34 protein-coding genes (1 of these 34 running past the window's edge) are annotated in these 53,967 nt (G+C 71.1%); 7 read left to right on the forward strand and 27 right to left on the reverse strand.

Annotated features, from left to right (window positions below; genetic code table 11):
* Window positions 1-214 precede the first annotated feature (214 nt).
* A complete protein-coding gene (locus ACTJKJ_RS16720; RefSeq protein WP_440821112.1) occupies window positions 215-775 on the forward strand; it encodes an SAM-dependent methyltransferase in 561 nt (186 codons plus the stop codon).
* Between the two features lie 118 nt (window positions 776-893).
* Here the strand turns inward: ACTJKJ_RS16720 and ACTJKJ_RS16725 are convergent, their stop codons facing one another.
* From ACTJKJ_RS16725 to ACTJKJ_RS16820, 20 genes are all read right to left on the reverse strand, one after another.
* Window positions 894-2,276, reverse strand: a complete 1,383-nt coding sequence (locus ACTJKJ_RS16725) for a glycoside hydrolase family 5 protein (protein WP_440821113.1) — start codon at window positions 2,274-2,276, stop codon at window positions 894-896.
* A gap of 132 nt (window positions 2,277-2,408) precedes the next feature.
* Window positions 2,409-3,869 carry an MFS transporter gene (locus ACTJKJ_RS16730; protein ID WP_440821114.1) on the reverse strand — a complete coding sequence of 487 codons (1,461 nt, stop codon included), beginning with the start codon at window positions 3,867-3,869 and terminating at the stop codon, window positions 2,409-2,411.
* An 8-nt stretch (window positions 3,870-3,877) separates the two neighbouring features.
* Entirely contained in the window at window positions 3,878-5,281 is a 1,404-nt protein-coding gene (locus ACTJKJ_RS16735) for a GH1 family beta-glucosidase (protein WP_440821115.1), read from the reverse strand.
* 51 nt (window positions 5,282-5,332) lie between these two features.
* Window positions 5,333-6,664, reverse strand: a complete 1,332-nt coding sequence (locus ACTJKJ_RS16740; protein ID WP_440821116.1) for a GDSL-type esterase/lipase family protein — start codon at window positions 6,662-6,664, stop codon at window positions 5,333-5,335.
* 50 nt (window positions 6,665-6,714) lie between these two features.
* A complete protein-coding gene (locus ACTJKJ_RS16745) occupies window positions 6,715-9,279 on the reverse strand; it encodes a glycoside hydrolase family 95 protein (RefSeq protein ID WP_440821117.1) in 2,565 nt (854 codons plus the stop codon).
* A complete protein-coding gene (locus tag ACTJKJ_RS16750; protein ID WP_440821118.1) occupies window positions 9,276-11,555 on the reverse strand; it encodes a WD40/YVTN/BNR-like repeat-containing protein in 2,280 nt (759 codons plus the stop codon). The genes ACTJKJ_RS16745 and ACTJKJ_RS16750 overlap by 4 nt, the downstream gene beginning before the upstream one ends.
* A gap of 17 nt (window positions 11,556-11,572) precedes the next feature.
* On the reverse strand, window positions 11,573-13,273 hold the full coding sequence (locus ACTJKJ_RS16755; protein WP_440821119.1) for a GH35 family beta-galactosidase: 1,701 nt from the start codon (window positions 13,271-13,273) through the stop codon (window positions 11,573-11,575).
* An 81-nt stretch (window positions 13,274-13,354) separates the two neighbouring features.
* Entirely contained in the window at window positions 13,355-16,393 is a 3,039-nt protein-coding gene (locus ACTJKJ_RS16760) for a TonB-dependent receptor (protein ID WP_440821120.1), read from the reverse strand.
* 149 nt (window positions 16,394-16,542) lie between these two features.
* Window positions 16,543-17,859, reverse strand: a complete 1,317-nt coding sequence (xylA, locus tag ACTJKJ_RS16765) for a xylose isomerase (RefSeq protein WP_091727597.1) — start codon at window positions 17,857-17,859, stop codon at window positions 16,543-16,545.
* A 101-nt stretch (window positions 17,860-17,960) separates the two neighbouring features.
* Window positions 17,961-19,445, reverse strand: a complete 1,485-nt coding sequence (xylB, locus tag ACTJKJ_RS16770) for a xylulokinase (protein WP_440821121.1) — start codon at window positions 19,443-19,445, stop codon at window positions 17,961-17,963.
* A complete protein-coding gene (locus ACTJKJ_RS16775; RefSeq protein WP_440821122.1) occupies window positions 19,442-20,698 on the reverse strand; it encodes an ROK family protein in 1,257 nt (418 codons plus the stop codon). Before ACTJKJ_RS16775 ends, xylB begins: the two co-directional genes overlap by 4 nt.
* Window positions 20,699-20,862: 164 nt before the next feature.
* A complete protein-coding gene (locus ACTJKJ_RS16780) occupies window positions 20,863-22,698 on the reverse strand; it encodes a glycoside hydrolase family 9 protein (protein WP_440821123.1) in 1,836 nt (611 codons plus the stop codon).
* The gene (yicI, locus tag ACTJKJ_RS16785; protein ID WP_440821124.1) at window positions 22,698-24,968 is read right to left on the reverse strand and encodes an alpha-xylosidase; all 2,271 of its coding nucleotides are present in this window, start codon (window positions 24,966-24,968) and stop codon (window positions 22,698-22,700) included. Before yicI ends, ACTJKJ_RS16780 begins: the two co-directional genes overlap by 1 nt.
* A 100-nt stretch (window positions 24,969-25,068) precedes the next feature.
* Window positions 25,069-26,655 carry a GH39 family glycosyl hydrolase gene (locus ACTJKJ_RS16790; RefSeq protein ID WP_440821125.1) on the reverse strand — a complete coding sequence of 529 codons (1,587 nt, stop codon included), beginning with the start codon at window positions 26,653-26,655 and terminating at the stop codon, window positions 25,069-25,071.
* Between the two features lie 20 nt (window positions 26,656-26,675).
* Window positions 26,676-28,319: a family 43 glycosylhydrolase gene (locus ACTJKJ_RS16795; protein WP_440821126.1), complete on the reverse strand. Its 1,644-nt coding sequence runs from the start codon at window positions 28,317-28,319 to the stop codon at window positions 26,676-26,678.
* A 182-nt stretch (window positions 28,320-28,501) separates the two neighbouring features.
* Entirely contained in the window at window positions 28,502-30,535 is a 2,034-nt protein-coding gene (locus tag ACTJKJ_RS16800) for an autotransporter (RefSeq protein ID WP_440821127.1), read from the reverse strand.
* A 184-nt stretch (window positions 30,536-30,719) separates the two neighbouring features.
* Window positions 30,720-31,772, reverse strand: a complete 1,053-nt coding sequence (locus ACTJKJ_RS16805) for a LacI family DNA-binding transcriptional regulator (protein ID WP_440821128.1) — start codon at window positions 31,770-31,772, stop codon at window positions 30,720-30,722.
* Window positions 31,769-32,956 (reverse strand): galactokinase, encoded by a 1,188-nt coding sequence (galK, locus tag ACTJKJ_RS16810; RefSeq protein ID WP_343605159.1) that lies wholly within the window; start codon window positions 32,954-32,956, stop codon window positions 31,769-31,771. Before galK ends, ACTJKJ_RS16805 begins: the two co-directional genes overlap by 4 nt.
* 93 nt (window positions 32,957-33,049) lie before the next feature.
* Entirely contained in the window at window positions 33,050-34,129 is a 1,080-nt protein-coding gene (locus ACTJKJ_RS16815) for a UDP-glucose--hexose-1-phosphate uridylyltransferase (protein WP_440821129.1), read from the reverse strand.
* Between the two features lie 93 nt (window positions 34,130-34,222).
* Window positions 34,223-36,268, reverse strand: coding sequence for a beta-galactosidase (locus ACTJKJ_RS16820; protein WP_440821130.1), 2,046 nt, complete (start codon window positions 36,266-36,268; stop codon window positions 34,223-34,225).
* Window positions 36,269-36,555: 287 nt separating this feature from the next.
* On the opposite strand from ACTJKJ_RS16820, the gene ACTJKJ_RS16825 reads away from it, so the two are divergent.
* The 5 genes from ACTJKJ_RS16825 to malG are packed head-to-tail and all read left to right on the forward strand — an operon-like array spanning window position 36,556 to window position 44,021.
* A complete protein-coding gene (locus ACTJKJ_RS16825; RefSeq protein ID WP_440821131.1) occupies window positions 36,556-39,153 on the forward strand; it encodes a beta-galactosidase in 2,598 nt (865 codons plus the stop codon).
* Between the two features lie 3 nt (window positions 39,154-39,156).
* Window positions 39,157-40,344 (forward strand): ABC transporter ATP-binding protein, encoded by a 1,188-nt coding sequence (locus ACTJKJ_RS16830; protein WP_440821132.1) that lies wholly within the window; start codon window positions 39,157-39,159, stop codon window positions 40,342-40,344.
* On the forward strand, window positions 40,329-41,570 hold the full coding sequence (gene malE, locus ACTJKJ_RS16835) for a maltose/maltodextrin ABC transporter substrate-binding protein MalE (RefSeq protein WP_440821133.1): 1,242 nt from the start codon (window positions 40,329-40,331) through the stop codon (window positions 41,568-41,570). Before ACTJKJ_RS16830 ends, malE begins: the two co-directional genes overlap by 16 nt.
* Entirely contained in the window at window positions 41,570-43,111 is a 1,542-nt protein-coding gene (gene malF, locus ACTJKJ_RS16840; RefSeq protein WP_440821134.1) for a maltose ABC transporter permease MalF, read from the forward strand. Before malE ends, malF begins: the two co-directional genes overlap by 1 nt.
* Before the next feature lie 31 nt (window positions 43,112-43,142).
* Window positions 43,143-44,021 carry a maltose ABC transporter permease MalG gene (malG, locus tag ACTJKJ_RS16845; RefSeq protein WP_254783458.1) on the forward strand — a complete coding sequence of 293 codons (879 nt, stop codon included), beginning with the start codon at window positions 43,143-43,145 and terminating at the stop codon, window positions 44,019-44,021.
* A 9-nt stretch (window positions 44,022-44,030) separates the two neighbouring features.
* Here malG and ACTJKJ_RS16850 read toward each other — a convergent pair whose 3' ends face one another.
* The 6 genes from ACTJKJ_RS16850 to ACTJKJ_RS16875 form a co-directional block, all read right to left on the reverse strand.
* A complete protein-coding gene (locus ACTJKJ_RS16850) occupies window positions 44,031-45,083 on the reverse strand; it encodes a glycoside hydrolase family 53 protein (protein WP_440821135.1) in 1,053 nt (350 codons plus the stop codon).
* 141 nt (window positions 45,084-45,224) lie between these two features.
* Entirely contained in the window at window positions 45,225-47,933 is a 2,709-nt protein-coding gene (locus ACTJKJ_RS16855) for a TonB-dependent receptor (protein WP_440821136.1), read from the reverse strand.
* A 110-nt stretch (window positions 47,934-48,043) separates the two neighbouring features.
* A complete protein-coding gene (locus ACTJKJ_RS16860; protein WP_440821137.1) occupies window positions 48,044-49,366 on the reverse strand; it encodes a glycoside hydrolase family 53 protein in 1,323 nt (440 codons plus the stop codon).
* A 216-nt stretch (window positions 49,367-49,582) separates the two neighbouring features.
* On the reverse strand, window positions 49,583-50,833 hold the full coding sequence (locus tag ACTJKJ_RS16865; protein WP_440821138.1) for a DEAD/DEAH box helicase: 1,251 nt from the start codon (window positions 50,831-50,833) through the stop codon (window positions 49,583-49,585).
* A complete protein-coding gene (gene dbpA, locus ACTJKJ_RS16870) occupies window positions 50,830-52,266 on the reverse strand; it encodes an ATP-dependent RNA helicase DbpA (RefSeq protein WP_440821139.1) in 1,437 nt (478 codons plus the stop codon). The genes ACTJKJ_RS16865 and dbpA overlap by 4 nt, the downstream gene beginning before the upstream one ends.
* A 100-nt stretch (window positions 52,267-52,366) precedes the next feature.
* Complete coding sequence (locus tag ACTJKJ_RS16875) at window positions 52,367-52,876, reverse strand: DUF6265 family protein (protein WP_440821140.1); 510 nt, start codon at window positions 52,874-52,876, stop codon at window positions 52,367-52,369.
* Window positions 52,877-52,991: 115 nt separating this feature from the next.
* Between ACTJKJ_RS16875 and ACTJKJ_RS16880 the strand changes: the two genes are divergently transcribed.
* The gene (locus tag ACTJKJ_RS16880) at window positions 52,992-53,933 is read left to right on the forward strand and encodes a LysR family transcriptional regulator (RefSeq protein ID WP_091727530.1); all 942 of its coding nucleotides are present in this window, start codon (window positions 52,992-52,994) and stop codon (window positions 53,931-53,933) included.
* On the opposite strand, the gene ACTJKJ_RS16885 is transcribed toward ACTJKJ_RS16880, so the two are convergent.
* Window positions 53,854-53,967, reverse strand: partial view of a DUF885 domain-containing protein gene (locus ACTJKJ_RS16885; protein WP_440821141.1) — the 3' portion only. It continues 1,836 nt past the right edge of the window; 114 of the gene's 1,950 nt are visible here — the last part of the coding sequence; its start codon lies beyond the right edge, outside the window — the gene reads right to left on this strand; it ends in the stop codon at window positions 53,854-53,856. The two genes, ACTJKJ_RS16880 and ACTJKJ_RS16885, sit on opposite strands and share 80 nt — an antisense overlap.

Consider the following 53,967-nt stretch of genomic DNA (forward strand, 5'->3'; position numbering starts at 1 on the left):
GTTATAGATCGGCCCTGCCGCGAGGGTCAATCGGAACGGTTGTCCCGCGCTGTCTTTATCTGGATTTACTAAACAAGTCCGGCGCGTCTAAACGGAACCGGGAGGGGCGCGGAGCCAGTCCCGGCCTCGGCCGAACTCGAGGGATGACCTGCGGCTAGCTTCGCGATGCCGCGTCTCCCAGGCCCTCCGCGAAACCCAGGATGGCGCGAGCAAGTTGCTCCGGCTGTTCCTCCGCGATGTGGTGGCCGCAGTCGAAGACCACTTCGGTTGCACCGTGACCGGGGTCGACAACTCCGCGGAGATGCTGGCCCACATCTCCGACCGCGTGCGCCGCATTCACGCCGACATCGAGCGGCTCGATCTCGGCGAGCGCTTCGACGTCGTGCTCCTGCCCAGCGACCTCGTCAATCACGCCGATGCCGCCGTCCGGCGCGCCTTTGTCGCCGCGGCCAGCCGGCATGTCGCGCCGCACGGTCAATTGATCCTTCAATGCCAGGACGCCCACTGGCTGCGCATCGCCGCCCTCGGACCGCTGAGCCGATCGAGCGAGTTGTCGATCGACGTGACCGCATTGGCGCGCGCCACCGTCGACGGGATCGAGCAAGTCCGCATGACGCTGCGCTACGTCATGGGCGATGACGCCTGGACGCATGCCTTCGCGTTGGTGCCGCTCGACGAAGCGGCGATCGCGGCGCTGCTGCGCGATCACGGATTCGACGCGCCGGTGGCCCTCGACGACGCGCGTCGCTGGTTCGCCGCGAAGCCCCGGCGTTGACTGGGCGCTCGCCCGACGTGTGAGCCCGGCTGGGTACGAGGGCAGCGTCCGGAGCGCTGGTGTCAGCCGCGGCTGCGGGAAGCGGCGCGTCGCTCAGGACGCGCCGCCGTTCCCGCCCTTACTTCGCCGCGTCGACGATGCCGCTCACGATCGACGGATAGACCACCGCGCCGGTGTTGCGGTCGAACAGGCCCATGCTGTGGTTGTCGTTCGGATAACCCGCGTCCCAGTAGACCGGCACCGCGCCACGCGTCCACGCCGCGCGCGCCACGTAGCGGTCCCACGCCGTGCGATACGTCTCCGCGCCGGCGTACTCGGTGCGGCGGATGGCGCCGAACTCGCCCAGGATCACCGGGATGCCCTGGTCGACGAAGCGCGTCTTCATCTTCTGGAACTGGCCGTCGATGTAGGCCTCGTTCGCCCAGGTCTCCGTGTTGGCCGCGCTGGTCGCGCCCGCGCCCCATTGCCAGATGCTGCTGTTCTGGTTCAACGTGAAGTTGTAGGGGTCGTAGAAGTGCACTTCCATCATCAGCCGGCGGCCCACCGAGTCACTCGGCATCGTCGCGAAATTCACCGTGTGGTCGATGTTGGTGTTGAAGCCCTGCACGATCAGGTGGCGCGCCAGGTTGTTGCCGCCGGTCGCGCGCACCGCGTTCACGAAGGTCTGGTTGAAGCTGTTCTGCACCGTGTAGTACTCGACCGTCGGCGTGCCGTAGTCGCCGTCGACCATCACCTCGTTGGTGCCCGCGAACAGCAGCGTGTCGTCGTAGCCCTTGAAGTTGTTGGCGATCTGCGTCCAGAACTTGGTGATGCGCGCATTGACCGCCGACTGCTGGGCGTAGGTCGGCTGCATCCAGCCGCCGTCCCAGTGGATGTTGATCATCGTGTACAGGCCGGCGTTGCGCGCGTAGTTGACGACCTGCGTCACGCGCGCCATCCAGGTCGCGCTGATGTTGTCGTTGGCATCGGCGTACTGCTTCCAGGACACGGGGATCCGCACCGTCTTGAAGCCGGCCGCCTTCACCGCGTTGAACATCGACTGCGTCACCGCCGGGTTGCCCCACGCGGTCTCGCCGCCGATGGCCTCCAGCGAGTTGCCCAGGTTCCAGCCCGCGCCCATCAGCTTGGACAGCTGCAGGCTGGTCAGGTCGCGCATGCCCGGCACGGTGAGCACGAAGTTCTGCGTCGACTTGGCGCCGCAGCTGTTGGTGTACGTCGCCACCGCGGTGCAGCTGGCCTTCGCGGTCAGGCCCAGCTCGCGCGTGTTGGCCGATGCGCCGCAGCCGGTCCAGGACCACGAGCCGCCGCTGGTCGGCTGCGGTCCGAGCGTCAGCGTGCCGCCGGCGGCCACCGTCGCCGACGAGGTGTTGCTCCAGGCGCCGCTGCCGACCCTGACGTAGGGATTGATCGCCGTCGGCGAGCAGCTCTGCGCGCTCGCCACCCATCCGCTCGTCAGGCCGGTCGCCGCCATCAGCAGCGCGGCCAGGGTTCTTGCCTTCATCGTCTTGTCTCCGTGAGTTGTGATGGGCATGCGCGCCAGTGCGCGCATGGTCCGGTGAGGACTCTGGAAAACTGGATAGACAGCAGAGAAGCCGGGCGCCGGCCCCGCGGCCGGCGTGCAGTCAAAGGACCTTCAGACCGCGCCGCGTTGCGCCTCCAGGCGGGCGCGGATCTCCGCCATGCCGCGCTCGGTCAACTCGAAGCGCGACACCGATATCAGCGCCAGCAGCAGGCCCAGCACCGGGATGCCGGACAGCAGGATGCGGATCATGAAGATGGCGTGCTCGCTCTGCACCGGCAGCTTCGAATCGAAGCCGGTGAACTGCAGGATCCAGCCCGAGGCGCCCACGCCCAGCGCGATGCCGACCTTGGAGATCCACGACTGGCAGGCCGCGAACGAGCCCTCGCGGCGCTGGCCGGTCTGCAGCTCGTCGTAGTCGATGACGTCGGCCACCGTCGAGCCGTAGAGCGTCCAGAAGCCCGCGCCGGTGAATGCGACGAAGCCGCAGGCCAGCAGCTGCAGCGCGGGGCGCTCGGGGTCGTAGAGCCACCAGTCGCCGATGAAGGCGCAGATCGCCAGCGACAGCACCAGCGCCAGCGCCGCGCGTTTGCCGTGGCGCCGCGCGATGTAGTTGAAGAACGGGATGCCGAGGAAGCCGAACACCATGCCCGCCACGCCCATCGCGGTGTTCCACTTGGTCGCCAGCGCGATGTCGCCCTTGCAGACGTAGTAGACGGTGGCGTAGTAGCCCAGCGCCGACACCATCGCCGTGCCGATGCCGTAGGCCAGCATCATGCCCAGGATGTGCCGGAACGGCCGGCAGCGCAGCGTGCGCCACAGCGTGTCGGCGAAGGGGATGTGCGTCTGCGAATGCGCGACCAGCTTCTCGTAGTAGCGCTCCCGCACCGTCATGAACATCACGATGGACACCGCCACCATCACCGCGCCCAGCAGCGCGCAGTAGGTCTGCGCGCCGCGCAGGATGTCGGGCTTGCCGTCAGCGTCGTGGAACCACGCCAGCGTCGTGAACTGCGCGGCGAAGAACATCGCCAGCTCGGGCGCCTTCTGGATCGCGTTCTTGATCGACATCACGTTGGTGCGCTCGTGATAGTCGGGCGTCATCTCCGAGCCCAGGCTCAGCCAGGGCATGTTGAAGCAGCTCATCACCGGCACGTAGATGGCGGTGGAGATGACCATGAACATGAAGTACTGCATGTCCGTCCACCCGCGGCCGACGGCGAACATCAGCGGCAGGCCGATGCCCGCCAGCACGCCGCCCACCAGGATGAAGGGCCGGCGCCGGCCGTAGCGGGTGCGGGTGTTGTCGGAGATCCAGCCGAAGATCGCATCCGACGCGGCGTCGATGAAGATCTTGATCATCTGCGCCGTGGAGATCAGGCCCGGCGCGACGCCCAGGAACACGTTGAAGACGTGGAAGGCCAGCGACGCATAGAGCCAGTGGCCCCACAGGTCGATCATCGAGCCGAGCCCGTAGCCGACCTTCTGCGGCATCGGCACGCGGTCGGCGGGACGGATCACGTGCGGCGCCGGCGTGGCGCCGGAGTCGGAGGAGGTCAGGCTGGTGGCGCTCATGGCGGGCCTCAGAGGATGCGGCGTTCCTGGACGATGCGGGCGTAATACCGCGCCGAGAGCTTGGGCGTGCGGACCAGCGTGCCGTAGTCGCAGTGCACGATGCCGAAGCGCCGCTGGTAGCCGTCCTCCCATTCGAAGTTGTCGATGAAGGACCAGAGGAAATAACCGTTCACCGGCACGCCGTCGCCGATCGCGCGATGCAGCTCGCGCAGGTGGCCGCGCACGAAGTCGCGCCGGTGCAGGTCGTGGCATTCGCCGTCGGTCACCGGTTCGTCGTCGTAGCCGCAGCCGTTCTCGGTGATGTAGATCGAGCGGTGGCCGTAGAGCTCGGTCACCATCCGCGGCGCCCAGTACATCGACTGCGGCACCAGATGCAGCCAGGGCGGATCGGCGCGCGGATAGTTCTTCGGCAGCGCGAGCTGCTCGTAGCCCTGGTCGTTGTCGGCCGCGCGCACGTAGTGGCCGGTGTAGATGTTCAGGCCCAGGAAGTCGGTGGGCTGGCTGATCAGGTCGAAGTCGCCGGGCAGCACCTTGGGCGCCGCGTCGCCGACGCGCTTCAGGTAGGACTCGGGATAGTGGCCGGCGTGGATCGCGCCCAGGATGTGGGCATTGCGGTCGCGGAACCAGGCGGTCGCGGCGGCGATGTCCTCGGGGCTTTCGCTGACCGGCACGCTGACGTCGCAGTTGTCGGTCAGGCCGACCTGGGCGCCCGGGCCGCCGTGCTGGCGCACCGCGCGCACCGCGTGGCCATGGGCCACGATCGCATGGTGGTAGGTCTGGTTGACGACGGCTTCCGGCTCGCGGCGGCCCGGCGCCTTGGTGCCGAAGCCGTAGGCCAGCATCGTGAAGCAGCGGATCTCGTTGAGCGTGATCCAGTGCTTGACCTCATCGGCGAAGGCCTTCACGACGACCTCGGCATAACGCGCGAAGGCGTCGACGGTCTCGCGCGAGGTCCAGCCGCCGCGCTCCTCCAGCGCCATCGGCAGGTCCCAATGGAACAGCGTGACCCAGGGCGTGATGCCGTGCTTGCGCATGCTCGCGAAGAGGCGGCGGTAGAAGGCGATGCCTTCCTCGTTCACCGCGCCGGTGCCGTCGGGAATGATGCGCGGCCAGGCGATGGACATGCGGTAGTCCTTCAGGCCCAGCGAGGCCATCAGCGCGAAGTCCTCGTCGAAGCGGTGGTAGTGGTCCACGGCCACGTCCAGCGTGTCGCCGCCATGGACGGCGCCGGGCTGGCGGCTGAAGCGGTCCCAGTTGGACTCGCCCTTGCCGCCTTCGAAGGCGGCGCCCTCGATCTGCGGCGCGGACGCGGAGACGCCGAACACGAAGCTGGCCGGGAAGGGCGAGGCGTAACCGAAGGCCGGCAGCGGCGTCAGCGGGAACAGCGGCGAGGGAGCGGTGGTGGAACTCAAGGGACTGCTCATGGGTCAGGGTGGATCGGGGCCGGCGCGGACGGGGCCGGCTCAGCGGGAGACTTCAAGGAGACGCAGCAGCGTCGGATTCATCGCTTCCGCCCAGAGGCGGTAGCCGCGTTCGGAGGGGTGCAGCCAATCGGGCATCACCTCGGCCGACAGCGTGCCGTCGGGATTCGTCAGCGCCGCGCCGATGTCGAGGAAGTGGACGACCTCGCCGTCGGCGAAGCCGCGGATCAGCGCATTGATCTCGTTGTTGAGGCGGCGGCCGCGGCCGTCGGGCTTGGGATCGCGCGGGAAGATCGCCAGCAGCAGGATCTTGCTGGCGGGCTGGCGCATGCGGATCTCGTCGATCAGGCGGCGGATGCCGGCGGCCGTGGCCGTCGGCTCGTCCTGCCGGTCGCCGGTGTTGTTGGTGCCGATCATCAGCACGGTGACCTTGGGCGCGATGCCGTCGATCTCGCCATGCTGCAGGCGCCACAGCACGTTCTCGGTGTGGTCGCCGCCGAAGCCCAGGTCCAGCGCGTCGTAGCGCGCGTAGTGCTCGGCCCAGACCGCCTTGCCGGCATCCTCCCAGCCCTGGGTGATGGAGTCGCCGATGAACACCACCGACGGGTTCTTGCCCGCCTCGCGCATCGCGCGGATGGCGGCCAGCTTCTGCTCGTGGCGCGGCATCCACCAGTCCAGCGACCAGGACTGCAGCAGCGGCGAGGGCGTGACCGACTCGGTGCGGTAGTTCGGGCAGACCGCGTTGGGCTGGCCGCGTCGCAGCACGCGCACGTTGGCGATCGACAGCTCGCCGCGGCCGCCGGTCTCGACCGAGAACGGCAGCGTCACGCGGCTGAAGTCGTCGCCGTCGCGATGGAAGCACGACAGCGCGAAGGACAGCCGCTGCCACCCCTGGCCTTCGAGCGCGCGGCCCGGCAGCAGGAAATTGACCTTGCGCTCGCAGCCGTCGCCGCAGGCCAGCTTGAACGAGAGCCCACCCTGGCTCAGGTCCTTGACGTTGATGTCGAACTCCAGCGTGCCGTGGGCGAGGTAGGGCCGCAGGTCGACCGGCGTGTCGCCGGTCACGCGCAGGCTCGCGTACCAGGTGTCCTGCCAGCTCATCGTGACCGCGTCGCGCGCGCCGTCCTTGCCGCTGCGCCGGGCCGAGATCCGGGTGTTCGGGGACTCGGGCTTGGGCGCCGGGGGCGAGTCGGCGCGATCGCCGGTCAGCGGCGCGCTGCGCTCGAAGTCGCCGATCGTCAGCTGGTAGCCCTTCATCGGCTGGCCGACGAAGACGCGCAGTTCGTCGGCAGGCGCGGGCGGCGCGTCGGCGGCCTGCGCGCCGGTGGTCGCGCAGGTGAGGGCGGCGGACGCGGACAGGAGGATCGGGCTCAACTTCATGGTGTCGGGGGGCGGGAGGGGCGAAACGATCGAGGACATCGGGGTCATCGCACCGGCCGGAGCCGGGCGTCGAGGCGGCGCGTCGCACCGGGTTCGAGCTGCAGCGTCGTGCGGTGCGTGCCGGCGCGCACGGTCACGCGCCGCGTGCCGGTGAAGCCATCCGCCGAGGCCGCCGGCGCGCGCAGCGTGACCGCGCTGAGCCGGCCCTTGGACCAGGCCAGGTCGACCTCGACGCCACCGCGCGCGCGCAGTCCGCTGACGCGGCCTTCCGGCCAGGCCGCGGGCAGCGCGGGCAGCAGCTGGAGCTCGCCGGCATGCGACTGCAGCAGCATCTCGATGACCGCGGCGGTGTAGCCGAAGTTGCCGTCGATCTGGAACGGCGGATGCGCGTCGAGCAGGTTGGGATAGGTGCCGCCGGCGTTGTTGGATTCGGTGCCCGGCCCGGCCTGCTGCGCGGCGCGCGCGCCCGGCGTGGCCAGCAGGCCGCGCAGCATGCGGTAGGCGTGGTCGCCATCGCCCAGTCGCGCCCAGAAGGCCATCTTCCAGGCCATCGACCAGCCGGTGCCCGCATCGCCGCGCGCCTGCAGCGTGCGACGCGCCGCGGCGGCCAGCGCGGGCGTGCGCGCCGGCGAGATCTGCCGCCCCGGGAACAGCGCGAACAGGTGCGACACATGGCGGTGGGTGTCGCCCGGCGTGTCGAGCACGGGATCGCGCTTCTCGTCCAGCCATTCGAGCAACTGGCCCCAGCTGCCGACCTTCGGCCCGGCGAGGCGGTCGCGCAGCGCGGCGACGTGATCGCGCCAGGCGCGCTCGGTGCCGAGCGCATCGGCGGCCGCCACGGCGTTGTTGAACAGGTCCCACAGGATCTGCTGGTCGTAGCTGACGCCGTCCTCGACCGGGCCGTGCTCCGGCGACCAGCCCATCGGCGCGACCAGCCGGCCGTCCGGCAGCGGCTTGAGCTGGTCTTCCCAGAACGCGACGACTTCCTTCATCAGCGGCAGCGTGACCTCGCGCAGGGTGCGCTGGTCGCCGCCGAAGGCGTAATGCTCCCAGAAGTGCTGCAGGTACCAGGCGTTGCCGGTCTTGTTCCAGAGGTAGCCCATGCCGCCGAACGGGTTGGACTCGGTGCGCACGGTCCAGCCGCGCACCGGACGGCCCTGCGCGGTGAGGAAGCGTTCCTCGGGCGGGCGGGCCTCGCCGGCGAAGGCGCCGATGGGAATCGGCTCGCTGGAAGCGGCGGCGCTTGCCGCCCCGCTGGCGCTCGCCGCGTCACGCGCCTGCGCGAGCGCGGCGGCCTCGGCCACCGCGCGCCGGTACATCGGGATCTGGCTCTGGACGAAGGCGAGGAAAGGCCGCGCCATCTCCGCCAGGTTGGCCGTCTCCGCCGGCCAGTAGTTCATCTGGACATTGATGTTGGTGTGGTAGTCCGAACTCCACGGCGGCGTGAGGCTGTCGTTCCACAGGCCCTGCAGGTTGGCCGGCAGCGAGTCCCGCGAGCTGGCGATCAGCAGGTAGCGACCGTACTGCGCGTGCAGCGCCTCCAGCTCCGGGTCGCCGCCTTCGGCGGTGTAGCGTCGCAGGCGCTCGCCGGTCGGCAGCGCGCGACGCTCGTCGTCGCTGCGGCCGAGGTCGAGCGCGACCCGCGCGAAGAAGCGCTGGTGGTCGGCGACATGGCGCGCGCGCAGCGTCGTCCAGGGCTGCGCGGACGCGGCCGTCACCTGCGCGGCGACGCGCGGCAGCGGATCGACGCCGCTGTCGAAGGCCTTGGCCGCGTCGGGCAGGTAGCTGGTGCCGGCGCCGAGCACGATCGTCAAGGCGTCACAGCCCTGGAAGACCAGCCGGCCGCCCTCGACGCGCAGCAGGCCGCCCTCGGCGATGACGCGCGCCTGCGCCGCGTAGCGCATGCCGTTGGGGAGCGCGCCGGTGGCGGTCAGGCGGGCGCCGTCCTCGGTGCCGGCGCCGTGCGCGAGCACGCGCGCGCCGTGGCGATCGGTCAAGGCGAGGCTGCCGCTGTACTGACCGCCGCGATCGGCGCTCAGGCGCAGCACGATGGCCTGCGCCGGATGGCTTGCGAGGACCTCGCGCGTGAAGCGCGTGCCGCCGTGGGTGTAGCTGACGCGGTGCAGCGCGTCGCCGATGTCGAGCTCGCGCCGGTAGCCGCTGGCTGCCGCGGGCTCGGTGTCGTGACCGGGCAGCGTCAGCACCAGGTCGCCGAAGGGCTGGTAGGCGCCCATGGTGCGGCTGTCGCCGACCCACAGGGTGTTCTCGTTGAACTGGATCCGGTCGCGCGCCAGCCCGCCGAACAACATCGCGCCGAGGCGACCGTTGCCGATGGGCAGCGCCTGGCGCTCCCAGCCTTCCGGCGTGTCTGGCGCGGGCGCGCGCTCGAAGAGACGAAGCTCCGAAGCCATCGCCTCGGCGGGGGCGAGCGCGCCCAGGAGCATCACGCCCGCGGCGCCGCCTGCCACGCCACCCAGCGCACCGCCCAGCACACCACCCAAAGGCGCCGCGATCGCGGCGAGGGTCGTCGCCGCGATCACCAGCAGCCGGGCGAGCGGGCCCGTGGCCGGCGCGATCCGATGGGCGGCGCTCGGGCCGTGCATGTTCATGCGCCCGTCCTCGGCTTGCCGACGACGATGCCGCGTCCATGCGGCGCGAGGAAGACGGTGCCGTGCTCCAGCGGATCGGCGGCCATCGACAGCAGGCGGCCGTAGCGGTGCAGGTCGTCACCGATGCGGATGAAGCTGCGGCCTTCGTCGTCGCTGCGGAACAGCCCCTCGACCGGCGAGGCGCCGCCGACCGACACGCGGCCCCACACATAGATCGCGTGGTAGGAGGCGCCCGCGGCCGCCTTGCCCAGCGCCATCATCCAGGCCTCGGCGACCGGCTTGACCGGCTGCAAGGGCTGGTCGGCCGCGGGCAGGTGGAAGAGGCCGTTGGGCAGCGCGAACCACAGGTCGCGCCCGCGGCCCGGCGCGCACAGCATCTGCGCGTACTGCCAGTCGCCGAGTTGAGGCAGGCCGTTGACGGCGGGCTGGAAACGCTGGCCGCCATCGACGCTCATCAGCACGCGTCCCTGCGTACGATCGAGCAGGTAGAAGACGCCTTCCACCGCGCGGTCCGCGACCGGCGCGAGCAGCGGGCTGCGCTCCGAGGGCCAGCCCTCGCAGAGCGACCAGCTGCGGCCCTTGTCCTTGGACCACATCGCCGGCTGGCGCTCCGGCGCCCACACCAGGAAACCGCCCTTGGCGCTGACGGCCACCAGCCCGGTGGGCGCGCGATGGCCCTGCGCGTTCTTCGCGTCGCGCGGCGAGGGGCCGAAAGCGCGCCAGCTCACGCCGCCATCGACGGACACGTAGCCGCCGGTCGGCGCGTGGTCCGAGGTGCGCGTCAGCACGCGCGGCTCCAGCTCGGCCGCGTCGACGGAGCGGTTGGTTTCGTTGCTTGGCGCGAACAGGCCGGTCGACGGGTTCTTCGCCAGGTCGTCCCAGGCCGCGCCGGACACGTCGCCCATCGCCGCCAGCAGCGTCGCGCCGCCGGACGGGCTCTTGATCTCCAGCGTCGCGGTCTCCTCGAGGTTCTCGACCTCGAAGCGCCACGCCACCGTGCCGGCCGGAGAACGCGTCGCCGCGGCCAGCGAGTCGGTCATCCACACGCCGTAGCCGGTGCCGTAGACCGCGCGGCCGCCGTCCTGTGGATCGAGCTTCACGTCGGCGATCCAGTGGCCCATCGGATCGGGGCGGCGCGTCGCGCGCTTGTAGTTGGCGAGCCAGGGGCGGGACTCGATGTCGTGCTTGGAGCGGGCGCCGATCGCGGTCCAGCTCTTGCCGCCGTCCTCGCTGAGGAAGAGGTCGTCGCCATCGCCCCAACGCTCGATCGTCGACACGATCAGGCGACCGGGCCGCTGGCGGTCGACGTCCAGCCCCGAGTAGCCGAAGCCCTTCAGCCCTTCGCCGGGCTTGACGGGCGTGATCTCGGTCCAGACGGCCTTGCCGCCGCGCAGTTCGCGCTTCCACACGGCGCCGCGCGACGCGTAGCTCGGATTGACGGGCTGCGGCGCGTCGCTGCCGGCGAAGCTCACGTAGAGCACGCCATCGGGCCCGATGGCCGCGCGCTGCGGCGCCATCGCGGGCGTGCCGGGCTCGCGGGCGAAGCTGCGGCCGCCATCGTCGGAGACATACAAGCCCGGTTGATCGTGGCTGCCGACGTAGAGCCGCGAGGCCGCCTTGCCCGCCGCGCCGCTTGCCGGGTCGATCAGCACCAGCGAGACATGCTTCGCCGGGAAGGCCAGCGGCTGGAAGCTGCGGCCGCGGTCGGTGCTCTTGAGCAGGCCGTCCTGCGAGCTGCCGAGGTAGAGCACCTCGCCGACCCAAGGGTCGACCTGCAGCCGCTCGCCGCTGCCGCGGCCGGGCGAGTTGCCGCCGATCTTCAGTTTCAGTTCGTGCTGGGTCCAGGTGCGGCCGCGGTCGCTCGACGCGAGCAGCGCGCCATCGCGCACGTCCTTGCCCAGGTAGAGCCCGCAGGCGAGGTAGACGCGCTCGGCATCGTTGGGATCGACCGCGACGCTCAGCACGCCCATCAGGTCGGCGTCGGCCTTGTCGAGGTGGTCCAGCAGCGGCCACCAGCGCCGCGCCTTCGGATCGAAGCGGTAGGCGCCGCCGATGTCGGTGCGGCAGTACAGCAGGCCGGCCTCGCGCGGATGGAAGACGAAACCGTCGACGAAACCGCCGCCGCCGAAGGGCACGCTGCGCCAGTCGTAGGGGACGGCGCCGGTGCCGCCGGCGGCGGTCGCGGCGAGCGCGCCCGACAGCGCGGGCACGGCGGGCAGGGCGCCGCTGACGGCGGCCAGGCCGGCGGTGCGGGCGATGAAGCGGCGGCGTTGCATGCGCGGTTCCTCGAGGATCAGTAGCGGCCGAGCTTGACGCGCAGCACCGTGGGCGTCGCCGGCAAGTTGAGGCCCCAGTCGACCTGGTCGCCGTTCCAGTTGCGCGTGGTGGTCCAGCGGCCGTCCGGGCCGAAGCGGCCTTCTTGCGCGTGGATCAGCATCGTGCCCAGTCCCTTGAACGACGCATCGCCCTCGAAGCGCACGCGGGCGCGCTGGCCGGTCACGATGAATTCGTCGTCGCCGATCTGGGCGATGGCGACGCCGCCGGACGGCTTCGCGGCCGAGGGCGGGACCTCGTCCTTCAGCTGCGGCCAGCTGCGCTCGCCGAATTGCCATTCGCCGAAGCTGACCTTGGCGGTCCAGCCCTTGAGCGCGACCGTCTGTGGCTGGCGGTCGTCGCCTTCGGCCACGCCGTGCGTGCGGCCTTCCAGCGACCATTGCGCCCACTGCGAGGCCATCGGCGCGAAGCTGCCGTAGACGGCGGCGATCGGCGCGGTCATGCGGCGGTCGGTGTAGGGCGAACCCAGCGGGTAGTTGCTGTAGTCGGCGTAGTCGACGCCGAAGGGCGCGACGCCGATCGCGCCGCGACCCAGGATCGCGTAGTGGTAGCGGGCGTAGGTCTCGGCGTTGCCGATCTCCGGCACCCACAGCGCGTTGTCGCGCCGCTGGAACTGGCCCAGGATGGCCTCGACCTTGGCCGACTCCGGCATGTAGATGTCGGGGCCGACGATGTCGATCTTCGGCGCGGCGGCCTTGTAGATGCCGATCACGTCGTGGGTCGGGCCGCCGCTGGCGAAGTCCGACTTCCACGGCGCCATCGGCGCCAGCGGGTCGCGCAGCGCGTTGTTGACGAACATCGGCAGGTCGTAGACCTGGCGGCCGGCCGCGGCGATCTCGCCGATGTAGCGCGCGATCGCCCAGCTGTGGAAGTACTGCTCGGCGTAGTCGCCATAGACGGCGGACCAGGCGCCCCTGGCCTTGTCAGCCTTGGCGGCCTTGCCGTGGAGCGCGGGGTCGGGCTTCTGCAGCCGCAGCACCTCGGCCGGCACGTCCGCGGCGAAGGCGCGATTCGCGACGGCGCCGTGGTCGCGCGCCAGGCCGTAGGTGCCGACCTCGTTCTGCACCTGCACCATGATCACGGTGCGCTGCGCCTCGTCCACCTGCTTCAGGTGGGTCATCAGCGCGACGAAGGCGCGCTTGTCCGCCGCCAGCGTCTCGGCACCGAAGGGCGACAGGCAGTAGCTCGGCTTGCCCTGCGCATCGAGCATGCGCGGGAAGCGGGTGTTGTTCAGCTTGACCCAGGCCGGCGCGTACTGCGGGCTGGTGTTCTTCCAGGTCGCGAACCACAGCAGCGCGACCCGCACGCCGCGTTCGCGCGCCTGCGCGAGCAGGGCGTCCACGAAGGAGAAATCGAAACGGCCCTCGACGGGCTCGACCTGCTCCCAGGCCACCGGCACGACGACGGTGTTGGCCTTGGCATCGGCCACCGCCGGCCACACCTGCTGGAGCGCCTCGACCGAGTTGCTCGAGTTGTGCACCTGCGCGCCCAGCACCAGGAAGGGCTTGCCGTCCACCAGCAGCGCATGACGGCCCTCGCGCTCGACCAGCCGCGGCAGCTCCGCGGCGGCGGCTGCGCCGGCGAGGGCGGCGGTCAGGGCCGCGAGCGTCGCCAGCACGGCGGCGCGGACACGGGAGGCGGGGCGGGAGCGGGGCGTCATCCGGGACAGTCCTTTCCTTGACGGCCCCGGCCGGGCGCGCGGGCGCCGCAGCCGGGGCGGAGGGAACGAGGCGTCAGGGCCTCAGAAGCTCATCCGGGCGGTGAGCGTGTAGCGGCGGCCGGTGTCGAACCAGGCGCGGCCCATGGTGCCGATGTGCTGCTGCATCAGCTGCTTGTAGGTCGCGTTGGTCAGGTTCTGCGCCTCGAGACCGAAGGTCACGTGGTCGTTGAACTTGTAGTACACGCCCGCATCCAGCTGGCCGTAGGCATCGGCCCACACCGGCAGGCCCCAGGCCACGTTGCGCTGGCCGTTGGTGCTGCTGTCGGGGTTGGTGTCGGTGCCGTCGCCGCCCTGCGTGCCGTTGACATTGACCGCCTGCAGGTACTTCGAGCGCCAGCTGTAGGCCAGGCGCGCGGAGATGTCGCCGCGGTCGTACAGCAGCGCCAGGTTGTAGGCGTTCTTCGACAGGTTCTGCAGCGGCAGGTTGCCGAAGGTGCGGCCGTCGGTGTCGCAACCGTTCAGGTTGAGGTTGAGGTTGGACGCCGAGTTGCCGCCCGAGCAGTAGGCGCTGCCCACCGGGTCGTACAGCTTGGTCTTGCTGTCGACGTAGGTGTAGTTGGCCTGGATGCCGAAGCCCGCCAGCCAGCCCGGCAGCTTGTCGAAGTAGGTCTGGAAGGCGAGCTCGAAACCGGTCGCGCGGCCCTTGGCGCCGTTGATCGGGCCGGTGGTGACGAAGTTCTGCAGCGCGCCGGTGGCGTCGGGGATCTGCTTGACGAAGGTCTGGTTGAGGATGATGTCCTTGAGCTGCTTGTGGAAGGCCGCGAAGGTCAGCGAGCCGGTGCGGTCGAAGTACCACTCGGCCGTGATGTCGCCCTGCGTCGACTTGATCGGCTTGAGCATCGGGTTGCCCGAGGCCGTGCCGGTCTGCGTCACGTTGCTCACCACCGTCTGGCCGTTGACCGTCGTCGAGGTGAAGTCCTGCGACATCGTCGTGTAGGCCTGCAGCTGGCTGAAGTCGGGCCGCGAGATGCCCTTGCCCAGCGCGAAGCGGAACTGCAGCTTCTCGCTGGCCTTCATCCGCAGGTTCAGGCTGGGCAGCGCGTCGGTGTAGCTGTTGTTGAAGGTGCCGGCTTCCGAGAAGTTCGGGATCACCGGCACCGGCACGCCGGTGGCGCCGCTGGGCACCTGCTTGCTGGTGAAGACCGTGTAGCCGTCGGCGCGCGATTCGGTGCGCACCACGCGCAGGCCGATGTTGCCGTCCACCGGGTACTTCCAGTCGTCCATGCCGAAGCGCAGCTGCGCGAAGGCGGCCTGCGTGCGCTCACGCTGCTTGTTGGTGCCGGAGGGGTCGGTGCCGAAGGAGGCCGGCGTCCACGGCGCGCAGGCCGAGGTGTCGCCCCCATGCTGCTCGGCGCACAGGATGTCGTGGTACTTGTGCAGCGCGGCGTAGCTGTCCGGATAGCCCGAGGTGGTGGAGACCGTCGGGAAGATCAGCGACGGCACCGAGGCCTTGCCGCTGAAGAAGTTGTTGAAGTTGTGGACGTAGGTATCGGCGCTGAAGCGCGGATCGTTCAGGAAGGCCAGGTGGTTGATGTCCCAGCCGATCTGCCACGGCTGCGAGATCGGCGACCAGTTGTAGCCCGGCACCGTGTTGGTGGTGGTGGCGTCGCGCTCGGTGAAGCGCACGCCGAAGCGCAGGTCCTGCAGGAAGCCTTCGTCCTTGAACTTGTAGCGGGCATCGCCCTTCCAGGCCTTCTCGGTGGCCTTGGACTTGTCCTTGTGCTCCATCGTGAAGGCCCAGTAGTAGTTGGCCGGATCGACCAGCGCCGCGCGTTGCGCGTCGCTGAAGATCAGTTGCGGCCGACCGCTGCGCAGGTCGATGGTCTCCTCGGGCATCTGCACGCCGGTGGCGACGGTGGAGTCGAAGCTGTCGGTGGTCGCGCGGATGTACTGCAGGTCCGACGAGAAGGACCACTGGTCATTGGCGCGCCAGTTCAGCTTCCAGGCCAGGTCCTGGGTCTCGGAGTTGCGATAGGCGCTGCGGGTGTCGGCGCCGAAGTTGATGCCGGAGCCATCGTTGTTGGTCAGCGTGCCGTAGAGCAGCTGGCCGTTCTTGCCGAACTCGCCGTTGGCGACCTGCAGCTTGTAGGGGTCGGACTGTGCGAAGATGGCGCGCTCGTCCCACTGCATCCGATACTTGCTGCGGAAGTAGGTCAGGCTGGAGTCGACGTCGTCCTTCTTCCACTGCAGCGCGCCGTACAGGCCCTGGCGCTTGCGGTCGAATTCCAGCGTGCGCCACTGCGAGCCCTTCGGGATCCACAGCGTCGTGTTGGGGTCCTGGCCGACCACCGCGTCGGTGCGCGGGTAGTAGGGCTCGACCTGGAAGGCGTCGGTGCGGGTGCCGCTGCGCGAGCTGGCGATGTTGACCAGCGCGCCGAATTCGCCCAGGTCGGTCTTCCAGCGGTTGCTCACCATGCCGGAGACGCTCGGCGAGGATTTCTCCTTCAGGTCCGAGTAGGTGGTCTGCAGCGACAACGCTGTCTTGAGGCCGTCAAAGTCGAACGGCATCGCGGTGCGCAAGTTGACCAGGCCACCGATCGAACCTTCGATCTGCTCGGCGGAGGGGTTCTTGTAGACGTCGACCGCGGCCATCAACTCGGGCGGCACGTCCTCGAAGTTGAGCGAGCGGCCGCCGTTGGCGGAGAACGAATCGCGGCCGTTCATCTCGGAGCGGACGTAGGTCAGGCCGCGGATGCTGATGCCGGAGCCTTCGACCGAGAAGTGCTCCGGGTCGCCCTTGGCCATGGTGCGGTCCATGGTGACGCCGACGATGCGCTGCAGCACCTCGGTGACCGAGCGGTCGGGCAGCTTGCCGATGTCGTCAGCGACGATGGAATCGACGATCTCGTCGGAGTTCTGCTTGATCTTCTGGGCCGAGCTCAGCGCGGCGCGCTTGCCCGAGACGACCACGGTCTCGATCTGCGCTTCGGGCTTGGGCTCCGGCTTGGGGGCGGGCGCGGGCGCCGTCTGGGCGAAGGCGATGCCGGCGGCCAGGCCACCGAGGAGGACGGCCGCCTGCGCGGCGGCGACGGATACGGCGGTCCGTTGGCGATTGCTCATGATGTCTCCAGTCTGTTAGGTGCGGGTCCGCTCTGATGGCGTGACCTCGGGCGGGGAGGTGGACTGCTCGGGCTCGGGAACGGGGAAGGACGGTCGGGATCGGGGATCGGCGGGGACCGCTGGACGACGCGGTCCGCCGCCGCCGGCGCTCAGCCGGCGAAACGGTTGACGAGGTTCTCCAGGTACTCCTGCCGGCCGGATCGCGGCGCGACATCGGTGTTGCGGGCCAGCACGCGATCGGCGAGCTGGTCCAGGGGCACGCGGCCATCGAGGATCTCGCGCGCCGCCGGCGTGTCCCAGCCGGCATAACGCTGCGAGACATGGGCGGCCAGGCGGCCGTCGACGATCATCTGCTCGGCCACCAGCAGCGCGCGGGCGCAGACGTCCATGCCGCCGACGTGGCCGTGGAAGAGGTCCTCGGCGTCGATGGACTGGCGGCGCACCTTGGCGTCGAAGTTGAAGCCGCCGCTGCCCAGGCCGCCGGCCTGCAGGATGTGATAGATCGCCAGCGCCAGCTCGGGCACGTTGTTGGGGAACTGGTCGGTGTCCCAGCCCAGCTGCGGGTCGCCGCGGTTCATGTCGATGCTGCCCAGGATGCCCAGCGCCGCGGCGGTGGCGATCTCGTGCTCGAAGCTGTGGCCCGACAGCGTCGCGTGGTTGGCCTCGATGTTGACCTTGACTTCCTTCTCCAGGCCGTAGCGGGTCAGGAAGCCGTAGACGGTGGCGCTGTCGAAGTCGTACTGGTGCTTGGAGGGCTCGCGCGGTTTGGGCTCGAGCAGGATGGTGCCCTTGAAGCCCTTGCGGTGCTTGTACTCGACGACCATGTTGAGGAAGCGACCCATCTGGTCGAGCTCGCGGCCCATGTCGGTGTTGAGCAGGGTTTCATAGCCTTCGCGGCCGCCCCACAGCACGTAGTTCTCGCCGCCCAGGCGCATCGTCGCGTCCATCGCGTCGCGCACCTGCAGCGCGGCCAGGCCGAAGAGCTCCGGATCCGGATTGGTCGCGGCGCCGGCCATGAAGCGGCGGTGGCTGAACAGGTTGGCGGTGCCCCACAGCAGTTTCATGCCGGTGCGCTGCTGGTGCTCGCCCAGCACGTCGACCAGGCGCAGCAGGTTGTCGTGGCTTTCCTTGGGCGTGGCGCCCTCGGGGGCGACGTCGCGGTCGTGGAAGCAGTAGTAGGGCGCGCCCAGCTTCTCGAAGAACTCGAAGGCGGCATCGGCCTTCTGGCGGGCCAGCTCCATCGGCGAGCCGCCCTGGAACCAGGGGCGCTCGAAGGTGCCGCCGCCGAACGGATCCAGGCCGTTCCAGCAGAAGCTGTGCCAGTAGCAGACCGCGAAGCGCAGGTGCTCGGCCATGGTCTTGCCCAGGACGATGCGGTCCTTGTCGTAGTGGCGGAAGGCCAGCGCTTCGTCGGTGGCGGGGCCTTGGTAGCGGATCGGCGCGATGTGGGAGAAGTAGCTGTTCATGGGACTGACTGCGGAGCGGTTCGTTGCGGGGCCGGGGCCGGGCCATGGCTGGCCGGGCGCGCGGGCTGATTCATTGATTCAAGGCGACGGAGCGTCCGGACTCAAGTCCGGAGCGACGGCAGGGCGCGCAAGGGCGCGTAGAGGGATCGGAAGACGGCGAGCCGTCGGGCGAGCACGTCCTGCCGCGCGGGCGAGGGCGTGCAACGGTCGGTGATCGGGGGCGGCGGGCAGGACTCGTCGACGCCGGCGCCGGCCGCCATGCGGCCCAGGCGCGCGGCGCCGAGCGCGCCACCGGCATCGGCGTCGGCATGGCGGACGATCTCGACGCCCAGTGCGTCGGCCATCAGCTGGGCCCAGAAGCGGCTGCGCGCGCCGCCGCCGACGATGGAGAGCTGCGTCACGTCGGTGCCGGCCGCGCGCAGCGCCGCCAGCCCATCGGCCATGCCGAAGGCCACGCCCTCGAGCACCGCGTAGCCGGCATGCGCGCGGCGCGTCTCGTGCGTCAGACCATGGAAGGCGCCGGTCGCGAACGGGTCGTTGTGGGGCGTGCGCTCGCCCGCCAGGTAAGGCAGGAAGAGCGGCGCGGCGGCGAGGTCGTCCTCGCCCAGCGCCTCGATCTCCTCGAGCAGTTCAGCCTCCGTCGTGCCGCTGAGCTGGCAGAACCAGCGCAGCGCGCTGGCGGCCGTCAGCATCACGCTCATCTGGTGCCAGCGCTGCGGCAGCGCATGGCAGAAGGCATGCACCGCGGAGGCGGGGTTCGGGCGGAAGCGGTCGTTGACGACGAACAGCACGCCCGAGGTGCCCATCGACACGAAGCCGCTGCCCGGCGCGGTGGCGCCGATGCCGATCGCGCTGGCCGCGTTGTCGCCAGCGCCACCTGCCACGACCACGTCGCGGGCGACGCCCCAGGCGTCGGCCAGCTCGGCGCGCAGCACGCCGGAGGGCGCGTTGCTCTCGACCAGCCGCGGCATGTGCGCGCGCGTGAGGCCCGTGGCGGCCAGCAGTTCATCGGACCAGTCGCGGCGCGCCACGTCCAGCCACAGCGTGCCGGCGGCGTCGGACGGATCGCTGACCTTCTCGCCGGTCAGCAGCAGACGCAGGTAGTCCTTGGGCAGCAGCACGCTGCGGACGCGGTCGAAGCGTTCCGGCTCATGCTTGCGCACCCACAGCAGCTTGGGGGCGGTGAAGCCGGGCATCGCGAGATTGCCGGCGATGGCGTGCAGCTTGGGCGCGGCGGCGGTGAGTTCGTCGCACTCGGCGTGGCTGCGGCCGTCGTTCCAGAGGATGGCCGGGCGCAGCACGCGGTCCTGGCCGTCGAGCAGCACGGCGCCGTGCATCTGGCCCGACAGGCCGATGCCGCGCAGCCGCGCGAAGGCGGCCGGCGCGCTGCCGCGCAGCTGCTCGATCGCGCGGGTGGTGGCGGTGGACCAGTCGGCCGGATCCTGTTCCGACCACAGCGGCGCGGGCCGCGACACGGTCAGCGGCGCGGCCGCGCGGCCCACCACGGCGCCGCTGCCGTCGATCAGCAGCAGCTTGAGCTCGGAGGTGCCGAGGTCAATGCCGAGGAAGGTGTCGTCGCGGCTCACAGTGCGGCTTCCTGGTCCTGGCCTTCGCCGTCGGCCGGGGCGTTGGCGCGCCCGACGCCGATGGTCGGCAGCTGCGGGCGGGTGACGCGATGACGGGCCAGCGCCGCGGCGCCGGCGGCCACCGCGTCGGCGCCGAAGCGCGAGGTGCGGACCGGCGTCGGCGAGAGGCCGGCGGCGGCGGCGTAGTCATTGAGCGTGGTCAGCGCCGGATCGAGGAAGGCGTCGCCCAGTTCGACGACGCTGCCGCCGAGCACGATGCAGGCCGGGTCGTAGGCGGTCGCCAGGTTCTGGAGCAGCACGCCCAGGTAGCGGCCGGCCGATTCGACGGCCTTGGCGGTCTTGCGGTCGCCGTCGACCAGGCGGCCGCGGATGTCCGGCAGGGAGTGCGGGCCGAGTTCAGCGGCTTCGTCCGGGCGCAGCATCGCGCGCATGCCGATCAGCGCCTCGGCGCAGCCGCGCCGGCCGCAGGAGCAGAGCGGGCCGTCGATCTGCAGGATCATGTGGCCGATCTCGCCGGCAAAGCCGCGCGCGCCGGTCAGCAGCCGGTCGCCGACGATCACGCCGGCGCCGACGCCCTGGTTGATCGAGAGGTAGAGCAGCGGATCGGCGGGCGCGCCGGCGTTGAATTCCATCTCGCCGAGCGCGGCGACGTCGGCCTCGTTCTGCAGGTAGAGCGGGATGCCGGAGAGCGGGCCGCCGTCGAGCTTCTCGCTGAGCAGCTGGCCGACGGCCAGGTCGTGCCAGCCCAGGTTGGGTGCGAAGTTCAGCACGCCGCGCGCTTCGTCGACGCCGCCGGGCAGGCCGACGCCGATGCCGATGATGCGCTGCGACGGATCGAGCTGCGCCCGCACCTTCAGCAGCACCGTCGCCAGCACGCCCAGGCAGGCCTTGGCGCTGCGGCTGGCGCCGTAGGCGGACACGGCGCGGGCGCGCACCTCGCCGGTCAGCGTGGTGGCGACCACGCGCACGCCGTCGATGCCGACCTCGGCGCCCAGCATCAGCAGCCGGTCCGGGCTGATGAACAGCGGGGTGGGGCGCCGGCCCAGGTCACCGGTGGCCACGACGCTGCTTTCCATCAGCCAGCCCTCGGCGATCAGCTCGCGCACCAGGCTGGTGATCGTCGACTTGGTCAGGCCCACCTCGAGCGCCAGGTCCGCCCGGGACAGGCCGGGATGCACGCACAGGTGGCGTACCAGGGCCATCCGGTTGATGGACTTCAACAGCTGTTGGCCACCACTGGCGTCGGGTTGCATGCGCGTCGTCTCCTTGTCTGTTTTTTAGAGGTCCACGCGTATCGCGTATCGCGTGTCCATGGCATTGATATTAGTTGGGGCGCCGAACGAATAAAGAGCAGGAAAACACCTAGGGCCCGAAAACATCGATGCGGCGGGGCGACGAGCCCCTCCGCATCGGCCCCTCAGCGTGGCGCGCCCAGGGCCGCCGCCACGTAGACCAGTGGCGCATTCCAGTTGATGGCCACTTCGTTGCTGGCGTAGCTGCAGAAGTGGTCCAGATACGACAGCGCCGGCAGCGGCGAGGGATAGGGCACCGGGCAGCCCTTGAGGTCCTGCTGGCCGGCATTGGCCCCGCCGACGACGAAGCCCGGTACCGGCGCGACCACGCCATCGGCCTCCGAGGGTCGGTGATGCGGATGCATCGGCGAGCGGGTGCCGAAGCCGGTCACCATCGACAGGCCCATCGGGTTGCGGCCCATCACGTAGTCGAGCAGGCCCTGCGCCGCCTGGTGGTAGGCGCTGACGGTGGGTCCGGCGCGCCGGCCGGCGCGCGTACCGGTGTCGGCCGCGGGCGGGCGTGCGGCGTCCAGGCGATCGGCCTGCAGCAGCACCATGGCCTGGTTCAGCGCATTGGAGTTGCTGCCCCAGTTGAAGTCCTTCTCCTCGAGCGCCACGCCCCAGGCGGAGGCCTTGCCCTTGGCGACCAGCGCATCGGCCAGCTCACGGACGCGGCGCTCGATCAGCGCGCGGTCCGCGGCGGGGCCCAGCCGGTCGCGGTGGGCCGCGAGCGACATCCAGGCCAGTCCGCGCACGTCGCCCCAGGACGGCACCGTCATCGTGGTCTGCGCCGGCTTCATCGCGGCGTAGAAGGCCTCGTCGCCGGTGGTGATGTAGAGCTCGGCGGCGGCCCAGGCGAACTCGTCGTCCAGCGTCGGATCGCCGTAGTCGCCGGTGTGGATGTCCGGCGGCTGGCGGTAGATCGCATCGGGATGCGCCTGCGCCCAGCCCCAGGCGGCGCGCGCGGCGGCCAGCATGCGCGCGGACAGGCCCGGGCGCTGCTGCTCGAAGTCCTTGAACACGCGGCTGCCGACGGCCATCACCGCGGCGAAGTCCAGCGCCGCGGCGGTGCTCTTCTGCACGACGACGCGATCGCCGGAGGTCGTGGCCGCGTCCGGCATCACGACGCCGTCGAAGCCCGGATTGGTCAGCTTGTGATAGACGCCGCCATCGTCCGGATCCTGCATGGTCAGCATCCAGTCGAGGTTCCAGAGCGCCTCGTTGAGCACGTCCGGCAGGCCGTTGCCGCTTTCGGGCAGGCCCACCTTCAGCGCCCGCATCCGGTCGGGCATCTGCTCGTAGCTGGCCAGCAGCGTGTAGACGGTGATGCCGGAGTTGACGATGTACTTGTTGTAGTCGCCAGCGTCGTACCAGCCCTTGGGGCTGCTGATGACGTCGCCGGTCTTGCGCTTCGGTCCGGCGGCCGAGGCATGGATCAGCACGCGCGTGTCCGGATGGCCGGCGGGGCGGGCGAAGGGGCCGGCCAGGTCCGGCGTCAGCGCGATGCCGGCGCGGTTGAAGTAGAACGCGCGGATCGCGCCGGCGGCCAGGGCGTCGTAGGCGCCCGGGCCGATGGTGAACGGATCCGAGTCGGGCAGGCCCGCGACCCGCAGCCGATAGCGGCCCGGTTTCGTCACCGCGCTGAAGTCGGCGATCCGGACCTGGCTGCGCGACGGCGCCCACAGCGCGGCGGCGCCCAGCGGCCCGGTCCAGGCGGCCCGGCCGCTGTCGGCGTCGATCAGCTGGAAGCGCTTGGCCGCGCCGGCGGGCACGGTGGCTCGCTTGGCAGCGGCCGGCAGGTAGCCGACCTGGTTCACCTCGATGCGAGGCGTGGCGGCGGCCTTGCTCGTGTCCGTCGCGGCCGGCGTCTTCGTGGCGTCGCCGGCCTGCGCGTACACGGCGGTGGCGCCCATGCCGACGATCGCCAGGCCCGCCAGCACGGCCAAGGTCCGGGTGCGCATTACTGGGCGCTCCAGTCGAGCGACGGGCCGGCCTGCACCGGGCTGCGCACGCCGTCGACCTCGATCGCCCAGTCCTGCAGCGCGCCCTCGACGATACGGACGCGATAGCCCTCGCCGTCGCGGGTCACCGTGCCGCGGGCCGCGATCGTGCCGTCCACCGCGGCGACCACGAAGGGCGCGGTCGCGCCCTTGTCCAGCGCGAAGACCCGCAGCACCACGCCGCGCGCGTAGTCGTAGTCCGGGCGTTCGGTTTCCTGACCCCAGGGCAGCACGGTGTTCGGCGCGACGTAGAGCGGCAGGCTCATGAAGTCATGCGTCTCCCGGCGCCAGCGGCCGCCGTCGACGACCTCGCCGCTGAGCAGGTGGGTCCAGCGGCCCGCCGGCAGGTAGACGTCGACCTCGCCGCTGTCGGTGAACACCGGCGCCACCAGCAGCGCGTCGCCCAGGTGGAACTGGCGGTCCAGGGTCGCGCAGGCCGGATCGTCCGGGAACTCCAGCACCGGCGCGCGCATCGTCGGCACGCCGGTCTCGCTCGCGGCGATCGCGGTCGCGTAGAGGTAGGGCATCAGCTGGTGCTTCAGGCGCGTGAAGCGTTGCAGCACCACGCAGCTTTCCTCGTCGACCAGCCAGGGCACGCGGTAGAAGCTGCTGCCGTGCAGCCGGCTGTGCGAGGACAGCAGGCCGAACTGGATCCAGCGCTTGTAGACGGCCGGCGGCGGATTGCCCTCGAAGCCGCCGATGTCGTGGCTCCAGAAGGCGAAGCCGCAGGACGTCAGCGAGAGGCCGCCGCGCAGGCTTTCCGCCATCGATTCGAAGTTGGACCAGCAGTCGCCGCCCCAGTGCACCGGGAAGCGCTGGCCCGATGCGTAGGTCGAGCGCGCGAAGACGACCGCGTCGCTGCCCTGCACCTCTTGCAGCAGCTCGAAGACGGCCTCGTTGTATTGCAGCGCGTAGAGGTTGTGCATCTCGACCGGATCGGAGCCGTCGAAGTAGACGACATCCTTGTCGGGAATGCGCTCGCCGAAGTCGGTCTTGAAGCAGTCCACGCCCATCGCCAGCAGCCGGCGCAGATGGCCCTGGTACCAGGCCTTGGCGGCGGGGTTGGTGAAGTCCACGATGGCCATGCCGGGCTGCCAGAGGTCGGTCTGCCAGGTCAGGCCGTTGGCGCGCTTGATGAAGTAGCCCTCGCGCACACCCTCGGCGAAGAGCGGCGAACGCTGCGCGACGTAGGGGTTGATCCAGAGGCTGATCTTCAGCCCCTTGGCGCGCAGGCGGGCCAGCATGCCCTCGGGATCGGGGAAGCCGCGGCGGTCCCATTCGAAGTCGCACCACTGGAACTCGCGCATCCAGAAGCAGTCGAAGTGGAAGACGCTGAGCGGCAGCTCGCGACGCGCCATCTCGTCGATGAAGTGGGTGGCGGTGGCCTCGTCGTACTGGGTGGTGAACGAGGTCGTCATCCACAGCCCGAAGGTCCAGGCCGGCGGCAGCGGCGCGCGGCCGGTCAGCTCGGTCAGGCGCGCAACGGCGGCCTTGGGCGTGGGGCCGGCGACGACGCAGTAGTCCAGGGTCTCGCCTTCGCGGCTGAACTGCACGCGCGAGGTCTTCTCCGACGCGACCTCGAAAGACACCGGGCCCGCCTCGTTGACCAGCACGCCGTAGCCGCGGCTGCTCAGGTAGAAGGGCACGCTCTTGTAGGCCTGCTCGCAGGCGGTGCCGCCGTCCTTGTTGGTGTTCTCGACGGTCTGGCCGTTCTTGACCCAGGGCGTGAAGCGCTCGCCCAGGCCGTAGACGTACTCGCCCACCGCCAGCGTCAGCTGCTCATGGACGTAGTTGGCCTTGCCGGCCCATTGCAGGTAGCCGAGCGAGCGCCAGTCGCTGCGCGTGAGCACCTTGTCGCCCTCGCGGAAGGTCAGGCCGTAGCCCTCGCCCTTCTTGACGTCGACCGACAGCGGACCGGAGGTGACGGTCACCAGCTTGTCGGTCTCGGTGACCTGCAGCGCCGGCGAGGTCGCGCCGACCATGGGCACGTGCAGGCGCGGCGCCTGCGAGGCGCTGAAGTGCTCGACGCTGACGCGGATCACGCCCGGCAGCGGCGAGCGCAGCGTGACGGTCAGCGTCGGGCCCTGCAGCGTGTCGCCGCGGTGCTTGATGGGGCGCGTGGTGACCAGCAGCACCACGCGGTCGTCGTGGACGTCCACGGCATAGGTCTCGGTGGCGTAATGGGCCGAGACGCCAGGCTGCAGCAGCCATTGCCCGTCGGTGAACTTCATGGGGATCCTTCTCGTCTTCCTGTCGGTGACTCGTCATGGCGGCCGTCGGCGGCCGCCGGTCTGCATGCGAGCGGCGCCAGCGCGGCGCCGCTTCATCGTTTCATCGCGCGGCCGGCTCCAGCGTCACCAGCACCACGTCATGCGAGCGCATCGGCACCGTCTCGCGATGGCGGCCGTCGCGCCCGACGCGCACGGTGCGCACGCGCTCCGGCTTGTCGGTGGTCAGCGCCTGCAGCTTCGCCAACTGCTCGGCGGACAGGTTGCCCGGTTTGCCGAGTTTCAGCCAGGCGGTGTACGCGTCGTTGGCCTCGAAGCCGACGCGGTACTGGCGCAGCGTGTAGACGCCGGGCTTGAGGCCCTGCCAGCGCAGCGTGGCGGGGGCGAGCTTCGCGGCCGGGAGCACCTGGGTGAAATAAGGCCGGTTGCTGGTCTGCTGGTCCGGCAGCCGCCAGTCCCAGACCAGCGCGGCGACCTTGCCACCGTCGACCGCGGCGAGCGCGCTGGTGTCCTTGAGCGGCACGTCGCGGCCGGTCAGCTGCTTCAGATACTTGTAGGCGAAGTAGGCCGGCTTGCGCACGCCTTCGCGCGTCAGCAGGCCGAAGCCGCCGTGGAAGGGGGTGGGCGGCGGACCGGGCTCCTCGAACAGGTCGCTGTAGGTCCAGTAGCTCATCGCCTGGGCGACGCCCCGCGTCAGGCGCAGCTTCTCCAGGATGTAGGGCGCGCTGAGGTAGGCGTCGTGGACGGGATCGCGCGGGTTGTAGCTGGCGCTCCACTCGGTGATGTAGAGCGGCAGGCCGGGGAAGGGCGAGGCCTCGATCTCGCCGCGCACGCGCTTGACGTCGCCGATGATCGTGTCCGGCGAGCGCGACAGCTTGTTGTCGTCCTGGCCGAATTCGTCGAGGAAGCCGCCGTCCACGCCATAGGTGTGGGTGGTGACGAAGTCGACGGGGACGTTCTTCTCCTTGCAGAAGGCCAGGAAGGGCACGACCCAGGCGGCGCCCGCGGTCGCCGGGCCGCCGACCTTCAGCTGCGGATCGACCGCCTTGAGCGCGCGGGCGCTGCGGGCGTAGAGGTCGAAGTAGGCGGCCTGGTCGGCGCGTTCCCAGAAGCCATCGAGGTTGGGCTCGTTCCAGACCTCGAAGGGCCATTGGCGCACTTCCTCGGCGCCGTAGCGCGCGATCAGGTGGCGCGCGAAGGCGTCGACCAGCGCGACCCAGGGCTCGGCCTGCGGATGCGAGGTGTTGCCCTTCCAGTAGAAGATGGTCTGCGGTGACGTGGCCATCGCTTCCGGCGTGAAGCCGAGTTCGACGAAGGGCTTGATGCCCTTGGCCAGCAGCGCGTCGTAGAGCGTGTCGATGCGGCCGAAGTCGAATTGGAGACGGCCGTCGGCGCCCTTGGTCACGGTCTTCAGCACGTCGTGGAAGATCGCGTGGAAGCGGATCGTGCGGAAGCCGAGCTCGTCGACGGCGGTCTTGAGCTGGGCCTGGCTGTCGTCGCGGATCAGGGTGCCGGGGAAGTCGGCGCCGATGGCGTAGTCGAAGCTGCGATCGACCGGGCCGGCGGCCTGGCGCAGGTCGACGTCGATCGTGCGGCCGGGCTTGGCGGCCGGTCCGGCGCTCCAGGCGGCCATCGGGGCCAGCGCGAGCGTCAGCGCGGCCATCTTGCGTCTCGAGAGGGTGAGCGACATGGGTTGAAGTCCGGAGGGGGTCAGGCGGGAAGCCCACGGTAGCGGAAGCGGCGGAAGCGCACCTCGCCCTGGCCGGCGCTGAACAGCGCCAGCTTCAGGCTCAGGAAGCCGCCGAAGACGTTGTGATGGAAGCCCGAGACCTCCATCTGCCAGGGGTGTTGCGTCCAGTCCTTGCCGTCGGGCGAGGTGTGGAAGGTGACGACGTTCTCGCGGTTGGTGAGCCGCAGGTGCAGCACGCGCGGCCCGGTGGTCGCCGGCAGCTTGTGCCGCATCCAGCCGATCTCCTGGCTGTAGTTGTAGGTCAGCATCTCCTGCGCGTTCGCGCCGATGCCGGCGAAGCCGCGGCCGTCGTAGAAGAGCGCCAGGCCGCCGTGGGCGTCGCCGGGGATCTCCATCTCGACGCTGGCCTCGTAGCTGCGGTCGCCGACCAGGCAGGTCAGCGGCGAGCAGTCGGCCAGCGAGGTCCCCTTGGCCTTCAGGACCAGGCTGCGGTCGCGTCGCGAGACGCGTTCGCCGTCCTTCGCATCAGGCGCGAAGAGCGTCCATTGGACGCCCATGCGGTCGGTGTTGAAGTCGTCGGAGAGGTCGAAGCCGGCCGGCGAGGGCCGGCCGCCGCGCGGCTTGGGCAGCGGCCGCGCGAGCGTGCCGCCGCGGGCCTTCAGCCAGTTGTCCTTCGTCCATTCGACCGGCTCGAGCAGCGTCTGGCGGCCCAGCGTGCGCATGCCGTTCTCGTAGCCGTGATAGACCATCCACCAGTCGCCGGCGGGGCCTTCGACCACGCTCGCGTGGCCGCGCGACCACCAGGGCTCGTCGGCGCTCTGGGTGCGGACGATGGGGTTGTGGGGCGAGTCCTCCCACGGCCCGTGGATCGAGCGCGAGCGGGCCAGCGTCACCATGTGGCTGGTCGGCGGGCCGGAGGTGCCGCCGACGGCGGCGATCAGGTAGAACCACTCGCCGCGGCGGAAGATCTTCGGGCCCTCCGGGGCGAACATCTCCACCACCCAGTCCTTGGGGTACTGCCAGGGCGTGTAGGCCGGCTCGAGCTGGCCGATGGTGGACAGGCCGTCGTCGCTGAGGCGGATGCGGCGCACGCCGTTGACGAAGAGGTAGCGCTTGCCGTCCTCGCCGACGGCGTGTCCCGGGTCGATGCAGTCGCCCAGGTGGAGGTCCACCGGATCGCTCCAGGGGCCGCGGATGTTGTCGGCGTGGATCACGTAGATCTTGGAGCCGTTCTCCTGCATCGCGGGGATGTAGATGAAGTAGCGGCCGTCGTGCTTGACCAGGTCCATCGCCCAGACGGCGCCGATCGGCTGCTTCAGCGCGGCGGTGATGGGGGTCCAGTTCACCAGGTCGGTCGAGTGCCAGATCACGACGCCCGGGTAGGAGGTGAACGAGGAGAAGGTCAGGTAGTAGTCGCTGCCGTCCTTGAGCAGCGTGGGGTCGGGGCGATCGCCCGGCACGATGGGATTGCGGTAGGTGCCGTTGCCCAGATCGGCCTTGCGCTGACCTTCGCGGCCGACGCCGAAGGAGGGCGGTCGCGAAGAGGCGGTGGCGGCGGGGGCGGGCGCGAGGCCGGTCGCGGCGGGGGCCGATGCCGCGAGTCCGGCGCCAGCGACCGACGCGAGCGCCGCACGGACGGCGCCGCGCCTGGTGAGAGTCGACATTCCTTTTGTCTCCTTGCCGGCGGTCGCCCTGCGGGACGATCTGGTTCAGGCCAGCTTGGAGAAGGATGTTAGTTCGCGCGCTGCACTAATTAACTAGAGCTAACCCTGTGCCGGGGTGGCATCGCTCAAGGCCAGCGGCCGCAGCAGGGAAGGGGTCTGCCAGGGCAGCTCCGTTGGCCTGATCACTGCACCGTGACGAAGAAACTTGTGCCGTCCTGCCCGCCGACCACGGTCGCACCGTTGCTGACGATGGAGTCGAACGCACCGCTGATACCGTCAGCGGCGCTGATCAGCACGAGCTTCTGTCCCTTCGCGACCCCGCCGCTGAAGTTCAGCGTCAGCGTGCCGCCCAGCACCGCCGCGCCGGCGACGCCGAGGTGGTCATGGTCGACGCCTGGCGTGGCGCCGGCCACCGCGAGCGTCAGTTGACCCGCCGCGCCTTGCTGGAAGCTGCCGCCCACCGTGAGCTCGCGTTGCCCGCTGACCAGCGCCAGCGCCGCGTTGTTGACGACGTTGCCGGTACCCATCGCATTCGCGCTCCCCGCCAGCGTGGTGCCGCCGCTGAGCGTCGTCGCGCCGCTGTAGCTGTTGTTGCGCAGCGTGAGCGCGGCCGCGCCGCTGTGCGTGAGGCTCCCGCCACCGCTGATGTTGGACAGCGTGATCGCGGTCGTCGTGTTCTGGACGATGAGCTGGCCGTCGTTGACGATGGCGTTGCTCGCCGCGCCGTTCGGCGACTCGGCCGTCAGCAGGCTGGCGTCGCCGCTGTAGGTGGCCTGCAGCACCGTCGACTTGCCGCTGGTCGCATTGACGGTGATGTAGCGCAGCGGCACCGGCGTGCCGGTGCCCAGGCGCAGGATCGCGTTGGCACCGATGGTCGTGGTGCCGTTGTAGTTCTGCGGCTGCGCGAAGGTCACGTCGTTGCCCGCCGTGGCCATGATCCTGACGTTGCCCGATCCCACCGAGCCATCCCGGTGCGGGCCGCCCCCGCCGCCGGTGATGCCGACATGCAGCGTCACCGGCCCGTTGTAGTTGAACGCCAGCGTGCCGCCCCGTAGGTTGATGTAGGCGTTCTTCTTGCCCAGCGGCGGGTCGACCTCCGCGGGCGAGGGCGCCGACGGCAGGAAGAAGTTGGCATGCGTGCCGTCGCCCCACTGGACCGTGCCGGCGCCGCGCTCGATGTTGATGCCGCGGTAGCTGGCGTCGTTGCCGTTGGGCGAATTGGCGCCGCCGCGGTAGATCGTCTTGGCGAAGTTCAGCTCGGGGTCGCTCAGGCCCGGATTGACCAGGTTGGGCACGTTGTGCGGGCTGTTGTCGGTGTGGCTGTAGACGCCGGACATCACGATCGTCGACGGACCGATCGCATGGAAGTTGATGTCGTTGCCGAAGGCCGCCTCGTAGATGTTCTGCGTCACCGTGACGACGCTGCCCGGCGAACTCCAGACCAGCCACGAGCCCTCGTTCAGGACCGCCTTCGCATTCGACAGCGAGGCGGCGACGTGGTTGCTGCCGAAGTCCTGCCCCGCGGCCAGCGACAGCACGCCCGCATACGAACTCACCCCGCCCGACGAGTTGCCGCCCCAGACGCCGGGCGCCTGCACGATGCTGCCGCTGCCGCTCACCTGGCCCAGCAGCACGAACTGCGCGCTGCTGATGACGATGGTCCCGTTGTTCAGGATGTTGTTGAGGTTGATCTCGCCGTTGATGGTGCTCGCGCTGTTCTTGCTGTCCGAGGTGGCGATGACGTTGGGCGAGTTGTCGGCGCTGGTGTTGGTGCCGATCTGGAAGGTGACCCCAGGATCGATCGTCAGCACCGGCGGGTTGGTGCCGGCGATGGTGAGCGCGTAGCCGGCGCCGGGGTAGGTGGTCTTGGTGACGACCTGGACCTGCCGCGCGACGGGCAGCGTGAAGGTGCTGGTCCGCGTGATCACCAGCGTGCTGGTGGCGGCGGTGGACAGGCGCAGCGTCCCTTGGCCGCTGATGACCCCGGTGTAGGTCGTTGTGCCGGCAGGTAGCTTGATCACCGAATCGCCGCTGAGCGTGATGTCGCGGTTGGCGAGCACGTCCGCGGTGATGTCGGCCGCCCCGCCCACGGCACTGGTGTCGTCCACCGCCGACGGTCCGCCGTCGGAGCCGCCGCCGCCGCAGGCGGATGTGAGGACGGCGCAGCCGACGATCAGGAATTCGCGCCGGCTGGCGCCTTGGAGGACTGAACTCAAGCGGGCTCCCGGGTCGGCGCTGCGAAGTGCTGGGCATTCTGTCGCAAGGCCGCCGCGGAGATATCACCAATCCGTCACGAGTGGCAACTGGCCCGCGAAAACCCGATCCGCACCGTGACGTGGCCGACGCGCGGCGCCGTCGAGAGAGTGCCGAGGGGACGCCGAGAAACCTCAGCCGGCGCGCTCAGTCGGCGCGACCCGTGCCGCCGGGGGCACCGCCGTGATGCGGCTTTGCCGTCGACGCCCGCACGACCAGCCGCGGCGGCTCGGTCACCCGCATCGGCGGCGCATGGTCCGGCGACGCATCGATCTCCGACTGCAGCAGCTGCACCGCCAGCGTGGCCGCTTCCGCCGTGGGCATCGCCACGGTGCTCAGGGCCGGGCGCATCTGGTGCGCCAGCTGGATGTCGGTGACGCCGATCACCGACAGGTCCCGCGGCACCTCCAGGCTCAGCTCCGCCGCCGCCTGCAGCACGCCCAGCGCGGGCAGGTCGTTGGTCGCGAACACCGCCGTCAGCCCGGGCTCGCCCGCCAGCAGGCTGTGCGCGGCGTTGCGGCCGTCGTCGATGGTGTCGTGGCCGTAGCGCAGGCAGCTCGCCGGCAAGGCGGCGCCGGCCTGCGCCATCGTGTCGAGGAAGCCGCGCAGCCGCCAGCGGTGGTTGCCGGTGGGCTCGCTGCCGCAGACCGCGCCGATGCGCCGGTGGCCCAGGCGCAGCAGGTGCTCCGCCGCGAGCACGCCGGCCTGGTACAGGTCCACCGCCACGCAGGGCAGCGGCGGCGGCTCCTGCGGCCGCTCCCACATGCACAGCACCACCGGCACGCCGCGGCGACGCAGGTTCTGCAGCGCATCGAGCTGCACGAAGTCCGCGTTCATGACGATCACGCCCTGCGCCAGCGCGCCGCCGATCGCGTCGAGGTAGGCCCGTTCCTGCGCGGGGTCCTCGTTGGTGTTGCACACCAGCAGGAAGTAGCCCAGCTTGCGCGCCGCGCGCTCGACCTCGAGCGCGAACTCCGGATAGAAGGGGTTGGCGATGCTGCTGACGAGCAGCGCCATCGTGTGGGGCTTGCCCTCCACCAGCGCACGCGCCATCAGGTTGGGGCGGTAGCCCAGCTGCTCGACCGCGGCGAGCACGCGCCGGCGCGTCTCCTCGCCGACCTTGCCGCGGTTGCGCAGCACGTTGGAGACGGTGGCCGCGGTGACGCCCGCGGCCCGCGCCACTTCGACGAGGGTGGTCATCCCGCGACTGTAGCCGCAGCCGCCTCGGCGCCCGGGCCCGCCTCGCAGAGGTAGACCAGCGCCGGTTCCCCCTCGGGCGAGCGGTAGCCGTCCTCCAGCGCCCGGACCGCGGCGGGCACCAACGACTGGGGCAGCAGCGCGATCACGCAGCCGCCGAAGCCGCCGCCGGTCATGCGCGCGCCGCCCGCGTCGCCAATGACGTCCTGCAGCAGCGCCGCGAGCTGGTCGACGGCGGGCACGGTGATCTCGAAGTCGTCGCGCATCGAGGCGTGCGAGGCCTTCATCAACTGGCCCAGCTGCCGCATGTCGCCCGCGCGCAGCGCGCGGGTGGCGGCGATCACGCGCTCGTTCTCGGTGACGATGTGGCGGCCGCGGCGGAAGGTCTTGTCGTCGAGGCCAGCGGCCTCCAGTTGCGCCAGCGTCGCATCGCGCAGCGCCTTCGCGCCGACGCCCGCGGCGGCCGCCTCGCATTGGCGGCGACGCTCGTTGTAGGCGCTGTCGACCAGGCCGCGGCGCACCCGCGAGTGCGCGATCAGCAGCGCCGTGCCCGCGGGCAGCGGCACCGGCTCGGTGTCGAGCGAGCGGCAGTCGATCAGCAGCGCGTGCCCAGCGCGGCCTTCCGCGCTGGCGAGCTGGTCCATGATCCCGCACTGGCAGCCGACGAAGCGGTTCTCGGCCTGCTGCGCCAGGCGCGCCAGGCGCTTGCCGTCGAGTGTCGTGTCGCCCGCCAGGCGCTGCGCCGCGCGCAGCAGCCCCAGCGCCAGCGAGGCGGAGCTGCTCAGCCCCGCGCCCATCGGCACGTCACCGGCGATGACGAGGTTCATGCCGGCCAGCGCCGGCAGCTCGGCCGCGAGCTGCGCCAGCGTGCCGCGCACATGGTCGCGCCAGCCGCCGCCCGGGAAATGCGGCGGCTCGGCGCTGAGCGCGAAGCGGTCATCGGCCTGCTGCTCGTCGAGCGCCAGCGCGTCCACCTGGCCGTCATCGCGCGGTCCGGCGGCGACCCAGGTGTCGCGGTCGATGGCCACCGGCAGCACGAAGCCGTCGTTGTAATCGGTGTGTTCGCCGATCAGGTTGACCCGGCCGGGCGCGCGCGCGAGCACCGTCGGCGCGGCGCCGTGGCGCTCGGTGAAGGCACGCACGACGGCGAGCGCGGTGGGCGGGAGGTCGGTCGGGGCAGAGGTCATGGCAGGCGGTGGCAAGCGGGGACGCCGATCGATCGAGGGGACTCGGTCATCAGCGCCGGGTTGAAAGGGCGGTCGTCGCGGCGCCGGGCAGGCTCAGCGCTGGCGGTAGTGGGTGGACGGCTGCTCGCGCAGCCGCGCGGCGGCCTGCTCGGGCGTGAGGTCGCGCTGCGCCTCCGCCAGCAGCTCGAAGCCGACCATGAACTTGCGCACCGTCGCACTGCGCAGCAGCGGCGGATGGAAGTGCGCATGCAGCTGCCAGTGCGGCGACGCCTCGGCCTGGGCGCCGGTGGGCGCGCCATGCCAGCCCATCGAGTACGGGAAGCTGCACTGGAACAGGTTGTCGTAGCGGATGGTCAGCGCGCGCACGATGGCGGCCAGGCTGGCCTGCTGCGACGCGCTCAGCTGGTCCATCCGCTGCACGGCGAAACGCGGCAGCAGCAGCGTCTCGAACGGCCATTCGGCCCAATACGGCACCAGCGCGAGCCAGTCGTCGTTCTGCACGACCACGCGCTCGCCGCCGGCCTCCGCGCGCGCCACCGCCAGCAGCATCGGCTCGCCCTGGGCGGCCAGCCAGTCGCGCTGCAGGCGGTCCTCGCGCGCCGGCAGGTCGGGCACGAAGTCGCTGGCCCAGACCTGGCCATGCGGATGCGGGTTGGAGCAGCCCATCATCGCGCCCTTGTTCTCGAAGACCTGCACCCAGCGCCAGCGCTCGCCCAGCTCGCGCGTCTGCGCGGCCCAGCAGGCGACGACCTCGCGCAGGGCGGCCTCGTCGAGCTCGGGCAGGCTGCGGCCATGGTCCGGCGAGAAGCAGATCACCCGGCTCGTGCCGCGGGCCGGCTCGGCCTGGAACAGGCCCGCCGCCGCCGCCGGGGCGCCGCCCGCGTCCGGCGCCGGCACGTCGGCCATCAGCGCGGGGAAGTCGTTCTCGAAGACGAAAGTGCCGGTGTAGGGCGGGTTGACCTCGCCGTTGATGCGGGTGTTGCCGGCGCACAGGTAGCAGCCCGGGTCATGCGAGGCGCGGACTTCCAGGTCGGGGCTTTCGGTCTGGCCCTGCCACGGGCGCAGGCTGCGCTGTGGCGACACCAGCACCCATTTGCCGGCCAGCGGATTGAAACGGCGATGCGAGTGGCGATTGCGGTCGAAGGCCGCGGAGACTTCGGAAGAGGTGACCATCTGGAGGCGGGCGAGGGCGGTGGGACGTGGATCGGAGGGGCGTGGGACCGGTGCGCCGGGTGCGCGAAGGGACGGACGATAGCGCGACCTGGCTCAATCGGACAGATGCCAGATGCCGACACCGCCGGGCGGCAGTGTCGCGCCGCCGAGCAAGGGGATCGCGCCCGGCGGCACGGGCACCACGGCCGGCTGCGGTCCGCGGTGGATCGCGAAAAGCCATTGGCCACGGCGGCGCAGACGCAGCCCGGGCGCCAGCGCCTCGGGCGCGAGCGGCGACAGGCCGGCCTCGCGGGCCGCGGCATCGACCCAGCGCAGCAGCAGGTCCGTGTCGACGTGACCGGCGTGCAGGTGGAAGCGTCCGCGCGCGAGCCAGGCCGGCGCGCCGTCCTCGTAGCGGGCCAGGACCCGGACGTCCTGCCCGTCCGCGGCGTCGCCCGCATCGAGTTCGATCAGGTCGCGCCATTGCAACCCGACGCCGTGGCCATGCGCGCCGGCATCGATCGCCAGCGTGCGGCCGGGGCGCATCGATTCCACGGCGCGTACGCGCACCGGCAGCCATTCGCGCAGCGGTCCCGGCGGCAGCGGCTCGGCGATGGCGAGCCGGTCGGTCTTGCTGCCGGTGCGCGGCCCGGCGACGACGACCGCCGTGCTCGCGCGCAGCCGCTCGACCAGCGCCTCGTCCAGGTGCAGCGTGCCCGGCAGCACGACGAGGGCGTAGCCCGCGAGCGACGCGTCGGGCGCGACGATGTCGACGTCCAGGCCGAGCCGGCGCAGCGCGCCGTAGTACGCCAGCATCGGGCCGAAGCCCGCCATGTCCTTGCCCTGCGGCTGGATCTGCGCCATCCACAGCGACGGGTAGTCCATCACCAGCGCGACCGCCGCCGGCCGCATCGCCAGCGACGCCGCATCGCCGGCGGCGAGCAGCCGCCCGATCTCGGCGCCGACCTGCGCGGCTTCGCGGCCGCCGTCGTCCAGCGCGCCGTCCGGGCGGTTCAGTCCCGAATGCATCTGCTCCTGGCCGAAGGGCAACTGGCGCCAGCGGAAGTAGGACACCAGCTCCGCGCCGTGCGCGAAGGCCTCCCAGGTCCACGCGCGGACCATGCCGGGCAGCGGCAGCGCGTTCCAGTCGGCCCAGTTCACCGGCCCGGCCTGCTGTTCCATCACCCACATCCGGCCGCGGCCGATGCCGCGGTACAGGTCGTGATGGAAGGCGGTCATGTCCGGATGGCCGGTGCGCGCCCATTGCTGGCGCTCGGCCTCGGTGAGGAAGGTCGCGGCCGTGTCGACGTGGCCGAGCGGATAGCTGTCCCAGGCGGCGATGTCCAGGTCGGCGCCGCAGGCGTGGTGGTCGAACTCGGCGAACAGGCCCATGAAGTTGTGCAGCACCGGCCGGCCGGGCGCGTGCGCGCGGATCAGCTCGACCTGCAGCCGGTTGTAGCGCACCACCTCGTCGGAGGCGAAGCGGCGGAAGTCCAGCGCATGCGCGGGCAGCGGGCTCGTCGGCTGGCCGACCGGGAAGCCGACCTGCTCGAAGCCCAGGAACTGCAGGCCCCAGAAGGCGGTGCCCCAGGCCTCGTTCATGCGCTCGACGGTCTCGTAGCGCGCCCGCAGCCAGCGCCGGAACGCGGCCAGCGCGGCCGGCGAGTAGGACAGGGTGGTGTCGTGGCAGCCGTACTCGTTGTCGGTCTGCCAGGCGACGACGGCCGGATGCGCACCGTAGCGCCGGGCCATCGCGGTCACGATGCGCCGCGTGGCCTCGGCCAGCGACGGGCTCGAGAAGCAGTAATGCCGGCGCGCGCCGAAGGGCTTCACGCGGCCGTCGGCGCCCACGGGCAGCACGTCGGGATGGGCCTCGACCAGCCACTGCGGCGGCGCCGCGGTCGGCGTGCCCAGCACCACCGACAAGCCCTCGCCGGCGAGCACGTCGATCGCCTCGTCCAGCCAGGCCCAGTCGAACTGCCCCGGGGCCGGCTCCATGCGGGACCAGGCGAACTCGGCGATGCGGACCGTGCCCAGGCCGAGCGCGCGCATCGCGCGGGCGTCCTCGCGCCAGCGCGCCTTCGGCCACTGCTCGGGGTAGTAGCACACGCCCAGGCGCAGCGGCGCCGGCGGATCGGACGGGAAGGAGATCGGGGGCATGAAGCGGGCGGGTGTCGGCCGAACGATCGCGAGGATGCGTCAGCGTCGGTTAATCGATTAATCTGATTGGAGCAACCTGCGGGGGCGATGTCAATCGGAATGCCCAGCATCGGCGCCGAAGCGAGCGCGACCGCGGACGCGTTGGCGCTCCGACAGCGTCGAAGCCAAGGGCGCTCCGCGTAGAATGCGGCCACTTCTGCGGACTTACCCGTATTGCCCCCTGGGGTCGCCCTTGGTCTACTGACTCGGATTAAACGATTAACTGCCTCTTCGGGCAGCACAACGACGTGAGCGAGACAACCCCGCCGGCGCCGGTGGCGCTACAGGTGCCCCCGACGGTGCCGACGCCCGAGACCGGCTTCCTGAACCTGGGCCTGTACCCGCATCCCACCCGCAGCCTCGAGGTCAACAGCCGCTACCTGGTGCTGGACGGCCGGCCCTGGATGCCGGTGATGGGCGAGTTCCACTACAGCCGCTATCCCGAGACCGAATGGGCGGCCGAGCTCGCCAAGATCAAGGCGGGCGGGGTGGACGTCGTCGCCAGCTACGTGATCTGGAACCACCACGAGGCGGTGCAAGGGCGCTGGCGCTGGGACGGCCAGCGCGACCTGGCGCGCTTCATCGACCTCGCGGCCGAGGCCGGCCTGTTCGTCTACCTGCGTCCCGGTCCGTGGGTGCATGCCGAGGTGAGGCTGGGCGGCTTTCCCGACTGGCTCGCCGCGACCTGCGAGCCGCGCGGCAACGATCCCGCCTACCTCGCCCACGTGCGCCGGCTCTACGGCGAGATCGCGGCGCAGGCGCGCGGCCGGTTGTGGTGCGACGGCGGGCCGGTGATCGGGCTGCAGCTGGAGAACGAATACGGCGGCACCGGTCCGGGCCGCGGCGCCGAGCACATCGCCGCGCTGAAGCAGCTGGCGATCGACGTCGGCCTCACCGTGCCGATCTACACCGTCACCGGCTGGCCGACGCTGGACATCCCGCCGCGCGAGGTGCTGCCGGTGTCGGGCGCCTACGCCGATGGGTTCTGGCAGGGCTCGCGCGAAGCGCTGCCGCCGTCGGGCGTGTTCCTGTTCAACACCCGTCGCGTGATCGGCGAGATGGGCAATGTCGACGGCACGCCGGCCGCGGGATTGATCGATACGGCGCATTACCCGTTCTGCCTGGCCGAGGCCGGCGGCGGCATGGCGCAGAGCTACCACCGCCGACCGGTCGTGGACGCCGACGACGTGCATGCGACGACGCTGGTCCAGTTGGGGTCGGGCGCCAACCTGTACGGCTATTACATGTATCACGGCGGCACCAACCCGGTCTGCGAGACGGGGCCGCTCAACGAGACCCAGGCGACCGGGTATCCCAACGACGTGCCGCAGTGGGGCTACGACTTCCAGGCGCCGCTGGGCCAGTACGGCCAGGTGCGGCCGTCGTGGGGACGGCTGCGCGCGCTGCATCAGCTGATGCGCGACTTCGGCGCGACGCTCGCGCCGTGCGAGGCGGTGCTGCCGGTGGACGGGCCCTTCGATCCGGCCGATCGCGCGTTGCCGCGCATCGCGCTGCGGGCGGCGGGCGCGTCGGTGGCGGAGGTGGAGGGCTTCGTGTTCATCAACCACCATGTGCGCCATCACCCGCTGCCGGCGCGGCGGGATCTGGCCATCGAACTGCGCACGGCCGACGGCGGAGCGCTGCGCCTGCCCAGCGAGGGCGGCGTGGCGCTGCGTCCGGGCGCGGCCTTCATCTGGCCGGTCGGACATCGCTTGGGCGCGGCGCGCCTGCGTCAGGCGACGGTGCAGCCGATGGCGCGCTGGACCGGGGCCGATGGAGAAGTGGTTTGGACGGGCTTCAGCCTCGAGGGCATCGCGGCGGAGCTGGTGTTCGATGCCCAGGGGCTGGCCACGATCGAGGTGCGCGGCGGGCATGTCGAGCACCGCGGCGAGGTCTGGGTCGTGCGGCTGGATTCGCGCGAGGGGCCTCGGCTGGTGTCGGTGCGCGATACCGCGGGACGGATGCACCGCGTGCTGGTGCTGTCCGAGGACGCCGCGGCGGCGACGGCGAAGGTCCGGATCGGCGGGCGCGAGCGGCTGATGTGGTCCAGCCATCCGGCGACGGTGGGCGCGGGCGCGGACGGGGAATTCATCGGCATGGATGCCGGCGTCGAGGAAGCCGCCTGGGTGCGCGTGTTCCCGGCGGAGGGGCTCGGCGGCGGGCGCGAGGACCTGGCGGTCGAATGGGCGGTGTGGTCGTTTGCGGCAGGGATGAGTGGGGCGGGAGGGCGCTGGCCCTCACCCTCGCCCTCTCCCGCGAACGCGGGAGAGGGAATGACCGAGGCGGCTTCCGGCAATGGCACTGGCACTGGCACTGGCACTGGCACTGGCACTGGCACTGGCACTGGCACTGGCACTGGCAACGGTGGTCGGGACGGCGGCGAGGCGCGTCTCGCGGTCGCGCTGATGCAGGCGGCGGGCGAGCCGCCGGCGCTGCGCTGGGGGCCGCATGTGCCTTGGCGCGACGGGCCGGTGCCGCTGGTGCCCGACGAGGCTGCGCGTGCGGCCGAGGCCCACTGGGCGATCGTGCCGTCGGACGGGCTGCCACGCGGCCGGGTGTGGCTGACGCTGGAGCTGGTTGGCGATGTCGCGCGGCTCGAGGTGGAGGGCGTCGTCGTCGACGACCGCTTCTGCGATGGCAGTCCGTGGACGATCGCGATCGATCGCTGGCGCCGCGCCGACGGCGCGTGGCCGTCGATCACGCTGGCGGTGCTGCCCATCGCGGCGGACCTGCCGGTGTTCCTCGAGCCGGAGGCCCGCGCGCTCGGCGCCGGAGCGGCGCTGCGCCGGGCCACGCTCGGCGTCGAACGCCGGCTCGTCATCGACCTGGGCGTCGGGGAGCGCTGAACCATGGCCTCGGTGCAACTGGAGCAGGTCGGCAAGACCTATATCGAAGGCGGCGTGCCCACGGTGCATGACGTGACGCTGGACATCGCCGAAGGTGAGTTCTGCGTGTTCGTCGGCCCGTCGGGCTGCGGCAAGTCCACGCTGCTGCGCATGATCGCGGGGCTGGAGACGATCAGCAGCGGCGAGCTGCGCATCGGCGGCCGTCGCGTCAACGAGAAGGCGCCCGGCGAGCGCGATGTCGCCATGGTGTTCCAGAGCTACGCGCTCTATCCGCACCTGGACGTCGGGGAGAACCTCGGCTTCGGCCTGCGCCTGGCGCGCGTGCCCAAGGCCGACGCGCAGCGCCGCATCGAGGAGGTCGCCAAGCTGCTGCAGATCGATCACCTGCTGCGGCGCAAGCCGCGTGAACTGTCCGGCGGTCAGCGCCAGCGCGTCGCCATCGGTCGCGCGCTGGTGCGCCAGCCTGGCGTGTTCCTGTTCGACGAGCCGCTGTCCAACCTGGATGCCGCGCTGCGCCAGCAGACGCGGCTGGAGATCGCGCGGCTGCATCGCAGCCAGGGCCGGGCCAGCTCGATCTACGTGACCCACGACCAGGTCGAGGCGATGACGCTCGCGGACCGCATGGTGTTGCTGCAGCCGCCGCCGCCCGGGGCCTTGCTGCCGCAGCCCAGCGTCGCGCAATGCGGCGCGCCGCTGACGCTGTACCGGCGGCCGCGCAACCTGTTCGTCGCGGGTTTCCTGGGCTCGCCGCGGATGAACTTCCTGCCCGCGACCCTGGTCGAGCGCCGCGACGACGGCGTGGTGGCCGCGCTCGCCGACGACACGCGCCTGACGCTGCCGGTGCGCGCCGACGGCGTGAACAACGGCGACACCGTCACGCTGGGCGTGCGGGCCGAGCACCTGCGCCCGGTTCCGGACGCGCGCGCCGGTGGCGCCGCACGGGACGCTCGCCTGAGCGAGCCGATCCGCACGCAGGTCCAGTGGCTGGAACACCTGGGCGACCAGAGCCTGGCCTACCTGGCGGGGCCTGGCGGGGCGCTGGTGTCCCGGCTGCCCGAGGGCCACGGCGCGCCCGCGATCGGCGAGGCCTTCCCGGTGGCGGCCTTGCGCGACGAGGTCCATGTCTTCGATCCGCGCGGCGAAGCGCTGCCGCGGCTGCACGAGGAGGCGGACGCATGCGCGGCCCGATGAATCCGCGGCGGCGCCAGGCGCTGCTGGCCGGTGCGGGCCTCGGTGCGAGCGGCCTGGCGACGTGGAGCGGAGCCGCGCGTGCGGCGCTGTTGCCGGACCGCGAGCCGCTGCGGGTCTGGATCAACGGCGACAAGGGCTACGAGGGCGTGGCCCGGATCGGCGAGCGCTTCACGCGCGACACCGGCGTGGCGCTGCGCGTCGAGCATCCGGAGAACGGCGTCTCCAAGTTCGAGCAGGCCGCCGCCGCCGGCAAGGGCCCCGACGTGTGGATCTGGCCGCATGACCGTGCCGGCGGCTGGGCCGCGTCGGGGCTGATCCGGCCGGTGGCGCCGTCGCGCCGGCTGCGTGAAGCGGTCGCGCCGATGGCGTGGTCGCCGTGGCGCATGGGCGGCCGCACCTGGGGCTATCCGATCGCGATCGAATCGGTCGCGCTGATCGTCAACCTGGATCTCGTGCCGCGCCCGCCGCGCACCTGGGACGAGGTCTTCGAGATCGACCGCCGCCTGCGCCCGCAGGGCCGGCGCGCGATCATGTGGCCCTACAACGAGTTCTATTACACCTACGCGCTGATGTCGGCAGGCGGCGGTTATGCCTTCCGCCGTCGCGAGGACGGCAGCTGGGACGCGAGCGACAACGGCATCGACACCGAGGGCACGCGCGCCGGGATGTCGCTGCTCAAGCGCCTGGTCGACGAGGGCCTGGTGCCGCGCACCGCCACCTACGCCGAGAGCGAAGCCGCGATCAACGAGGGCCGCGTGGCCATGACCATCAACGGCCCCTGGGGCTGGAACAACCTCCAGAAGAGCGGCCTGCGCGTCGCGGCGGCACCGCTGCCGTCGCTGCGCGGGCGGCCCGGGCGGCCGATGACCGGCGTGCTGGGCGCGATGCTGTGCGCATCGAGCCGGCAGCCGCTGCTGGCCACCGAGTTCATCGAGCGCCACCTGCTCAGCCTCGACGGGCTGCGCGCGATGCAGGCCCATGTGCCGCTGGGCGTGCCGGCCAACACGGCGCTGCTGGGCGAGTTGCGCGGCGACGCGCTGGTCGAGGGCACCGCCGCGGCCGCCGCGCTGGGCGAGCCCATGCCCAACGTGCCCGAGATGGCGCGCTTCTGGACCGCGATGAACGCCGCGGTGCAGAGCATCACGCAAGGCCGCGAGACGGTGGCCGACGGTCTCGCCCGCGCCTCGCGGCGCGTGGCGGGGCAGGCGTCGAAGGAGGCGTCGTGATGCGCGCGATCGCCCTCGGGCTGCATGCCCTGAATGTCGCCGCGGTGGCCGGGCTGCTGTTCCTGTGCCAGCAGCTGCTGCGCGCGCACGACGCGCTCGCCGCGATGGCGGTGCTCGGCGTCGCGGGCCTGCTGGTGCTGCTGCAGTTCAGCAAGCGCCTGCAGGCCTGGCGCTACGTGATGCCCGGCGTGTCGGCGGTGCTGGTCTTCATCGTGCTGCCGATGGCCTTCACGCTGGGCATCGCCTTCACCAACTACAGCTCGGCCCACCTGCTGTCCTTCGAGCGCGCGACCGACGCGCTGCTGCAGCGCACCGACAGCGAGGGCCTGGGCATGGACCTGAGCCTGCTGCGCGAGGGCGAGGGCGCCGCCGCCCGCTACCAGGCGCGCCTGCGCGACGATGACGGCAGGGACTGGCTCAGCGCGCGCTTCACGCTGCCCGCGCCCGGCGCGCCGGCCACCGGCACGACGGTGATGCTCGGCGCGCTCGAGGACGGCCAGCCGCTGCCCGGCGAACCGCTGCCGCCGCGCGCGCTCGTCGAGCTGCTACCGCAACTGCGCACGCTGGTCCTGCGCACGCCGGACGACCGCCCATGGCGCCTGTCCAGCCTGCATCGCATCACCGACCAGGCGCAACGCTATGCGCCGATCGACGCCGACCGGCTGCGCGACCTGCGCGACGGCAGCATCGTCACGGCGGACCACGCCGCGGGCGTGTGGCGCGATGCGGCCGGCCAGGCGCTGGAGCCGGGCTTCCGCACGACGGTGGGCCTGGCCAACTACGCCCGCATCTTCGGCGACAGCAGCTTCTTCGAGCCCTTCGTGCGCGTGTTCGTCTGGACCGTCAGCTTCGCGTCGCTGAACACGCTGCTGACCTTCGCGCTGGGCCTGTTCTTCGCGGTGGCGCTGAGCTGGCCCGCGCTCAAGGGCCGGGGCGCGTACCGTCTGGCGCTGTTCCTGCCCTACGCGGTGCCGGCCTTCATCTCGATCCCGGTCTTCCGCGGCCTGTTCAACGAGAACCTGGGCGAGATCAACCTGGTGCTGGACCTGCTCTTCGGCGTGCGACCGGGCTGGTTCAGCGACGCGACGCTGGCGCGCGCGATGGTGCTGACGGTCAACACCTGGCTGGGCTACCCGTACATGATGATCCTGGCGATGGGCCTGCTGAAGGCCATCCCCGAGGACCTGTACGAGGCCTCGGCGCTGGCCGGCGCGGGCCCCGTGACCAACTTGTTCCGGATCACGCTGCCGCTGATCGCGCGGCCGATGGCGCCGCTGCTGGTGGCCTCCTTCGCGGCCAACTTCAACAACCTGACGCTGATCGCGCTGCTGACCGAGGGCGCGCCGGACTACCTCGACACCCAGGTCCCCGTCGGCGCGACCGACCTGCTGGCGTCCTACACCTACCGCATCGCGTTCAACGACGGCGGTCAGAACTACGCGCTCGCCTGCGCCATCTCCTCGATCGTGTTCGTGATCGTGGCGCTGCTGGCCTACGTCAACCTGCGCTGCTTCGGCGGCGCGAAAGCGACCCGGCGCTGAGCCGGGCGGGAGCTTCGTCATGGCGATGGTGATGACCTCTTCGCAGCGCTGGCGCGTCTGGGCGCTGCATGCGGTGCTGATCGCCTTCGTGGTGCTCAGCCTGCTGCCGCTGCTGATGATCGTGTCGATCTCGCTGCGGCCCGGCAACTTCGCCGGCGGCAGCCTGATCCCGAAGGCCATCAGCTTCGAGCACTGGCGCCTGGCGCTGGGCCTGCCGGTGGTCGACGCCCAGGGCCAGGTGACGCCGCCGCCGTTCCCGGTGCTGCAGTGGATCTTCAACTCGCTGAAGGTGGCGCTGGTGAGCGCGGCGGCCTGCCTGGCGCTGTCGGTGACCAGCGCCTATGCGTTCGCGCGGATGCGCTTCCGCGGCCGGGACGGCACGCTGACGGCGATGCTGCTGCTGCAGATGTTCCCGTCGGTGCTGGCGCTGGTGGCGATCTACGCGATCTTCGACCGGCTCGGCGACTGGGTGCCGTGGCTGGGGCTCAACAGCCACTGGAGCCTGGCGCTGGCCTACACCGGCGCGGTGGCGCAGCACATCTGGCTGGTCAAGGGCTACTTCGAGAGCATCCCGCCCGACCTGGAGGAAGCCGCCGCGGTCGACGGCGCGAGCCGCTGGCAGTCCTTCGTGCTGGTGCTGCTGCCGCTGGCCAAGCCGGTGCTGGCGGTCGTGTTCGTGCTGGCCTTCCTGGGCGCGATGATCGAATACCCGGTCGCCTCGGTGCTGCTGCACGACGAGCAGCAGCTGACGCTGGCCGTGGGATCGCGGCTGTTCCTGTTCAACCAGCGCTACCTCTGGGGTGACTTCGCCGCCACGGCCCTGCTCGCCGGCTTGCCATTGACGCTGATGTTCCTGCTGATGCAGCGTTGGCTCGTCGCGGGCCTGACCGCGGGGGGCGTCAAGTCATGAGGCGGGGGATCAGAAGGGATCCATCGCGCTGGTGAAACGCCCGGAGCCGTCGAGCGCGCCCCAGGTGTAGCCCTGCCAGCCGGGATAGGCCTGCGGCTCCCAGTACAGGACGCCCAGGCCGTTGGCGCCCAGCGCGGACACGCGCGTGAGCAGGTCCGCGATCATGGCCTTGGAGGCGGCGGCCTGCTGCCAGTCCATGCCGGTCTCCGCCACGATCACCGGCTTGCCGTAGCGCGACACCATGTCGGCCATGTTGGTCGACAGCGCCGCGTTGCGGCTGCTCCAGTTGCTGGAGGTCGGATAGTGGGACATGCCGATCACGTCGTAGCGCGCCCCGTTGGCCTTCATGCCGTCGAAGAACCAGCGGAACACCGCGTTGTCGTGGCCGTTGGCCAGGTGCAGGATCACCTTGGCCGATGGGAACACCGCCTTCACCGCGTCGTTGCCGTTGTTGATCAGCTTGACCAGATTGGCGAAGCTCGATCCCGAGGCCTGCCCGTCGGGCCACAGCATGCCGTTGTTGATCTCGTTGCCGACCTGCACGTGGTCGACGGTCACGCCGTTGGTCTTGAGGTAGCTCAGGATGCCCTGTGTGTGCGCGTAGACGTCGCTCGTCAACTGCGTGAAGGTGTGGCTGGCCCAGCTCGCGGGCTTGGTCTGCTGGCCGGGGTCGGCCCACGAGTCGCTGTAGTGGAAGGTCAGCATGACCTTCTGCCCCTGGGCGATCGCGCGTTTGGCCTTGTAGAGCGTGTCGGCGCCGTCGCACCAGCCGCCGTTCGGGTTGACCCAGACGCGCAGCCGGATCGTGTTGATGCCCAGGTCCTTGAGCAGCTTGAACGGATCGGTCTTGGTGCCGGCCGCGTTGTAGAAGCTGTAGCCGGCCGATTCCTGCTGGCTGACCCAGCTCACGTCGGCGCCCTTGACCAGCGTCGCCGCGGCCGCGGGCAACGCGGTAAGCGCGGCGGCCAGGCCCAGTCCGGCGCCGATGGCTGCCCGGCGGATGAGGCCTCCCGTCGCGCGGGCGGCTGCCTTCATCGTGGTCTTCATCGTCTTCGTCGTCATTCCCCTGTCTCCTTGGTGGTTGTGGTGGAGGGAACTCGGAGCGGTCCGACCCGGCGTCACCGCTGACGCGCCGGGTGGGCAGGCGCGGATCGGGCCGCAAATGAAGAAGGCCCGGCGCGAAGGCCGGGCCGTGGGCGGGGCTTACAGCTCCGCGCGCAGGCTGATCGCGAAGCGGCGATCGTCGGTGTAGGTGCCGCGCGGCAGGCCGTAGTCGCTGAACACGCTGCGGCGCACCGTCCGCGTCAGGTTGTTGCCTTCGAGGGCAATGCGCAGCCGCGGCGTGATCGCGTAGCTGAGGTAGGCGTCGACCATGCCGTAGCCCTTCATCGTCACCGGCGTCAGCGCGGTCACGCCGTCGTTGCTGGGGAAGCTCAGCCGCGAGCCGACGGTGTAGTCGCTGCGCCAGTTGTAGGCCAGCCGCGCGGAGAAGTCGCCCAGGTCGTACATCGCCACCAGGTTGGCGCTGCGCTTGGACAGCCCCTCCAGCGGCGCGCTGCGGCCGTCGATCGGGCTCGGGGCGGCGCTGTCGACCAGCGTGAAGTTGGCCTGCAGGCCCAGCCCGCGCAGCAGTCCGGGCAGCTTGTTGAAGAAGCCGGTGTAGCCGACCTCCAGGCCGCGGATGCGGCCGTCGCGGCCGTTGCTCGGCGTCGTCAGCGTGTAGCTCGTACCGTTGATCGTGGTCTGCGTGCTGGTGGTCTGGATGAAGCCCGACACGTCCTTGTAGAAGGCCGCGCCGTAGACCGAGTCGCTCTTGGACAGGTAGTACTCCAGCGTCGCGTCGACCTGGCTGGCGCGCAGCTTGTCGAGCTCCGGATTGCCCTGGTAGCCGGTCCGGTCGTTGACGTTGAGGCTCAGGCTGGGCGTGAGCTGGTCGAAGTTGGGCCGCGTGACCACGCGCGACAGCGCCAGCCGCGCCAGCAGGTCGGGCGTGAGCTCGAGCTTGAGGTTGAGCGAGGGCAGGAAGTCGGTGTCGGTCTTGGACAGGTCCACGCGACCGCCGCTGGTGGCGGTGTAGCCGCGCTGGGTGCGCGTGGTGACGGCGCGCACGCCGACGTTGCCGGTCAGCGGCAGGCCCGCGAGCGTGGTGTCCAGGTCGCCGGCGACGTAGACGGCCGCGGCGCGCTCGCGGAACTCGAAACTCTGCGCCGGATCGAGCTCGGGCACCGTCAGGTTGAAGGTGCTGCGCACGGCTTGCGCGTCGCGCAGCCAGCGCGTGTCGGTGACGGTCAGCCACTGGCGCGGGATGTTGCCGGCGCCGGCGTCCTTGAGCAGGTTGTCATAGGGCAGCAGGCCCACCGCCGGGATCTGCGACAGGTTGAACATCCAGATGTCGTCGATCGTGTTGATCTCGGCGCTGCTGGCGCGGCGGTCGTTGAGCCGCACGCCGGCGTGCAGCGTGGTCAGCGCGCCGAAGTCGACCGGCTTGTCGCCGTCCAGGCGCCAGGCGGTTTCCTTGCCGGTGTTGCGGGTGCGGAAGTACAGCGCCTTGTCGGCCCAGTAGTTGGCCGGGTTGTCGAGCTGCGCGGTGGGCGAGAAGGCCGACGGCAGCTTGGTGCCCAGGTCGAAGCTGTAGCTGACCGGGTCGTTGGCGAAGGTGCCCAGGCGCACCTCCTGGTAGAAGCGGTCGAAGGTGCTGCGGGTGTGGCTGAGGTCGCTGCGCAGCGTGGCGTCGCCGACCTTCCACTTGCCGGCCAGCGCGAGCTGGTCGATCTTGGTGTTCTCGTCGGCCACCGAGCCCGAGGTGCTCATGCTCGCGCCCCAGAAGCTGCCTGAGACGAACCGGCCGTTGGCGTCGGTCTGGATCGCGCCGTTCGGCCAGAGCTGGCCCTGGTTGGCGGTGTTGCTCCAGTTGGCCCAGAACGGCGAGGCGTAATGGCCGTAGACGTCGGTGCGGCTCTTGAGCTGCGTGTGGTTGAAGTCCAGCGTGTATTCGCTGCGGCCGTCGGGGCGCCATTGCAGCGAGGCGCTGGCGGCCTTGCGGTCGCGCTCGCCGAATTCGTAGGCCAGCCACTGGCCCAGCGGCGCGACGGTGCCCGAGCCGTCGGCCAGTTGCGCCGGGTTGTCGAGCTCCTGCGTGTCGGAGCGGTAATCGCGCTTCTGCGCCGACACGCTGAGCAGCGCGCCGAACTCGCCGGCGTCGGTGCGCCAGCGGTTGGACACCAGCAGCGAACCTTCGCCGTTGTTCTTGTCGGCGAGCTCGGCCCGCGTCGCCTTGACCGAGCCGGCCAGCTTGAAGCCGGCGAAGTCGAACGGGCGGCGGGTGCGCAGGTCGATGACGCCGCCGATGCCGCCCTCGATCAGGCTGGCGGTCGGGGTCTTGTAGACGTCGGCGCCGGCGAGCAGCTCGGCGGGCACGTCCTGGAAGGCCAGTCCGCGCTCCTTGCCGGCGGTGAAGATGACGCGGCCGTTGAGCAGCGTCTGCGTCTGCTGCAGGCCGCGCACCTGGACGCGGTCGCCCTCGCCGCGGTTGCGCGAGATCTGCACGCCGGTGATGCGCTGCAGCGCCTCGGCGACGTTGGCGTCGGGCAGCTTGCCGATGTCGTCCGCGACGATGGAGTCGACCACCTGGTCCGCGTTGCGCTTGATGTCCTGGGCCTTGATCAGGCTGGAGCGCTGGCCCTGCACGACCACGGTGTCGAGGGCGCTGCCGGCGGCGGACGCCGAGGCGGCCGGCGGCGCGGCCTGCGCGCGGGCGTCGGCCGGCAGCAGCAGCGCGGCGCAGGCCAGCGCGACGGGCGCCAGCAGGAAGACGGAGGGGCTGGCGGCGCAGAGGGCGGGACGGGCGGGACGGGCGGCAGGGCGGACGCCGCGGGCGCGGGCGTCAGGCGTGGCGAGGGTGGACAGGGTCATGGTGTCTCCGTCGTTGGACGTGTCGTGTTGTTGTCGAGGGCCGCGTCGGGCGCTGCCTCGTGGCGTCGTGGGGTCTGGGGATCGTGGGACGTCGGTCAGCGGGGAGGGCGTCAGCGACAGGGCGCCGCGTCGCGCATCGCGGTCAGCGAGGGCAGCGCGCGGCCCCGGTCGTCGAACAGCGTCTGGTTGGCCCAGCCGTTGCCGTCGCCGGTGCGCCAGCCCGCGCCGGGTACCGCGAGCCAGGCGGGCTCCCAGTAGAAGACGCCCAGGCCCTGCGGCACCGCGGCCACCGCGCGGACCACGTCGCGCAGCATCCGTGCCTGGCCCTCGGGCGTGGCGGGATAACCGGAGCGGCGCGCGCCTTCCTCGTTGAAGACCGCGCCGCCGCCGCCGGGGTTGTCCAGCTGGTGGCCGTACGCGGTTTCGACCACCACCAGCGGTTTGCGGTAGCGGTCCGACAGCATGCGCAGGTTGTCGCGCAGCGCGTCGTAGGGGTCGTGGTGATACGGGTACCAGCTCAGGCCGATGACGTCGTAGTCGAGCTTGGCGGCCTCGAACCCGTCGTAGACCCGGCGGAAGGTCTCGGCGCTCTTGCCGTCGCCCTGGTGCGCCAGGTGCAGCATCACCGGCAGGCGGCCGCCGCGCAGCGCGTCGGTGGCCCGGACGCCGCGGATGCCGGCCCGCAGCAGCGCGATGAAGGCCGCGTCGCCGCCGACCTGCTCGTCGGGCGTCTGCTGCCAGGTCTTGCCGTCGGGCCAGAGCATGCCGCCGTTGATCTCGTTGCCGACCTGGATCATGTCCGGGTCGGTCCCCTGCTCGTGGAGGGCCTTCAGCACCTCGGAGGTATAACGTTCAACCTCCTGGGCCAGCGCCGCGCCGTGCAGGCGGGTCCAGGCGGCGGGTTTCGCCTGTTTGCCGGGGTCGGTCCAGTGGTCGCTGTAGTGGATGTCCAGCAGCCATTTCATGCCTTGCGCCTTCAGCCGCCGGGCCAGCCGGAGCGTGACGGCCAGGCCGTTGTCGCCGCCGCCGACGGGCTCGCCGTGGCGCGAGACGATGCGGCCGTCCTCGATCACGTCGTGGGCGTTGACCGGCGTGTGCCACAGCCGCAAGCGGCCCCAGTTCATGCCGGCCGCGCGCAGGATCTGCAGCGCGGAGCCCGGCCGGCCGTCGGCCGTCGAGAACTTCCCGCCGCCACGCTCGACGGTCTCCAGCGTGGAGATGTCGACGCCGAGGATGAAGTCCTTGCGGTGGGAGGTCTGGATCGCGCCGTCCGCGTCAGCGTCGCAGCGGGGAACGGCCGGCGCGGCGGCTGATTCGGCGGCAGACGCGGCAGGGGAGGCGACGGCTGATCCGGCGGCGCAGAGCGCGGCACCGGAGAGCACCAGGTTGCGTCGGGTGACGCCAGGACGGGGCAACGGGCGCGGCAGGATCACGGCTGTCTCACTCGCCGGGACGCCTGGCGGCGCCTCGGCCTTGTTGTCGGTGCCAGCTATCTTGCTGGTCAGGTTAATCGCTTAACCTTGCGACTAGTGTCGTCGATTGCCGCAGGGCGGGGGTGAGGGGTTTCCCGATCCCGCGCGGGCCTGACGCGCCGGCGTCACACACCGGCCTCACATGCAGGCCTAACGCGTCGGCCTAACGCATCGGCCTCAGGTGCCGCGCTTCACCGTGGCCGCCGCCGCGGCGGCCCGGAGCTTGTCCTTCTTGCTCGGCCGCCGACCCTTGACGCCGCCGGTCGCCGCGTCCGGCGGCGCGGTCTCGGTCGGCTCGAAGCCGGCGATGCGCTCGCGGGCGACGCGCCGTCCCTGGCGCTTCTCGATCAGGCGGAAGTGCGCTTCCGTCGCGGCGCTGATGAAGCTCACCGCCAGGCCGTTCTCGCCGGCGCGCGCGGTGCGGCCGATGCGGTGCGTGTAGTCCGCCGCGGCGCGCGGCAGGTCGTAGTTCACCACGACCGGCAGCCGCGCGATATCGATGCCGCGCGCGCCGAGGTCGGTCGCCACCAATACCCGCAGCCGGCCCGCCTTGAAGTCGGCCAGCGTGCGCGTGCGCGCGCCCTGGCTCGCGTCGCCATGGAAGGCGGCGGCCTCCAGGCCGGCCCGGCGCAGCTTGTCGGCCACGTGGTCGCAGGCATAACGCGTGGCGACGAAGACCAGCACGCGCGACCAGTCGCCGAGTTCGATCATGTGGCGCAGCAGCGGCGTGCGCCGCGCGGCATCGACCTCGACGGCATGCTCCTCGATCTGCCCCTCGGTGGCCGGCTCGCCGGTGACCTCGACGCGCACCGGGTCGTGCAGCAGCTGGGTCGTCAGCGCCTGCACCGCGTCCGGGAAGGTGGCGGAGAACAGCAGGTTCTGCCGCCGGCGCGGCAGCAGCGCCAGCACCTGCGCGAGCTCGTCGGCGAAGCCCGCGTCGAGCAGGCGGTCGGCCTCGTCGAGCACCAGGCAGTCGACGTCGCCCAGCTTCAGCGCGTTCTTCGCGACCACGTCGAGCAGCCGGCCCGGCGTCGCCACGACGATGTCCGCGCCGCCGCGCAGCGCCATCATCTGCGGATTGATCGACACGCCGCCATACAGCACCGAGACCTTGACCGGCTCGCGCAGGAAGCGCCCGACCTGGATCAGGGTCTCGCCGACCTGCGCGGCGAGTTCGCGCGTGGGCACGAGCACCAGCACCTGCGCTCGGCGCAGCGCGGGGCGCACGCCGGCATCGAGGCGCTGCAGCACCGGGAAGACATACGCGGCCGTCTTGCCCGAGCCGGTGGCGGCGCTGCCCAGCAGGTCGCGACCGGCCAGGATCGGCGCGATGGCCGCGGCCTGGATGGGGGTGGGCCGGTCGAAGCCCAGTTCGTCGGCGGCGCGCAGCAGCGCGGGCGACAGCCCGAGGTCGGCGAAGTCGCTCACAGGCGCCTCACCTTCACCGACTTGCCCTTCACCTTGCCGGCATTGAGCCCGCGCAGTGCCTGGTCCGCCAGCTCGGGCGCGACGGCCACGTAGGTGGAGAACTCGTTGACGTTGATCTTGCCGATGCTGGCGCCGTCCAGGCCGAGGTCCTTGGTCAGCGCGCCCAGCACGTCGCCGGGGCGGATCTTCTCCTTGCGGCCGCCGAGGATCTGCAGCGTCACCATCGGGGGCCGCAGCGGCGGGCCGCCGGCCGTGGCGGTCAGCTCGGACAGCGGGTACCAGGGACTGACGCTGCCCTGCATCTGGTCGATGCGGCCGACGCGGCCCATCTCGTCCAGGCTGGCGAGGCTGAAGGCCCAGCCCGCTTCGTCGGCGCGGCCGGTGCGGCCGATGCGATGCACATGCACCTCGGGATCGGGTGTGATGTCGACGTTGATCACTGCCTCGAGCTGCGCGATGTCCAGTCCGCGCGCGGCCACGTCGGTGGCGACCAGCACGCTGCAGCTGCGGTTGGCGAAGCGCACCAGCACCTGGTCGCGCTCGCGCTGTTCCAGGTCCCCATGCAGCTCCAGCGCCACGATGCCCTGCGCCTGCAGCACGGCGACGAGGTCGCGGCACTGCTGCTTGGTGTTGCAGAAGGCCAGCGTGCTGGCCGGGCGGAAGTGGTTGAGCAGCAGGCCGACGGCATGCAGCCGCTCGGCCTCGGTCACCTCGTAGAAGCGCTGGCGGATCTTGTTGGCCGCATGGCGCTCGGTCAGCGTCACCGTCTTGGGGTCGCGCATGAAGCGGCCCGCCAGTGCGGCCACGTCGTCGGGATAGGTGGCCGAGAACAGCAGCGTCTGGCGCTGCTTCGGGCAATGGGCGACGACCTGGGCGATGTCCTCGGCGAAGCCCATGTCCAGCATGCGATCGGCTTCGTCCAGCACCAGCGTGTTCAGCGCCTCCAGCGACAGCGTCTCGCGCTGCAGGTGGTCGAGGATGCGGCCCGGCGTGCCCACGACGATGTGGGCGCCATGCGCCAGGCTGGCGAGCTGCGTGCGGATCGGCACGCCGCCGCACAGGGTCAGCGTCTTGATGTTGTCCTCGGCACGGGCCAGGCGGCGGATCTCCTGCGTGACCTGGTCGGCGAGCTCGCGCGTCGGGCACAGCACCAGCGCCTGGACGGCGAAGCGGCGCGGATTCAGGTTGGCCAGCAGCGGCAGCGAGAAGGCCGCGGTCTTGCCGCTGCCGGTCTTGGCCTGCGCGATCAGGTCGTGGCCGCCCAGCGTCAGCGGCAGGCTTTCCGCCTGGATCGGCGTCATCGAGAGGTAGCCCAGCTGGCGCAGGTTGGCCAGCATGGGGGGGGGCAGGGGAAGGCGGTCGAAGGCGGTCGCGTCGGACGCGGGCGTCGGTGCCGCCGGGGCGGCGGAGCCGGTGGGATCGGTGCGGGTCATGCGCGATTGTCGGCGATCCGCGCCGCCGGCCCCGGGCCCGCCTGCCGGCGAATCGACGATGAAGTCGCGTTTCGGGCCCGCTCGGCGGGGCCGTCCGCCGTCAAGGCGCGGGCTTGGCCGCCTCGCAGGCCACGCGCCGCATCGGGAAGTCGATGCCGCGCGTCGTGCCGTTGCGCTGGCCCTCGATGCGGGCGGCGAGCCCCGTGTCGCCGACGGCGCGGTAGATCACGCGCTGGGGGAAATCGTGCGCCGGGTTCTCGAAGGTCACGGCGCGTTCGCCGATCGAGGTGGCCACGAAGGTCGCCTCCTTCTGCCGCGACGGCTGCGCGATGAAGACCGGCTGGCCCTCGGCGTTGAGCCGGATCTGCATGAACTCGTGCTCGACGGTACGGCCGTTCCTGACCGTGCGGCCGATGCCCAGCATCGTGCCGCCGGCCAGCGGCAGCCAGTGCTCCACCGAGCCCGCTTCGCCCTGCTCCGCGGCCCAGCAGCCGGCCAGCCAGCCGAGCCGCTCCAGCTGGGCGTCCTCGGCATGGGCGTTGGCGGGCGCGAGGGCGGGGGCAAGGGCGGCAAGCGGCAAGGCGATCACGGCGGCGAGGCGAGGGCGCATGGCGTGGGCTCCGGTGGGACGATGCGCGAATCTACCGCCGGGGTCGCGCCGACGCCAGGCGGCCGCGAAAGAGAATGCGCCCGATCTCGCCAACAGCAATCAAGGTGACTCGACGATGGACCGATTCGATGCGCTGCTCGCCTTCGCCCGCGTGGTGGAGGCCGGCAGCTTCACCAAGGCGGCGCAGACGCTGCACCTGAGCAAGACCACCGTGACGCAGCTGGTGCAGCAGCTCGAGGCCCGCCTGCGGGTGAAGCTGCTGCACCGCACGACGCGGCAGGTGCGCGTGACGCCGGACGGCGCCGCGTATTACGAGCGCGTGGTGCGCGTGCTGGCCGACCTGGACGACGCGGACACGGCGCTGTCCAGCGCCACCACGTCGCCGCGCGGCCGGCTGCGGGTCGACGTGCCGACGCCCTTCGCGCGGCTGGTCCTGATGCCGGCGCTGCCGGAGTTCCATGCGCGTCATCCGGAGATCCAGCTCGACATGGGCGTCAGCGACCGCATCGTCGATGTCATCGGGGACAACGTCGACGCGGTGCTGCGCGGCGGCGAGGTCACGGTGCCGTCGCTGATCGCGCGACGCATCGGCGAGCTGCCGCTGGGCGTGTATGCCGCGCCGTCCTACCTGGACGCGACCGGCGTGCCCGCGCATCCCCGCGACATCGAAGCGGACCCGCAGCGCATCGTCGGTTTCCTGCGCGCGAGCACGGGACGCATCGCGCCGATCCAGATGCGGCGCGGGGAGGAATCGGTGGAGGTGCGCGGCCGCTACGTCGTCGCGGCCGACGATGGCAATGCCTACCTGGCGGCCGGGCTTGCGGGCATGGGCGTGCTCTGGCTGCCGCGCTACATGGCCGGGCCGCATGCGGCGCGCGGCGAGCTGGTGCCGTTGCTCGAGGACTGGACGATGGATCCGATGCCGATGTACCTCGCCTATCCGCCCAACCGCAACGTCAGCGCCAAGCTGCGCGTGTTCATCGACTGGGTCGACGAGTTGATGCGACGGCACGCGCCGGCGATCGTGCCGGCGGCGTCAGGGCCAGGCGAAGGTTGATCTGCGCGTCGGGAGTCAGGGCGCCGCGGTGGCC

It is taken from the genome of Roseateles sp. 22389, from assembly GCF_052044995.1.
GTDB lineage: Bacteria > Pseudomonadota > Gammaproteobacteria > Burkholderiales > Burkholderiaceae_C > Roseateles.

Excerpts from the sequence above, each read along its gene's own strand:
- ACTJKJ_RS16780 (WP_440821123.1), bottom strand. The coding sequence starts at position 22,698 with ATGCGCACCCGGACCTTGGCCGTGCTGGCGGGCCTGGCGATCGTCGGC.
- ACTJKJ_RS16725 (WP_440821113.1), bottom strand. The coding sequence starts at position 2,276 with ATGAAGGCAAGAACCCTGGCCGCGCTGCTGATGGCGGCGACCGGCCTG.
- dbpA (WP_440821139.1), bottom strand. The coding sequence starts at position 52,266 with ATGACCCGCACCGATCCCACCGGCTCCGCCGCCCCGGCGGCACCGACG.
- ACTJKJ_RS16750 (WP_440821118.1), bottom strand. The coding sequence starts at position 11,555 with ATGCAACGCCGCCGCTTCATCGCCCGCACCGCCGGCCTGGCCGCCGTC.
- malG (WP_254783458.1), top strand. The coding sequence starts at position 43,143 with ATGACCTCTTCGCAGCGCTGGCGCGTCTGGGCGCTGCATGCGGTGCTG.
- ACTJKJ_RS16795 (WP_440821126.1), bottom strand. The coding sequence starts at position 28,319 with ATGTCGACTCTCACCAGGCGCGGCGCCGTCCGTGCGGCGCTCGCGTCG.
- ACTJKJ_RS16790 (WP_440821125.1), bottom strand. The coding sequence starts at position 26,655 with ATGTCGCTCACCCTCTCGAGACGCAAGATGGCCGCGCTGACGCTCGCG.
- ACTJKJ_RS16745 (WP_440821117.1), bottom strand. The coding sequence starts at position 9,279 with ATGAACATGCACGGCCCGAGCGCCGCCCATCGGATCGCGCCGGCCACG.
- malF (WP_440821134.1), top strand. The coding sequence starts at position 41,570 with ATGCGCGCGATCGCCCTCGGGCTGCATGCCCTGAATGTCGCCGCGGTG.
- ACTJKJ_RS16760 (WP_440821120.1), bottom strand. The coding sequence starts at position 16,393 with ATGAGCAATCGCCAACGGACCGCCGTATCCGTCGCCGCCGCGCAGGCG.
- ACTJKJ_RS16855 (WP_440821136.1), bottom strand. The coding sequence starts at position 47,933 with ATGACCCTGTCCACCCTCGCCACGCCTGACGCCCGCGCCCGCGGCGTC.
- ACTJKJ_RS16730 (WP_440821114.1), bottom strand. The coding sequence starts at position 3,869 with ATGAGCGCCACCAGCCTGACCTCCTCCGACTCCGGCGCCACGCCGGCG.
- ACTJKJ_RS16875 (WP_440821140.1), bottom strand. The coding sequence starts at position 52,876 with ATGCGCCCTCGCCTCGCCGCCGTGATCGCCTTGCCGCTTGCCGCCCTT.
- ACTJKJ_RS16850 (WP_440821135.1), bottom strand. The coding sequence starts at position 45,083 with ATGACGACGAAGACGATGAAGACCACGATGAAGGCAGCCGCCCGCGCG.
- ACTJKJ_RS16820 (WP_440821130.1), bottom strand. The coding sequence starts at position 36,268 with ATGCCCCCGATCTCCTTCCCGTCCGATCCGCCGGCGCCGCTGCGCCTG.
- xylA (WP_091727597.1), bottom strand. The coding sequence starts at position 17,859 with ATGAACAGCTACTTCTCCCACATCGCGCCGATCCGCTACCAAGGCCCC.
- galK (WP_343605159.1), bottom strand. The coding sequence starts at position 32,956 with ATGACCTCTGCCCCGACCGACCTCCCGCCCACCGCGCTCGCCGTCGTG.
- ACTJKJ_RS16880 (WP_091727530.1), top strand. The coding sequence starts at position 52,992 with ATGGACCGATTCGATGCGCTGCTCGCCTTCGCCCGCGTGGTGGAGGCC.
- yicI (WP_440821124.1), bottom strand. The coding sequence starts at position 24,968 with ATGAAGTTCACCGACGGGCAATGGCTGCTGCAGCCTGGCGTCTCGGCC.
- ACTJKJ_RS16815 (WP_440821129.1), bottom strand. The coding sequence starts at position 34,129 with ATGGTCACCTCTTCCGAAGTCTCCGCGGCCTTCGACCGCAATCGCCAC.
- ACTJKJ_RS16775 (WP_440821122.1), bottom strand. The coding sequence starts at position 20,698 with ATGCAACCCGACGCCAGTGGTGGCCAACAGCTGTTGAAGTCCATCAAC.
- ACTJKJ_RS16805 (WP_440821128.1), bottom strand. The coding sequence starts at position 31,772 with ATGACCACCCTCGTCGAAGTGGCGCGGGCCGCGGGCGTCACCGCGGCC.
- ACTJKJ_RS16830 (WP_440821132.1), top strand. The coding sequence starts at position 39,157 with ATGGCCTCGGTGCAACTGGAGCAGGTCGGCAAGACCTATATCGAAGGC.
- malE (WP_440821133.1), top strand. The coding sequence starts at position 40,329 with ATGCGCGGCCCGATGAATCCGCGGCGGCGCCAGGCGCTGCTGGCCGGT.
- ACTJKJ_RS16755 (WP_440821119.1), bottom strand. The coding sequence starts at position 13,273 with ATGACGCCCCGCTCCCGCCCCGCCTCCCGTGTCCGCGCCGCCGTGCTG.